The 57,671-nt window shown below is 42.9% G+C and carries 51 protein-coding genes (1 of these 51 cut by a window edge); 26 read left to right on the top strand and 25 right to left on the bottom strand.

Annotated elements, in window-relative coordinates:
• Positions 1-261, bottom strand: the beginning of a protein-coding gene (locus tag NI389_RS05260) for a hypothetical protein (RefSeq protein ID WP_308361870.1). The gene continues 735 nt to the left of window position 1, outside the view; the window shows 261 of its 996 coding nt (coding positions 1-261); its start codon is at positions 259-261; its stop codon lies beyond the left edge, outside the window.
• A 398-nt stretch (positions 262-659) separates the two neighbouring features.
• On the opposite strand from NI389_RS05260, the gene NI389_RS05255 reads away from it, so the two are divergent.
• Genes NI389_RS05255 through NI389_RS05245 form a run of 3 tightly spaced genes read left to right on the top strand, consistent with a single transcriptional unit; the run spans position 660 to position 2,781 of the window.
• Positions 660-1,571 carry an MBL fold metallo-hydrolase gene (locus tag NI389_RS05255; protein ID WP_308361869.1) on the top strand — a complete coding sequence of 304 codons (912 nt, stop codon included), beginning with the start codon at positions 660-662 and terminating at the stop codon, positions 1,569-1,571.
• A gap of 23 nt (positions 1,572-1,594) precedes the next feature.
• The gene (locus NI389_RS05250; RefSeq protein ID WP_308361868.1) at positions 1,595-2,350 is read left to right on the top strand and encodes a sulfite exporter TauE/SafE family protein; all 756 of its coding nucleotides are present in this window, start codon (positions 1,595-1,597) and stop codon (positions 2,348-2,350) included.
• Between the two features lie 17 nt (positions 2,351-2,367).
• Positions 2,368-2,781 carry a rhodanese-like domain-containing protein gene (locus NI389_RS05245; RefSeq protein ID WP_308361867.1) on the top strand — a complete coding sequence of 138 codons (414 nt, stop codon included), beginning with the start codon at positions 2,368-2,370 and terminating at the stop codon, positions 2,779-2,781.
• A 20-nt stretch (positions 2,782-2,801) separates the two neighbouring features.
• Here the strand turns inward: NI389_RS05245 and NI389_RS05240 are convergent, their stop codons facing one another.
• The 3 genes from NI389_RS05240 to NI389_RS05230 are packed head-to-tail and all read right to left on the bottom strand — an operon-like array spanning position 2,802 to position 5,337.
• Positions 2,802-4,100, bottom strand: coding sequence for an oligosaccharide flippase family protein (locus NI389_RS05240; protein WP_308361866.1), 1,299 nt, complete (start codon positions 4,098-4,100; stop codon positions 2,802-2,804).
• A gap of 41 nt (positions 4,101-4,141) precedes the next feature.
• On the bottom strand, positions 4,142-5,023 hold the full coding sequence (locus NI389_RS05235) for a LysR family transcriptional regulator (RefSeq protein WP_308361865.1): 882 nt from the start codon (positions 5,021-5,023) through the stop codon (positions 4,142-4,144).
• A 14-nt stretch (positions 5,024-5,037) separates the two neighbouring features.
• A complete protein-coding gene (locus NI389_RS05230) occupies positions 5,038-5,337 on the bottom strand; it encodes a DUF6841 family protein (RefSeq protein WP_308361864.1) in 300 nt (99 codons plus the stop codon).
• A gap of 192 nt (positions 5,338-5,529) precedes the next feature.
• Between NI389_RS05230 and NI389_RS05225 the strand changes: the two genes are divergently transcribed.
• The 5 genes from NI389_RS05225 to NI389_RS21125 all read left to right on the top strand — a co-directional run bounded on the left by NI389_RS05225 (position 5,530) and on the right by NI389_RS21125 (position 17,837).
• Positions 5,530-6,864 carry an IS5 family transposase gene (locus NI389_RS05225; protein WP_308361863.1) on the top strand — a complete coding sequence of 445 codons (1,335 nt, stop codon included), beginning with the start codon at positions 5,530-5,532 and terminating at the stop codon, positions 6,862-6,864.
• Positions 6,865-7,471: 607 nt separating this feature from the next.
• Complete coding sequence (locus NI389_RS05220) at positions 7,472-16,435, top strand: RHS repeat-associated core domain-containing protein (protein ID WP_308361862.1); 8,964 nt, start codon at positions 7,472-7,474, stop codon at positions 16,433-16,435.
• Between the two features lie 2 nt (positions 16,436-16,437).
• Complete coding sequence (locus tag NI389_RS05215; RefSeq protein ID WP_308361861.1) at positions 16,438-16,887, top strand: hypothetical protein; 450 nt, start codon at positions 16,438-16,440, stop codon at positions 16,885-16,887.
• A gap of 163 nt (positions 16,888-17,050) precedes the next feature.
• Positions 17,051-17,554: a tyrosine-type recombinase/integrase gene (locus NI389_RS05210; protein ID WP_308361860.1), complete on the top strand. Its 504-nt coding sequence runs from the start codon at positions 17,051-17,053 to the stop codon at positions 17,552-17,554.
• A gap of 67 nt (positions 17,555-17,621) precedes the next feature.
• Positions 17,622-17,837, top strand: coding sequence for a helix-turn-helix domain-containing protein (locus NI389_RS21125; protein WP_372588615.1), 216 nt, complete (start codon positions 17,622-17,624; stop codon positions 17,835-17,837).
• Here NI389_RS21125 and NI389_RS05205 read toward each other — a convergent pair.
• On the bottom strand, positions 17,834-18,238 hold the full coding sequence (locus tag NI389_RS05205; protein WP_308361859.1) for a helix-turn-helix domain-containing protein: 405 nt from the start codon (positions 18,236-18,238) through the stop codon (positions 17,834-17,836). The genes NI389_RS21125 and NI389_RS05205 overlap by 4 nt on opposite strands.
• Before the next feature lie 305 nt (positions 18,239-18,543).
• On the opposite strand from NI389_RS05205, the gene NI389_RS05200 reads away from it, so the two are divergent.
• Complete coding sequence (locus NI389_RS05200; RefSeq protein ID WP_308361858.1) at positions 18,544-18,684, top strand: hypothetical protein; 141 nt, start codon at positions 18,544-18,546, stop codon at positions 18,682-18,684.
• A gap of 18 nt (positions 18,685-18,702) precedes the next feature.
• Positions 18,703-18,951 carry a hypothetical protein gene (locus NI389_RS05195; protein WP_308361857.1) on the top strand — a complete coding sequence of 83 codons (249 nt, stop codon included), beginning with the start codon at positions 18,703-18,705 and terminating at the stop codon, positions 18,949-18,951.
• 137 nt (positions 18,952-19,088) lie between these two features.
• Here NI389_RS05195 and NI389_RS05190 read toward each other — a convergent pair whose 3' ends face one another.
• Together NI389_RS05190 and NI389_RS05185 are read right to left on the bottom strand one after the other, a co-directional pair.
• Positions 19,089-20,342: a type II toxin-antitoxin system HipA family toxin gene (locus tag NI389_RS05190; protein ID WP_308361856.1), complete on the bottom strand. Its 1,254-nt coding sequence runs from the start codon at positions 20,340-20,342 to the stop codon at positions 19,089-19,091.
• Positions 20,339-20,644: a transcriptional regulator gene (locus tag NI389_RS05185; RefSeq protein WP_308361855.1), complete on the bottom strand. Its 306-nt coding sequence runs from the start codon at positions 20,642-20,644 to the stop codon at positions 20,339-20,341. The genes NI389_RS05190 and NI389_RS05185 overlap by 4 nt, the downstream gene beginning before the upstream one ends.
• A 551-nt stretch (positions 20,645-21,195) precedes the next feature.
• Between NI389_RS05185 and NI389_RS05180 the strand changes: the two genes are divergently transcribed.
• From NI389_RS05180 to NI389_RS21120, 5 genes are all read left to right on the top strand, one after another.
• Positions 21,196-22,467, top strand: a complete 1,272-nt coding sequence (locus NI389_RS05180) for an IS5 family transposase (RefSeq protein ID WP_308361918.1) — start codon at positions 21,196-21,198, stop codon at positions 22,465-22,467.
• 281 nt (positions 22,468-22,748) lie between these two features.
• Complete coding sequence (locus NI389_RS05175; protein ID WP_308361917.1) at positions 22,749-31,343, top strand: RHS repeat-associated core domain-containing protein; 8,595 nt, start codon at positions 22,749-22,751, stop codon at positions 31,341-31,343.
• 2 nt (positions 31,344-31,345) lie between these two features.
• Positions 31,346-31,795: a hypothetical protein gene (locus tag NI389_RS05170; protein ID WP_308361861.1), complete on the top strand. Its 450-nt coding sequence runs from the start codon at positions 31,346-31,348 to the stop codon at positions 31,793-31,795.
• Positions 31,796-31,958: 163 nt separating this feature from the next.
• Entirely contained in the window at positions 31,959-32,462 is a 504-nt protein-coding gene (locus tag NI389_RS05165) for a tyrosine-type recombinase/integrase (RefSeq protein ID WP_308361860.1), read from the top strand.
• A 67-nt stretch (positions 32,463-32,529) separates the two neighbouring features.
• On the top strand, positions 32,530-32,745 hold the full coding sequence (locus NI389_RS21120; RefSeq protein ID WP_372588615.1) for a helix-turn-helix domain-containing protein: 216 nt from the start codon (positions 32,530-32,532) through the stop codon (positions 32,743-32,745).
• Here the strand turns inward: NI389_RS21120 and NI389_RS05160 are convergent.
• On the bottom strand, positions 32,742-33,146 hold the full coding sequence (locus NI389_RS05160) for a helix-turn-helix domain-containing protein (RefSeq protein WP_308361859.1): 405 nt from the start codon (positions 33,144-33,146) through the stop codon (positions 32,742-32,744). The two genes, NI389_RS21120 and NI389_RS05160, sit on opposite strands and share 4 nt — an antisense overlap.
• A gap of 305 nt (positions 33,147-33,451) precedes the next feature.
• Here NI389_RS05160 and NI389_RS05155 point away from each other — a divergent pair, with 305 nt between their 5' ends.
• Positions 33,452-33,592 (top strand): hypothetical protein, encoded by a 141-nt coding sequence (locus NI389_RS05155; protein ID WP_308361858.1) that lies wholly within the window; start codon positions 33,452-33,454, stop codon positions 33,590-33,592.
• A gap of 18 nt (positions 33,593-33,610) precedes the next feature.
• The gene (locus tag NI389_RS05150) at positions 33,611-33,859 is read left to right on the top strand and encodes a hypothetical protein (protein WP_308361857.1); all 249 of its coding nucleotides are present in this window, start codon (positions 33,611-33,613) and stop codon (positions 33,857-33,859) included.
• A 137-nt stretch (positions 33,860-33,996) separates the two neighbouring features.
• Here the strand turns inward: NI389_RS05150 and NI389_RS05145 are convergent, their stop codons facing one another.
• Both NI389_RS05145 and NI389_RS05140 read right to left on the bottom strand, forming a co-directional pair.
• The gene (locus NI389_RS05145) at positions 33,997-35,250 is read right to left on the bottom strand and encodes a type II toxin-antitoxin system HipA family toxin (RefSeq protein ID WP_308361856.1); all 1,254 of its coding nucleotides are present in this window, start codon (positions 35,248-35,250) and stop codon (positions 33,997-33,999) included.
• A complete protein-coding gene (locus NI389_RS05140) occupies positions 35,247-35,552 on the bottom strand; it encodes a transcriptional regulator (RefSeq protein WP_308361855.1) in 306 nt (101 codons plus the stop codon). The genes NI389_RS05145 and NI389_RS05140 overlap by 4 nt, the downstream gene beginning before the upstream one ends.
• Before the next feature lie 551 nt (positions 35,553-36,103).
• Here NI389_RS05140 and NI389_RS05135 point away from each other — a divergent pair.
• Positions 36,104-37,375 (top strand): IS5 family transposase, encoded by a 1,272-nt coding sequence (locus NI389_RS05135; RefSeq protein WP_308361916.1) that lies wholly within the window; start codon positions 36,104-36,106, stop codon positions 37,373-37,375.
• A 318-nt stretch (positions 37,376-37,693) separates the two neighbouring features.
• On the opposite strand, the gene NI389_RS05130 is transcribed toward NI389_RS05135, so the two are convergent.
• The 7 genes from NI389_RS05130 to NI389_RS05100 all read right to left on the bottom strand — a co-directional run bounded on the left by NI389_RS05130 (position 37,694) and on the right by NI389_RS05100 (position 44,180).
• Positions 37,694-38,587 carry a helix-turn-helix domain-containing protein gene (locus NI389_RS05130; protein WP_308361853.1) on the bottom strand — a complete coding sequence of 298 codons (894 nt, stop codon included), beginning with the start codon at positions 38,585-38,587 and terminating at the stop codon, positions 37,694-37,696.
• Between the two features lie 5 nt (positions 38,588-38,592).
• Positions 38,593-39,486, bottom strand: a complete 894-nt coding sequence (locus tag NI389_RS05125) for a helix-turn-helix domain-containing protein (protein WP_308361852.1) — start codon at positions 39,484-39,486, stop codon at positions 38,593-38,595.
• A gap of 19 nt (positions 39,487-39,505) precedes the next feature.
• The gene (locus tag NI389_RS05120) at positions 39,506-40,144 is read right to left on the bottom strand and encodes a hypothetical protein (protein ID WP_308361851.1); all 639 of its coding nucleotides are present in this window, start codon (positions 40,142-40,144) and stop codon (positions 39,506-39,508) included.
• 15 nt (positions 40,145-40,159) lie between these two features.
• Positions 40,160-40,330 (bottom strand): hypothetical protein, encoded by a 171-nt coding sequence (locus NI389_RS05115; RefSeq protein WP_308361850.1) that lies wholly within the window; start codon positions 40,328-40,330, stop codon positions 40,160-40,162.
• Positions 40,290-40,592 carry a helix-turn-helix domain-containing protein gene (locus tag NI389_RS05110; protein ID WP_308361849.1) on the bottom strand — a complete coding sequence of 101 codons (303 nt, stop codon included), beginning with the start codon at positions 40,590-40,592 and terminating at the stop codon, positions 40,290-40,292. The genes NI389_RS05115 and NI389_RS05110 overlap by 41 nt, the downstream gene beginning before the upstream one ends.
• A 272-nt stretch (positions 40,593-40,864) precedes the next feature.
• Complete coding sequence (locus NI389_RS05105; RefSeq protein WP_308361848.1) at positions 40,865-41,965, bottom strand: PepSY-associated TM helix domain-containing protein; 1,101 nt, start codon at positions 41,963-41,965, stop codon at positions 40,865-40,867.
• A 79-nt stretch (positions 41,966-42,044) separates the two neighbouring features.
• On the bottom strand, positions 42,045-44,180 hold the full coding sequence (locus NI389_RS05100; protein WP_308361847.1) for a TonB-dependent siderophore receptor: 2,136 nt from the start codon (positions 44,178-44,180) through the stop codon (positions 42,045-42,047).
• 475 nt (positions 44,181-44,655) lie between these two features.
• Here NI389_RS05100 and NI389_RS05095 point away from each other — a divergent pair, with 475 nt between their 5' ends.
• Together NI389_RS05095 and NI389_RS05090 are read left to right on the top strand one after the other, a co-directional pair.
• Positions 44,656-45,504, top strand: a complete 849-nt coding sequence (locus NI389_RS05095) for a transporter substrate-binding domain-containing protein (RefSeq protein ID WP_308361846.1) — start codon at positions 44,656-44,658, stop codon at positions 45,502-45,504.
• Positions 45,504-46,991 (top strand): methyl-accepting chemotaxis protein, encoded by a 1,488-nt coding sequence (locus NI389_RS05090; RefSeq protein WP_308361845.1) that lies wholly within the window; start codon positions 45,504-45,506, stop codon positions 46,989-46,991. The genes NI389_RS05095 and NI389_RS05090 overlap by 1 nt, the downstream gene beginning before the upstream one ends.
• Before the next feature lie 165 nt (positions 46,992-47,156).
• On the opposite strand, the gene NI389_RS05085 is transcribed toward NI389_RS05090, so the two are convergent.
• Complete coding sequence (locus NI389_RS05085; protein WP_308361844.1) at positions 47,157-47,855, bottom strand: class I SAM-dependent methyltransferase; 699 nt, start codon at positions 47,853-47,855, stop codon at positions 47,157-47,159.
• A 129-nt stretch (positions 47,856-47,984) separates the two neighbouring features.
• Here NI389_RS05085 and NI389_RS05080 point away from each other — a divergent pair, with 129 nt between their 5' ends.
• The 3 genes from NI389_RS05080 (at position 47,985) to NI389_RS05070 (ending at position 49,296) form a co-directional block, all read left to right on the top strand.
• Positions 47,985-48,404, top strand: coding sequence for an Rrf2 family transcriptional regulator (locus NI389_RS05080; RefSeq protein ID WP_308361843.1), 420 nt, complete (start codon positions 47,985-47,987; stop codon positions 48,402-48,404).
• A 201-nt stretch (positions 48,405-48,605) separates the two neighbouring features.
• Positions 48,606-48,974, top strand: a complete 369-nt coding sequence (locus NI389_RS05075; protein WP_308361842.1) for a putative quinol monooxygenase — start codon at positions 48,606-48,608, stop codon at positions 48,972-48,974.
• 19 nt (positions 48,975-48,993) lie between these two features.
• The gene (locus NI389_RS05070) at positions 48,994-49,296 is read left to right on the top strand and encodes a DUF1330 domain-containing protein (protein ID WP_308361841.1); all 303 of its coding nucleotides are present in this window, start codon (positions 48,994-48,996) and stop codon (positions 49,294-49,296) included.
• 145 nt (positions 49,297-49,441) lie between these two features.
• Here the strand turns inward: NI389_RS05070 and NI389_RS05065 are convergent, their stop codons facing one another.
• From NI389_RS05065 to NI389_RS05050, 4 genes are all read right to left on the bottom strand, one after another.
• On the bottom strand, positions 49,442-49,651 hold the full coding sequence (locus tag NI389_RS05065) for a cold-shock protein (protein WP_208843844.1): 210 nt from the start codon (positions 49,649-49,651) through the stop codon (positions 49,442-49,444).
• 259 nt (positions 49,652-49,910) lie between these two features.
• Positions 49,911-51,185: a serine hydrolase domain-containing protein gene (locus tag NI389_RS05060; RefSeq protein ID WP_308361838.1), complete on the bottom strand. Its 1,275-nt coding sequence runs from the start codon at positions 51,183-51,185 to the stop codon at positions 49,911-49,913.
• A gap of 88 nt (positions 51,186-51,273) precedes the next feature.
• Positions 51,274-51,576: a helix-turn-helix domain-containing protein gene (locus tag NI389_RS05055; RefSeq protein ID WP_308361836.1), complete on the bottom strand. Its 303-nt coding sequence runs from the start codon at positions 51,574-51,576 to the stop codon at positions 51,274-51,276.
• Complete coding sequence (locus NI389_RS05050) at positions 51,576-52,307, bottom strand: hypothetical protein (RefSeq protein WP_308361835.1); 732 nt, start codon at positions 52,305-52,307, stop codon at positions 51,576-51,578. The genes NI389_RS05055 and NI389_RS05050 overlap by 1 nt, the downstream gene beginning before the upstream one ends.
• Positions 52,308-52,430: 123 nt before the next feature.
• On the opposite strand from NI389_RS05050, the gene NI389_RS05045 reads away from it, so the two are divergent.
• Positions 52,431-52,859 (top strand): cupin domain-containing protein, encoded by a 429-nt coding sequence (locus NI389_RS05045; protein WP_308361833.1) that lies wholly within the window; start codon positions 52,431-52,433, stop codon positions 52,857-52,859.
• Positions 52,860-52,901: 42 nt separating this feature from the next.
• Here the strand turns inward: NI389_RS05045 and NI389_RS05040 are convergent, their stop codons facing one another.
• Positions 52,902-53,849 (bottom strand): LysR family transcriptional regulator, encoded by a 948-nt coding sequence (locus NI389_RS05040; RefSeq protein ID WP_208843840.1) that lies wholly within the window; start codon positions 53,847-53,849, stop codon positions 52,902-52,904.
• A gap of 276 nt (positions 53,850-54,125) precedes the next feature.
• On the opposite strand from NI389_RS05040, the gene NI389_RS05035 reads away from it, so the two are divergent.
• Complete coding sequence (locus NI389_RS05035) at positions 54,126-55,139, top strand: zinc-binding dehydrogenase (protein ID WP_308361830.1); 1,014 nt, start codon at positions 54,126-54,128, stop codon at positions 55,137-55,139.
• A 92-nt stretch (positions 55,140-55,231) separates the two neighbouring features.
• Here NI389_RS05035 and NI389_RS05030 read toward each other — a convergent pair whose 3' ends face one another.
• On the bottom strand, positions 55,232-55,795 hold the full coding sequence (locus NI389_RS05030; protein WP_308361828.1) for an acyloxyacyl hydrolase: 564 nt from the start codon (positions 55,793-55,795) through the stop codon (positions 55,232-55,234).
• Between the two features lie 198 nt (positions 55,796-55,993).
• Here NI389_RS05030 and NI389_RS05025 point away from each other — a divergent pair, with 198 nt between their 5' ends.
• Entirely contained in the window at positions 55,994-56,614 is a 621-nt protein-coding gene (locus NI389_RS05025; protein WP_308361826.1) for an MlaC/ttg2D family ABC transporter substrate-binding protein, read from the top strand.
• A 137-nt stretch (positions 56,615-56,751) separates the two neighbouring features.
• Here NI389_RS05025 and NI389_RS05020 read toward each other — a convergent pair whose 3' ends face one another.
• Entirely contained in the window at positions 56,752-57,660 is a 909-nt protein-coding gene (locus NI389_RS05020) for a LysR family transcriptional regulator (protein WP_308361824.1), read from the bottom strand.
• Positions 57,661-57,671 lie beyond the last annotated feature (11 nt).

The raw sequence follows: 57,671 nt of genomic DNA, 5'->3' as shown, positions 1-57,671 counted from the left end.
TGTTGATTCACCGCTACCAAATAATAAATTCTTAATAAAACTTTTTGCTTGGCCTGCAATAGCCCCCTTGGCTTGATCAAGTAGCCATGACGCGACAACACTTGTCGTAACAGGGTCGACAACCATCGTGTTCATTTCTTGATTATCGAGATACACGTCATTTTGAATCGAGGATACTGTGGATTCTGCTGCCGCCACATTCAATGAACATGCCAGTGCAACCACGGAAGCAATTGACGAAAGTTTAAGTGTGTTTTTCATAAAATTTTCCTTTTATTGTTTTCCAATTTGTTCTTACCAAAGGAGACGTTATATGCAGCAACAATCGCCAATGATAAAATGATGTTAAAATTAGATGTGTAAAACATCAATAGTAAGTTTCATATTGGTTTGTAACTTAATTTTTCGACGTGTTCACCTTTATGCTTACGGTGCTGCAGAGGACGGATAAAAAACCACATTAAACGTGAATAGTAGGGTTCAATGACTTGGTCTAAACGACAAGACATCTATTTAAGGTGAGCGTTAGTCGAAAATGTCAACACAGGCTCTTTCGATGAATTAAGTAAAATGGTTTCGAAAAATTTTGACTTGTTTCATTGCTAATCTATATTTCTAAATGATATAAATTATATCCATGTGGAATATGCGAGCGTGAAATGGGTCACAGTGAAATGAACACGACGTTTGGGCACACAGCAACTAAGTCGCTGATACACGTAGAAGCCTTTTTAGACAGCGATAGCGAAACCTTTAGCTATGTAGTTGTCGACAGTCTCACCAACAAAGCGATTGTGATTGACCCAGTTCTGGATTTTGACTACAAATCCGGACGTACTAGCACTGAAAGTGCCGAAAAAATACTCACTCATCTTAACCAACATGGTTGCCAGTTAGAGTGGGTGCTAGAAACCCATGCACACGCCGATCACTTGTCTGCAGCCCCATTTTTAAAAGCCAAAACTGGCGCTAAAATCGGTATTGGTGAGCATATTAAAGAGGTTCAGCAAACCTTTAAAACTATCTTCAATTTAGAGAAATCCTTTTTGCCCAATGGGGCACAGTTTGATCGTTTGTTTCGAGATGAAGAAACACTCACCGTGGGTGATATGTCTATTCGGATAATGCATACCCCAGGTCACACTCCCGCAGACTTGGCTTACATCATCAATGAAAAAATGGCTTTTGTTGGTGATACATTGTTTATGCCGGATGTTGGTACTGCTCGCTGTGATTTTCCGGGTGGCAGTGCTAAAACCTTGTATTACTCGATTCAAGCTTTGCTGGCCTTGTCGCCACAAACTGAGTTGTATGTGTGCCACGACTATCCGACTAAAGACCGCGGTCATGAATACTGCACAACGGTTGAACAACAACGCAAGTTGAATATTCATGTTCATGACGGGGTGAGCGAGGCGGAATTTGTCGCACGCAGAGAATCCCGTGATAAAACGCTGTCGATGCCTCGTCTTATTTTGCCCGCCATTCAACTCAACATTCGAGCTGGCGACATGCCTCCGGCGGAAGACAACGGGCAAATCTATCTAAAAATTCCGTTGAACATGCTCTAGTCTGCACAATCGGGAGTACGCACGTGATATTGCAAGCGCTATTTGGCGCCACAATAATCGGCCTGAGTTTGGGCGTATTTGGGTCTGGTGGCTCGATTTTGACGGTGCCGATTCTAATGTATCTGCTGGATGTACCCGCTCCACTGGCCATTGCCTCCTCATTGGCGATTGTGGCTGGGATTAGTTTTGGTGGGAGTATTTTTAACGTGTTGAAGCGCCAAGTGAGTTATAAGCACTTAATTTTGTTCGGTCTCCCTGGCATGTTTGGTACTTATTTTGGAGCTTGGTTTGGCTCCGTCATGGGGAGCAAAATTCAGCTTTTCGTGTTCGTCGTACTGATGAGTATTGCGGCCGTTTTTATGTGGCGAGGCCGTAAAGAGTCTGCTCCGACAAATGCTCAGCCCTTGCATCTATTGTTGCTAGAAGGATTTGTTGTTGGGGTCGTTACCGGGTTTGTTGGCGTCGGTGGAGGTTTCTTAATTGTGCCCGCCTTGATGTTTTTTGCCGGTCTCCCAATGTTACTCGCAACAGGGACAAGCCTAATGATTATTGCGCTCAATGCTAGTTCGGGATTTATGAAATACTACGAGCTCTATAGCTCACAAGCGATGACCTTTGATTGGCCACTGATAGGTATCATGGTGTTTGGCGGTATTTTGGGTAGCTTGTTTGGTCGTTCACTTAGCACGTTGTTGCCCAAACAATCGTTGCAAAAGGGGTTTGCGGTTTTCTTGCTCGCCATGTCTAGTTTTGTGTTCGTGCGCAGCGTCTATTTATAGCGTATTTAGAGGGTTATATGATCAAATCATCTCAGCAGTTGGTTGAACAAGCAAAAGGCGCAATACGTGAAGTGACGGTGACTGACCTTTTTGAAGCACTTCAGCACGCTGACTCGATATTAATTGATGTGCGTGAACCTGAAGAGTTTAATGCCGGCCACCTAGCCAACAGCGTCAATTTTCCAAGAGGTGTACTCGAAATGAAAATTCACCTACACCCGTTGGTTTGCGATTTGTGTGATAAAGATGCGCTTGAGTGTCTCGCGCATCGACCTATTTACCTCATTTGTCGCTCAGGTGCGCGTTCTGCACTAGCGGCGCTCAGTCTAAAAGAGATGGGCTTTGATCAGGTTTACTCCGTAGCGGGTGGTTTTATTGAGTGGGTTGACAATAACTTGCCTGTTGAACACCGTGGTCAGGCTTGTGCCTGAGACCACGGTTTTAATTTACGCTAAGCATCCGTTTCATCACGTTTTTCGAGAGATTTAGCTGACTGCTTTAGATTCAACATGAGCACCAATACCGTGGCACAGGACAGCGACAATGCCGTTGCGATTGCGGCGCCTTCGATGTCATATTTTGGAATAAAGTAAAGGTTGGCCACTAAATCAATCATTATTGCCGCCGCGCCAACATAAACGATTTGTAAGCCATTCCCGTTGTACTGTTGCCAAGTAACACTCGGTGCGGCAAACGCCCAAACACTGTAACCGGCAATCAGCCAAACAAGTGCGGGTTCCGCGTTGAGATAACTGTCACCAAAAATAGCTAACAACGAATTCGAAAAAATAAACAAGACAGTCGCTATTACCGCAATCACCAAGATGGTGATGCGTTGGGCTTTTTTAAACAGAACAAGGGCTTGATCTGGTTGTTTGTCAAAATAATGGCCTATCAACGGCATAAATAGACTGGCAATCGTCACTTGGGTTACGGGAATAAGGTGCGCCAACGTATTCGCCGCGCCAAAATGACCGACCACGTGCTCTTGTGAAATCAACTCCAGCATAAAAATGTCCGTTTGATTCAGCAGCATCGTTACGAGCATGGCAAGCATCATCGGAATGGACAATTTAAGCAGTTTGGAGGTATCCAAATGGTAAGTCGGTTTCAAGGATTGCAACAACCCGAGTTGTTTTAGATACCTGAATTGCCATAGCAAAATAGCGATGACAACGATAATCCCCGCGGCAATGACATGAATAACCGACATCGAAGTAAAATACTGAGCGAGCAACAGAACACTAAGTGCTTTTAGCACAGGAAGTACAATGCGCCATGGCAAGTTCGAGGCGGCGAGTCTTTTTGCACTTTGCAGCACTCGGCTTAGTATCGCGCCAACTGCAATGAGTGGGACAGCAAGGACCATAAATGCCATAGCGTGATGGTCTTGTTTATCAAAGGACAACAGATACAAAAAGCTGGCAGCCCAAGTTAGCGCAATAACGATAAAGCTCAGAACAAACGCATTTTTCAGGTAAAACGCCAAATAATCAACAATGGTACTGGTTTGCTGTTCTGAGATAGGTCTAGCTAAAATACGGGGAGCTAACCTATCGCCTCCTAATAAAACGAGTACCGACATCAGTGTTGTGAAGCCATAAGCAACTTTGTAGTCACCGTATTCGTGCACACTTAGATGTCGACTTAGGGTGAGGTTAAAGGCATAGTCTGCTGCGTATCCAAGAAAAATGGAAATCACAAGGAAAACGGCCCCGCGGCTTAAATACTGATTGTGTTGTTCTGACATACCAGTCTGAATTTAAGAAGAATAATGAATCATTTTAACATTTATTTATCATTTGGGGCATCTTCTCGAAGCACGATATGGGATTTATTGCGAAGTCGTTCAAGCAGGTAGGTCATGACCGCCTTTATTCTCGGCGTATGGCGCAAATTGGGGTGCGTGAGTATCCATAAATCAAGAAAGGGCCTGCATTCTTCGTTAATCGGCACGAGGTTAGGAAAGTGTTTTGCAATATAATACGCCCCTCGGATCATACCGAGTCCTTCACTGGCCATTTTGTGTCGCGTCACTAAATCCTCAACCTTAAAACGTACTGGCAGGTGCGGCCATGGTGATTGTTCGGTCCAATTTGCATCAATGCCGGTTATCCATTCTCGTTCAGGCACAGGCGTGTGTTCTAAATAATCGGTCGCAGCAAAATAACCAACATAGATGGGAAACACTCGGTGTCCAACTAAGGTATCACCCGGTGCGTTCGAAACGCGGATCACGATGTCGGCTTCACCTTGATTGAGGTCAGCAAAGTCGTACGATGTTGTGATTATAAGGTCAAGTTCGGGGTGCCGCGTTTGGTATTCAGTTAAGTCATCCAGCAACATAAACTGCAGAATCGCCGGTGGAAGAGAGAGCGATATTCGACTTTTTGGAGCGACATTCATACTGGAAAGTACACGCTCTTGCTCGTCAATCAGTGAACGCATCTGTTGTGCTGTTTCAACAAGCATGCGCCCGTATTGCGTGATTGCAAGCCCTGATTGAGTTGATTCAACGACAACAGAGCGAGCAGCACAATTTAATTGGGCAAGTCGCCTTGAAACGGTGCTGTGGTTTACCCCCAATTTCAGTGCTGCTTCCCGAATACTCTGACTTTGATGTAGTGCAAGGAGTAGCCGATAGTCATCCCAATTTTCCATTCGTTGTGCCACACCTCTCCATAACATTATGTTTGTGGAATAAACGCCGTATCTGCAGAGTGAATTGCAAATGCGACAATACGCCAGCCCTGTTCCTGTTTATACAATGTATAGCTTGCGCCGACAACATCTACGATGTCAGCATTTTTATCGCGCCGAATGGCAATGTTGCTGGCCAGCGCCATATGCTCCCCAAGCAAATGTATATCAACCTTTTGCCAGTTTACGTGTGTTACGCCTCTTGCTTTTAAGGCGGTGAGGAATTGTTGTATCTGACTATGCAGTTGTTCATCTGAGTAAAATTTGGGTGGTCGGCTGTCAGACATAACAAGAACGTGTTCTGCATACAATATGGGTTCAAACGGTAGTTGAGACGATTTAATATACTGATTGTATTTAGTCGATACTGAAATTCACTTAATTGATTGATCTTCTTGATGATCTAAACGATCTTACTATCCTCATTTTGCAAGGTTTACATTTTCACCCCGCAAAACCTTGCAAAATGGAGATCAAAAATGAAGCCAAAAGCGACCAACCATACACCACAAAAACACCTGTTCGCGATCGAATTGATTGACCTCGTGGCACCCAACCATGAACTCGTTAAGTTGGCCCACACCATTGATTGGCAGCGTTTAGAAGCCGAATTTGGTCAACTTTACAGTGCAGATAGTGGCGCGTTGGGAAAACCGATTCGATTACTGGCTGGATTGGAATATCTTAAACAAATTCATAAGCTTTCGGATGAAAAAGCCGTCGCCATGTGGTGTGAAAATCCCTATTGGCAGTATTTTTTTGGGATGCAGTTTTTTACCCATCATATGCCGTGTGACCCAAGTTCTATGGTGCGTTTTTGCAAGCGAATTGGCGAGCAAGGTACGGAATTAATGTTGTCGCTCACCGTCGATGTCGGACTAAAAGTCGGCGCGGTAAAAGAAAGTAGTTTGCGCGAAGTGGTGGTGGATAGCACCGTGATGGACAAGAACATCAGCTTTCCAACCGACAGTAAACTGCTTGAACGATGCTGGAAAAAACTAGTCGACCTTGCCAAACACGCAGGTATCACACTGCGACAAAGCTATGCGAGAGCAGGTGTGAAGGTCGCAAACTCAGTCAGTCGCTATGCGTATGCCAAACAATACAAGCGGATGCGTAAGGCGTTGAAAAAACAAAAGTCGTATCTTGGCCGTGTGTTCCGCGACATTCTTCGTAAGTTAGATACCAACCCTTCAGCGGCGCTGGTCGTTCAACTCCGCCAAGCTGAAAAACTGTTAAAACAAGATAAATTCAGTAAATCGAAGCTGTACTCACAGCATGAGCCACACGTTGAATGCATAGCAAAAGGCAAAAGTGCAAAACCGTACGAGTTTGGGGTGAAGGTCAGCGTGGCAACGACGGTGAAAGAACAGTTTATACAGTGCTGTCATGCGATGCACGGTAACCCTTATGACGGTGACACCTTGTATCGCACCTTGAGGATAGTCGAAGACGTCGCCAACGTGCATCCGTTTACCTGCTTTGTAGACCGAGGTTATCGGGTTCATATGGCAGAGCGCTACGATGTCTTTATTGCAGGTCAAAAACGCGGCGTGACACCTGCGAGTAAGAAAAAACTCAAGCGCTGCAATGGCATAGAACCCATCATCGGGCACATGAAAAGTGATGGCCATTTGGGATTAAACCGCTTGAAAGGCATATTGGGCAATAAACTCAACGCAATCTTAGCGGGTATCGGGCAAAACTTGAGAAAAATCCTAAGCCTATTGAGGTTTTTTTACGTCTGGATTTTATGTTGGTTGAAAATGTGCCTGAGTTGGAGAAATCGGACAAATATCGAGTTGTTTAGCTAGGCTTGTTGTGGATGAATTGGGAACTAAAACGCTCGGTTATCTGGAAAGTTGAGATTTTCAGAATCGACTAAGTAATTTATACAGCCATTTACAAATACAGTGTTTCTAATATTTACACAAAAACCCGATTGCTGTATAGTTCGCCCCCATTTTTCAGTGTAATAAACACCCAATTCAAAGGAAATATAGATGCGGATGTGTTCAACCGTTCCCTTACCTTATATCAAAAAATATGATGTTTTTGATACTTGTCAAGATGATAGTCAGCCATATCACGGAGGTAGACATGTTTAGGGGATTTCTCCTTTTCACAGCACTAATAGTAAGCATTGGTGCTCATGCAATCCAGTCTCCGTCGTTAAGTTCATCAAAAAGCTCGATGTATCTGGGCGACACAACGGAACTTTCTTGGTCAAAACCAAGTGGAACGGCGTACTTTCATTTGTGGGTAACAAAGCCCTCACAGTCGCCTTTGAAGTTTAGAAGTAATTACACTGGGACTTCGTTCAGCCGATGGATCCAAAATTATCCAGGTACGCACACTTTTTATGTAGAAGCATGTGATGGAAATGGGTCATGTGCCTCCTCTAACAGTGTTAGTGTATATATGCAAGAGCGACCAACTATTCCAGATACGCCGGGAGAGCCAGATGTAAATTGGGATCTATATCATCCGGTTGGCGCATCTATTATGGTTAAAATTCCAAGTGTTTCTGGGGCTGACTATTATCAAGTCTATAATGGGACGTCGACAACCAGCAAGTCGGTAAGTCGCACTTTTTACAGTAGTAGTTGGGAATATATTCCATCAGTGGGGAGTGGACCGAATTACATTCGTATTCAAGCGTGTAATAGTGCAGGTTGTAGCTCAGAAAGTGCGCCAAGACGGATTGTTATCTTTAACAACCCAAGTGCACCTAATGTTTCAGTTAGCCCTACGGTGGTGGGTAAAGGTGGCACAGTTAAGGTCGATTGGAACCGTCCTGACGGGCTGATTTGGTCGGGTGCTTATTTCAAGCTTAGTTGTATCAATAACAGCGGTACCGACGTTTGCGCTCAAACCATTCCACACATTGGCGGCTCTAATAAATCTGAATATTCATATAGTTTCAATGCCAATGAGGTAAGTGGATACGATATTCAGGTAAAAGCATGTAACAAAACAGATTCTTATTGTTCAAGTAGTGTAATGCGTACGGCTTATGTTGCCCCTGCAGTGCCAGGAGACCCAGCTTATAACGTAGCTTGGGATTTCTATTACCCAGAAAACACCACAATGACGCTGAACTTGCCTCAGTCAATCGAGGGGGCAGATAGCTATGATGTGTATTACTATGATGAAGGCACAACACCACTGAAAGTATCGCACGTTGCTACATCACAAAAGTCAATCAACGTTAACGTTGGTGCTTTGGGTAATCATCAGCTCCAACTCGCTGCTTGCGTTACATCAAGATCAGGTGGTTATCATTGTAGTGGCAAAAGTGAAGGGCGCAGGATAGTGGCGTTTGTACCACCAGTCTCACCAGAACTATCAATTTCACCTACTAAGCCTGCATTGAATGATGATGTGACGGTGACATGGAATCGTCCGGATAAGCTCATCTGGTCAGGTGGGTATTTTAAATTAAGTTGTGTCACTAATGGGAATAAAGACATTTGTGATGAGAAGATTGACCACATAGGTGGTTCTCACAAAGCACAATATACGCATACATTTAAAGCCAGTGAGGTGGCGCAATATTCAATTAGCGTAAAGGCATGTAACAAGTCGGATAAGTCTTGTACAACGAGTAATTATGCTCTGTTTGAAACAGCTCCAAGTCATGGAGACCCAAGCTATAACGTTGCTTGGGATTTTTATTATCCTGAAAACAGCTTGATGAAAGTAACCTTAAGTCAAACTATCGAAGGCGCTGATAGCTTTGATGTGTATTATTACCCAGAAGCGGGCACGCCGAAGAAAGTTGCACACGTTGGTAAGAATCAACAAACGATTAATGTGAATGTGGGCGAAAAGGGCAATTATTCATTGCAGCTTGCTGCATGTATTACATCTGACTCAGGGCAATATCATTGTGGAGAGAAGAGTAAAGCTATTCGTATAGTGTCATTCTCTAAACCTGATGCCCCAACAGTAATCGTAACGCCAGAAACAGCAAATGTAAACGACACAGTCACAGTAAATTGGAACCGACCTGATAACCTTATTTGGTCCGGTGGTTATTTTAAAGTAAGTTGTGTTGGGGAAAACGGTGTTGAACAATGTGGTGAAAAAATTGATCACATTGGAGGTTCTAAAAAATCAGAATACACCCATGAATTGAAAGTTGCTAATGCTTCAGTTTTAACGTTTAAGGTTACTGCGTGTAATAAAACAGACGCAACCTGCTCTAGCAGCAACCTAGTATCTAAAACAATTGGTCAAGCTCAAACACCAGTGTTAAGCGCGACTAAGCATGACATGTTTTTAGGTGATACAACGGTTCTTTCTTGGACCAATCCAAAAAATGTAAAAACATTTAATATTTGGGTTGAGAAACCAGGCCAAGAGCCACTTCTCATTGTACAGGGATATACTAAGACCTTTTTTAACCGTTGGATACAAAACTATCCGGGGGTACATACCTTCTATGTTGAGGCATGCCAAGAAAATGGCGTGTGTGTCGCATCGAATCGCATAAATATAACAATGAAACAGGGTCGTGTAGATCAATATCCAGTACTCACGAGTGCAAAGAGCTCGATGGTATTGGGTGACAAAACACTACTCACATGGACGCGTCCGGCAGAAACAACACACTTTAATTTATGGGTAATTAAACCGGATCAAGAAGCGTTCGCTCCGTGGACAGGGTTAACAGATACGTCATTTAATCGTTGGATTCAAAACTACCCGGGGATACATACCTACTTCGTAGAAGCCTGTAATGCCAAAGGAGAGTGTTTTAGTTCAAACCGTGTTGAAGTTAGCGTACATCCCTCTCTTGGTGTGCTTGAAGACCTCGTATTAGAGGCGCCAGAACGGGCATTTCTAAAATCAAAAGGTTCCATAAAATGGAAGTTCACTAAGACTCAAGAAAGACAATATGAGCTGACTTTATTTGTCAAAAAACCAGACGGTGAACAACTTGTTGAATTGGCAAGTAGCAGCAACAATCAGGCAAGCTCGTTTGATTATCTTTTTGAAAAATCGGGCGATCATTTCTTCTACGTGCAAGCGTGTGCATTGGTTGAACAACAGCAAACTATTCCAGTTATTACGGATAGTCTATTTACACCTGTCGGTGAGGTGTCAAAAACGTGTAGTGACTTAGAACCGACAAAAGTAACAGTCTCAGTAATCAACCAAGAGTTTCTACCAGAGAACAAAGGTGATGAACTAACTTGGTCAAGCTTACCAAGCGGCAGTACAGTTACGATAGAAAGCGCTACGTGTAGTGATAACTGTGATATGGCCTCACTTAACTGGAGTTTGTTGGCAACGCTTAAAAATGGCGAAACAAGCTTAGCGCTGAGTAACTCAGAGGGTAAAGTTTACCGCATTAAAGTGTGCTTTGCGGATGGCAGCTGTACGTCTTGGATGAGTGTTGATGCAGAGCCTGCCAAGGTAGAAACGCCACAAACCCCAGTTATGGCGCAAGTACCCGATGCATCCTACAGCGCATTAGGTATGATTGATGCAGATGTGGACGTTAACTCTGCAGGTAATGCAACATACGAAACGTCGATTGAAGTACCCGTTGCACCAGGTGGTTTTACGCCGGAGTTGTCGATCCAATATTCAAGCGCCGGTGGTGACAGTGAGCTTGGCTATGGTTGGGCACTAGTTGGTCGTTCAACGATTGCAAGGTGTCGTCGCTATTTAGAAGAAGATGGTTATTATCAGGGTATTCAGTTAGATGAGACGGATGCAGTCTGTTTAGATGGCCAACGCTTAGTGCCTGAGGTCGCAGGGAGCAAACTGGCTAGTGGTACGACATACCGTCTAAAATCTGAACCGAATGTTAAGGTTGAGTATTTGGGTAACACAGGGTTTGTGGTGTACTTGCCATCGGGTGAGCAACATACCTACGGCAACGTTGACAATGCCCGCGTAAAAGAGGTGGCAAGTAGTACGGTTTATCAGTGGCATCTGAGTAAAAAGTCAGATACTTACGGCAACGTTATTCACTATGAGTATCAAGGTTCCGATACTGAACGCCTCCGCTTAGCTAAAGTTACCTATGCAGGTAATACCGTCGTGTTTAATTATGAAACACGACCGGACTTATATAAACGTTATTTCTTGGGCACACTAATTACAGACGATAAGCGTTTACGCTCTATCGTGGTGACAAATCACCTTAACCAAGACGTCAATTATTATGGTTTTGATTATGTAGCCAGCCGTGCAAGTAATCGAACCTTGCTTGATTCGATTAGACAATGCGCGGGTCAATATGGTGGCTGTAAAACGCCCACAACATTTGATTACAGTGATGATGTACCAACTGGTTTGGTCGAGAACAGTCATTTAATTTCTTACGACATTAAGTCTGCATTTGGTTTAACCAGCCTAGAAAGACCAGAAATCAAATTGATGGACCACGATGGAGATGGTAAGCAAGAGCTGGTTATCTTGGCCGCAGCAGATGACGACGTGAACTTTCAAATTCGTAACTTTGCTGTTTCGACGACAGGCATTTCTGAGTTAGGCTTGTTAGCTACAGGAAAATCAACAAGGCGTCATGTAGGTGAAGACGCAAATGAAGAAAACGTATATGTGCATCGAAGAAACTGGCACGTAACTGATTTAGAGAATGATGGTCAAGACGAAATTCAAATTCTCCCATCAAATGAAACGGAAATATATGGAGATATCTTCGGTGATGGCGTACAGCGTCCGGTGCAGAAATATGACAGCGAGGCACTTGGTGAGATTTGGGATTACTGGAGTGCTTGTTCACAAATGAGTCGCTGTGACGCGACTTTGGATGTGGTTGGGCTATTTGACTTCAACTATGATGGTCTTGTTGATAGATTGATAGGTGCATGGGGGATGGAAGTTGACGCTCATACCGGTCGAACCTTTTCAAGTGCAAGGTCTTTTATATTAATTAATACCAGTAAAGGGCAAGTTTTCTCAGAGCGTTATATTGACCCAAGTGTTGGGATGAATAGTTCAGTGGGCGGGGAGATATATTCTGAAAAACTGCAAGGGGATGTCAATGGTGACGGCTATGCGGATTTTCTAGGAAAGTGCTTTGATGGTGTTAAATTTAGGTCTTGCTCTGAGGTATCAAGTATTGATGAACCTCCAAGGCTTGGTCCTCATGAAGAAGTCGCTGTTCATGCATATATAGACATTAATGGCGATGGCCGAGATGACTATGTCTTTATGGAAGATAAAAAAGTTAAGGCCCAGTTGAGTCATCCAACACTGAAGTCAGAAATTACCCTAGCGGATGTAGGCGATAGAATCGATGGCACACCTCATATAGTGGGTTCAGGAGCTAGCCAAGTATTATTTGCTGATTTAGACGGTGACGGTCAGCCAGCGATGATTGCTTTTGATCAGCTATCCGGCATTGTGTATATCTGGCACGATGCAAACCAAAGTAATCAGCCAATCGATAGACTGGAACACGTTCGAGTGGAAAAAGGACCAACACACGAATTCGGTTATACGACTTTGCTTAATGGTCATACCGCCGACACGGATGCGAACACTAAACATTGGGGTAATGGGGCTGCAGTTAAAGATGTCAGAAGCGGTGGTTTTGTGGTGTCAGGTTGGGCGGCACAAACGGCAGCAAATTCAACACGAGAAGATTCAGAGCAAAGATTTGCTTTCGATTACGAAGGTCTCAAGGTGCAAGCCGGTGGTCGTGGTGCATTGGGTTTCAAAAAGGTCACTAAAACCAATGTTAGTAACGGCATAGTAGAAACGACAACGTATCGACAAGATGCGCCTTTTACTGGCCAGCCAGAAATTAAAGAAAGGTCTTATCAGGGGGCTTTATTAAGTCGCTATAGCGTTACAGACTGGCAAACATTGTCATTATTCTCAGGGCAAGTGGTTAAGGGGGTTGTGAAAGGCTCACAAACTACTACGTATGTCTTAGATGGAGAAAATGGCCATATCGAAGGCTCTAGAAAGACGGACCTGAAGACAGAAACCAAGTCAATTGACTATGAGGTGGTAAATAACAGCTATATTCGCCAATCTGCACTCACGTCAATTGAAACAGACCATATTGGTGGGTTCACATGGCATACACAGCAAAGCTTCCAGTATGACGATGAAGACACAAACAACTGGTATCTTGCGCGTCCGACGACCAAAACCGTCACGTCAACCTTGAAAAGAGGGTCAATAGAGCACTCACAAAGTACACAGCGTTATACAACGTCGTACAATGATGAAAACCGTGTTGAGTATACTGAGCGAGGGGTGAGCGAAGAGGGTACGCCAGAGTCGGAGCAAGTATACTTAAAAGAAGCGTTTACGTATGACAGTTACGGTAATGTACTGACGACAACTCAGTGTAGTCAACATTACGCGGACAACTGCACAACAGCGACCATCAATAAAGGCGCGTTACCGCTTTATCATATTCTTAATCGTAAGCATGTTGAGTATGACCAAGGGCGTCATATACGCAGTGAAAGTAATGGTTTATTCACAGAATACACCTACTCAAACCACAATGCATGGGGCTTACCACAAACCGCTGTAGATCCACATGGCGTCACCGAAATTAGACGTTATGATGCGTTTGGTCAGTTGTACTTCTCAGCGCGTGCAGATGGTAGTTATGCCAGCTCAATAAAAAGTTGGTGTGACAATAATTGCCCGCAAGGCGCAACGTATAGAATAGAGAATAAAGCCTCTAATGCGCCGACGAAAGTGGTGTATTTAGATATGTTTGGTCGTGAACTGGGCTCAGACCAACAAACCCTAACCGGTGGTTGGATATCTCAGCGCAATGAATACGATAACTTTGGTCAACTTGTAAAACAAAGTGTGCCGTATCAACAAGGCGATACGGTGTATTACGAGGAAAAGCAGTACGATGTACTGGGGCGTAGATGGCTATCAACCTCTCCGAGTGGCATTACCAAACAAGAGCGTTATGTGGGCGCAACCCAATATACGCATGTATCTGGCACCCATAACGGCCCACTGAGTGACTATGCGACGATTAATTACACATTAAGTAAAACCCATAACGGTTTTAACTTACTGACCACGGCCGTAGATGCGAACGCAGCAAGCACTGAATATCGTTATAACGAATTGAAACTGTTGTCAGAGGTCCAGGACCCAGATAAGCAAAGTGTGTATATCGATTACAATGCGTATGGGCATAAAATCTTTATGAACGACCTCGATAAGGGGCAAATGAGCTATGCGAATGACGCGCAAGGTAATGTCGTTAAGTTTACTGCGGCAGATAAAAGCGCGACGCTGCATAGCTACGACAGTCTTGGTCGAGAAGTACAAACTAACGTACTTGATACTGCGGGTAATACCAGCAAGGAGAGTCAATTTGAATTTGATGGTGCGTTTTTAACTCGTCAAAGCAGTACTGAAGGTGACTTAACGAGGTTTACACCGGATAGCTTTGGACGTGTTAAAGAGGTCGGAAGATATTTAGACGGTGAGCAATTGACCAGCTCAACGACTTACGACCATTTGGGCCGAGTATTCCAAGAGTTTGATGTATCGGGTGACAGCCGAGGTGTTCAGTACGAGTACCAAAACGGGTATGCGATAGCGCTCAAAGAAGCACGAAATAGTGAGACTGTGTACTACCAAGCGCAGCAAATGGATGCCTTTGGTAATATAACCCAATGGCAAACGGGTACGGGCGTAACCAGCAATGCGCAGTATGATGAAAAGACGGGCTTCTTAAAGTCAATCAACACAGGTCATGGTGTTGTTCAGGATTTGGTCTTTGAATACGATGGGTTGGGTAACTTACGTGCACGCCAAGATAAAAATGGTGACACGGCCAGAGATAACTTACTCGAAGTGTTTGGTTATGATGAGCTAAACCGTTTATCGGCAGTGACGATGAATGGGGTGAATACGTTATCAATGAGTTACTACGATAACGGTAATATCAAAACCAAGTCAGATGTACAGTCAGGTCAATATTATCAATATTCTGGCAAAGCGAGCCGTTGTGCAACGCCTGCGGGAACGCATGCCGTATCCAGCATCGGTCAGCTCAGCTACTGTTATGATACGCGTGGTAACCAAACATATGCTTACGATGGCGGTACACGAACGAGACAGGTTTGGTATAGCTATTTTGATAAGCCAACGCGTATTGTGTCGCAAAAGGCACAAACGGAGTTTAAGTACGATGCCAAAAACAGTCGTTTTCAGCGCATAGATAAAGAGGGTGATAAAACCACCACAACGTATTATGCGGGTAATACCGAGGTTGTAATCGAGGCGGGTAGTAGGCAATATCGCCGTTATATTGGTGACTTTGCCATCGCAACGGTAACGGGGCGAGTGCAAACAACACGATATATGTACAAAGACCACTTAGGGTCAACGGATGTTATCACTGCAGAAGATGGTGCGTTAATAGAGCGCCTAAGCTACGATGCCTTTGGTCGTCGTCGAGATGGACTAACGTGGGGTAAAATACAGCAACTGTATACAGACCCAAGTGTACAAAATGCACTTGATATTACTGAAAAAGGCTTCACGGGTCATGAGCATGTAGACCATGCAGAAGCGATCCACATGGGGGGGCGTATTTATGACCCGACATTGGGACGCTTTATGCAGGCAGACCCATTTGTGCAAGAACCTACCTCGGCGCAGAGCTTTAACCGTTATACGTACGTGTTTAACAACCCATTGAGCTATACTGACCCTACGGGGTATTTGTGCACACAAAGTGGGTGGACGTTTGAATTTTGTAATGGTGAAGAAAAGCAGAACGAGCAGGATAAAGCGGCAGGCGAAGCTGTTTCTGAGCAAAATGTTAACCGTGACATACAGGGGAAAGAAGGTGAGTCGGAAGCTGCGTTGAATGGTACCACAAAAACTGAAACACCTTCTGATAACGCTGTAACACTAAACCCTAGCGATGATGACACCACTAAAGCAGCGGGAGTTTTAGCTGTTGGCTGGGGAGGAGCAGCAGCGGAACCAACACCTGCTGGTGAAATTGTCATGGGCGTTGCGACGCTCGCCGCTGCCGCATATTACGGCCCAGAACTCATGGAAAAAATGAGAACTGAAATTGACGGCATAATGAAGAAGGCTGCTGGACCAGACGGTGTTCAATACTCATTACGTGCAACCAAAGATGGGGTGTACCCTTGCTTTAATTGCTCATCAGGTGTCACAAACCTCAAAGCAGGAGATGTTTGGAAGTTTGGAGAAACCACCAACCCCACATCTAGATATTCACCCACGTTCTTGCGGACAAACAACCTCCGACAAGTAAATGAATTTCATGGGAATCGAGTGCAAATTAAAGTTGTAGAAAAAATGAAGATATACAACCACGCCTTGATTAACTTTAGCTTGCCCCCGGGCAATAAGATATTTAGATAATTATGAACATTGGTTTTGCAATTGAAATAGACATGGAGGCTGATGAAAAATCAGCCTTGATACAAAGTTTTTCGGATTCACTTACCGACCAGTTTAAGGACAAAGAGTATGGTGAAGATATAGAAAACATCGACATTGGTTTTATATGCTTGCGTTCTGTACCGGGCTTTGAGTCATTCTCAGCCAAGAGAAAACCAAAGTACATTGCGAGTCAGCAAGTACCACTACTTGATGGAAGTACAAAAGAGGTAAATAACACGTTTACCTTTGACATAAAACTCGACAATGAATCGTATGAAGCGTTTGTTAAGGCATCCGATAGTGAAGCTTTAAAGTTGCTAAAAAACGAACTAATAGAGTCACTACCATGCTTTGATTCATTGCCCAAAAAAGTGAAGAGATTTGATGTAGAACTATTCAAGTCTGATGTAATCAAATTCCTTCTAGGGTAACCAGCAATATAGTCGCACCTTTGCCCGGATCCCGTAGGGATCCGGGACATCACTTTTACCCATCATCACAGTTTTACACCAACTTCAGCATTACTAGCAATCCTCATAACCGTATAAATCTTTCCAGTTATCACCTATAATCTCGAAAGTTATGGAGAGCCAGATGAGTAATATCAGCAACTTAGAAGATTACAGAAACCCCGCCCCAAACACCGAAAACTCGAAAGTTATCAATACCCGCAAATATAAAGATGTTCGTGAACGTGAATATCTAACATCATCAGAGATTGAGCGCATCAGCAAAGCAGCCAAATCGGTCGGTCGCCACGGTCATCGTGACAGTACCATCATCATGGTTGCTTACCATCACGCTTTACGTGTGTCGGAACTGGTAAACCTGAAATGGTCACAGGTTGATTTAACCCAAGGTCTGATTCATGTGAACCGATTAAAGAATGGTGTTGCTAGTGTGCATCCGTTGAGTGGTCAGAGCATCCGCGCATTGCGTAAACTGAAACGTGATTACCCTGACACTCAGTACGTCTTCATCACCGAACGCAAAGGTCCATTAGTAGCAGATACCGTGCGTAAGATGATTAAACGTGCTGGTGAAACGGCTGGGCTACCATTCCCAATTCATCCACATATGTTACGGCATTCAACTTGATATTCCGGCGTAGACCAGCGGGTTGTTGGCATATAAATACAGCCATCACATCATAAGGGATAACAATATGAACCACTCTAACCAGACCATCTGTATTGATGGCATATCATACGGTGTAGACCAACTGGTCGACTGCAAGGTAATTGCGCGACTGGTTGGTCTGTCACACAGAACCATTGAAGATATGGCAAGTCGCCGAGAATTGCCAATGTATAAAGTTGGCAGGTCTAACAGATATTGTATTGCTGATATTCTGACATGGCTTAGTGAAAAACAAAATTAAGCTTCGGGCTTGGTTAACCATTGAAACCATTCTTTGTTGCCTTTCTTACCCCAGATGGCATGTTTTTTATGCTTAATCAAAATATCTTTTACTTTGGGGTGGGAAATTGAAAACCCCTGCATTTTTAGTTCTTTAGCTATGGTTGCGGGTCGCCACTCGGTGTGCTTTTCTTTGAACTCCAAAACCATTCGTTCCATATTTTTCGAAATCTTATTGGGTGACTTTTTGGGTTTGGTTGACTTGTTGTCCAAGCCTTTTTTACCTCTCTCCTTGTACGCATCAAACCATCGCTTTACTGACTTTTCCGACACGCCAAACTCAGCCGCAAGTGCTGAAGCTGGTTCGCCAGACTTGCGGCGCTTCACTATTTCAAACTTTTTTTCAGTGCCTATTCTTCCCATGGGTTAAGGGTTATAATAAAGCCGGTAGGGTCAAGTCTTGCATTTTGCACGATCTTTTCTGTACAGCCTCGTGTCATAATGTTGATGATAAATTTATTTGTAAATTAACCATTTGTTAAACGAATATGTTGAAATCCAACCCATAAAACGAGTCAAAAACGTCGAAATCCAAACCATAAACACCCCCAAAAACGTCGAAAACCAAACCATAACTACCATATCAACATACTCAGCTTTTACATTTATTAACGTCAAGCTGAAGCTATACTTATGAATATTTAGCTACTTATTGGACAGAAAAAAACATGGAACAACGCGACTTGAAAGCGCCAACAAAAGAAATGCTAGCAGATGCTACGCCTTCGGCATTCAAAGCTGTTATCAGGATCATGGAGTCTTGGTCATGTAGCCGCTCTCAAATGTCCATCGTATTGGCCATTCCCTAAAGTACACTTGGCCGCTATATGAAAACGCCAGAGAAAGCTCGGCTTAGTCGCGACCAACAAACGCGATTAAGCTACATTCTAAACATCTATCAATTGATTCGAATGTCATTTAACAACCAAGCCAATGTCGATAACTTTATGTCGCTGAAAAACTATAATGGCCAGTTTAAAGGAAGAAGGCCTATCGATATGCTGCTTGAAGGCAGCATAGAAAATATGCGAGATACCTATCGGCACATCGACTCTCTTATTTATGCTCGATGGTAAATCTAAAGATAGTTTCACCTAGAGCGCTTCACGCGCAACTATCTACTTTTTTATATAGATAGTTGCGCACGAAGGAAATCTATGACTATTTTCTGCTCATGCAATGTTTGAACTCGAAAACCAGTATTGTGAATATTCTAAACTCTAAATGCTTCTTGCATTCCAAGCTGCTCTTGCCTGCTAATACCAATATCTGACGCTATCGCTTCCCAGTTATTCACTGAGAGCATCACTTCGTCATAGATTTTCTTAGCCTCCGATTCTTTCAAGTTAAAGTAATCAGCCACACTAAATGCCAAACCATAATCTAGCTCATTTGACATGTCATCTATGTTTAGGTGTAAGCCGGTCTTATCAATAGACGGGTTTAAATCATAAGCAGGTGACAGTGCCCATCCTTTTTTGGTTAGCAAGAAGCCGTGATTACGTAAATGGTCATCGGTATTAGATACCGCAATATTAAACACAATACGGCGCCACAACTGCGCTAAATCTTTTTGAGTTTGGGAGCCATTTACGGTTAGGAACTCTGCTAGCTCTAGATAACTTGCATCTTCTGTTTCACCTCTGCCGTCATAGTACTGAAGCTGCGTCATGGCTGATGAAAAGTGTATTCGTTGGCCTCTATCTCGGTCAAATCGTTTAGTAATAAAAGTGTGATGAGTAGAGTTAAACTTTTGAATGTCACATGGATACATATCAATGCCAGAATCAAGGGCTAACTTATGGCAGACCATTTCCCAAGCGCCGACATCTGTCGTGTCGTTACTATTGGGAAACTTGGCTATCCATAAATCATTGTTATCATCATGCACACATGCTTTAGGCCGAGCACCACCTAATGAGGAGCCTGGCGCAATAAGCATGCTTAGCCAACGGTAATACTCGTCGCTATCAATGTTTTCATCGTTTTCGATCATCATTGAGGCATATTCTAGTTGTTTAAGTGACGCCATGGACGGTGCAGCATACTCAGCATTATCATCTAAGAAATTGCCTTCTGACTTTGTTTTGAATCGTAAACCGCCCATTCGATATGAGTCATGAACGCCAAGTAAATAATCCATGGCTGTCATTCTGGCGGTCTCTCTGTGGCCATTTTTAAAATCGAGAGCTGCACGCCGCTTCATTAATAACTCGCCCCAACGGTCTGGGCAAGAGTCTAAAAACACGCGGAAATTCTTATCACTTCTATCGTTGTAATGCTCGCCAGAAGTTAATGTCAGTGACGGGTCAAGCTGCATGCGAAACGGAGATGTTAAGAATGCTTTATCGTATTCAAAGCTAAATACGCCACCTCGTGATGTTTCCTGAAATAAAAGGTGGCCAGCTAAAATAGGTTCTTTTATTGGAAACCAAGAAGCATAAACTTCAGTCGTTACTCGACTCATCGCTTTTTCTCCAATAACTTCAAGTCTTGAAGTTTACTTCCCAACTCATCGTGCCCAGCCATATCTGCAAAATTACTTTCCATGCCAAACACCGCCATCACTTTTAAGTACGTGCCTATAGCAACACCTGGGTCGCCGTTGAATACTTTAGTGATGGTTTTAGGGTCTAACCCTGTCCGCTCTGCTACCAATGACTTGGTGAATTCTCGGCGTTTCATGGCGAGAAATAAGTCTTCACCAAACGTAGTAAGGATCTTCTTTTGCTTTGGAAACAGCTTTTTGTGGCCTGCTACACTTGTCATGCTTAACTCACTAGGGATTATTATCCCGTTAATTGCCCATTAATGCGGATAATTATCCCTTAAAAATAAAGTTATTCAAGTTTGAGTTTTAAGCTTACTGCTTTGTCTAGGGATAATTATCCTGTTAAACGCGCTTTAATATGGATAATTATCCCTTTTAGGTGGTAGTTAACAGCAGTTGCTCCTTTCAAGAACTGTGCTTTTAAAAGTATCGAATTGAACAGTATGATACTCACCAGTGCGATACTTGCATCAGCCGAATAGTTTGCAAGCAACCTTCCTCTTGTATCTTTAGCATTAAGCTCTTTGTTAGTCTACGAAACTGCTATTTACTAGGTGGTTCATCATGATGATTTAAGTGGTTCAGGTTATTATCATCAATGGTTTAACCTGCTAATTTCTTTGGTTCAAAGGACCGATATTTTGCACATCCATATTCTGATCTTTTTAACCAGTGGGATCTTTTATATAGGGACAGTTATAGTTTTAAGCTGGACCACTTAAATCATTTAATTGGACCATAACTAGTTTGTTGCCTAGTGAGATGTTCAATGATTCTTTGTAACCATGAACTCGTTAAGTTGGCCCACACCATTGATTGGCAGCGTTTAGAAGCCGAATTTGGTCAACTTTACAGTGCAGATAGTGGCGCGTTGGGAAAACCGATTCGATTACTGGCTGGATTGGAATATCTTAAACAAATTCATAAGCTTTCGGATGAAAAAGCCGTCGCCATGTGGTGTGAAAATCCCTATTGGCAGTATTTTTGTGGGATGCAGTTTTTTACCCATCATATGCCGTGTGACCCAAGTTCTATGGTGCGTTTTTGCAAGCGAATTGGCGAGCAAGGTGCGGAATTAATGTTGTCGCTCACCGTCGATGTCGGATTAAAAGTCGGTGCGGTAAAAGAAAGTAGTTTGCGCGAAGTGGTGGTGGATAGCACCGTGGTGGACAAGAACATCAGCTTTCCAACCGACAGTAAACTGCTTGAACGATGCTGGAAAAAACTAGTCGACCTTGCCAAACACGCAGGTATCACACTGCGACAAAGCTATGCGAGAGCAGGTGTGAAGGTCGCAAACTCAGTCAGTCGCTATGCGTATGCCAAACAATACAAGCGGATGCGTAAGGCGTTGAAAAAACAAAAGTCGTATCTTGGCCGTGTGTTCCGCGACATTCTTCGTAAGTTAGATACCAACCCTTCAGCGGCGCTGGTCGTTCAACTCCGCCAAGCTGAAACACTGTTAAAACAAGATAAATTCAGTAAATCGAAGCTGTACTCACAGCATGAGCCACACGTTGAATGCATAGCAAAAGGCAAAAGTGCAAAACCGTACGAGTTTGGGGTGAAGGTCAGCGTGGCAACGACGGTGAAAGAACAGTTTATACAGTGCTGTCATGCGATGCACGGTAACCCTTATGACGGTGACACCTTGTATCGCACCTTGAGGATAGTCGAAGACGTCGCCAACGTGCATCCGTTTACCTGCTTTGTAGACCGAGGTTATCGGGTTCATATGGCAGAGCGCTACGAGGTCTTTATTGCAGGTCAAAAACGCGGCGTGACACCTGCGAGTAAGAAAAAACTCAAGCGCTGCAATGGCATAGAGCCCATCATCGGGCACATGAAAAGTGATGGCCATTTGGGATTAAACCGCTTGAAAGGCATGTTGGGCAATAAACTCAACGCAATCTTAGCGGGTATCGGGCAAAACTTGAGAAAAATCCTAAGCCTATTGAGGTTTTTTTACGTCTGGATTTTATGTTGGTTGAAAATGTGCCTGAGTTGGAGAAATCGGACAAATATCGAGTTGTTTAGCTAGGCTTGTTGTGGATGAATTGGGAACTAAAACACTCGGTTATCTGGAAAGTTGAGATTTTCAGAATCGACTATTTACATAGTTTCACATTTTAATGTGAAACTATGTATATCGATTTGGGGAACTATTTTAGACTCTCGCGCTTATTTATTATTACAGTGATGTAAATTGGAGCTGAATATGTCCCCCCACCAAAGGAAAACGCAACGCATGACAAATTATATGTTGCTCATCAATAGATTTATTAGAAACAAAATGATTTGTTCCGACGAGGAGAGTAAATAATGATCCGTATCATTTTGCTTTTATGCTTTTCTTTACTCAGTGTTGCGGTGCACGCGATTGGCACGCCTTCCTATGTGTCAGCGTGGATCAATGGTACGGGCACGGAAGTGTCAATCTCTTGGGGTACTGTTTCAGGTGCTGGCTACTATCAACTTCAATACAGGAATGGTAATGGCGGCTGGGGAACGTCTGGCGGTATGTATTACGGAGGCTCTCACTCTTGGTCAAATATTACAGAAACACTAATAGACCGAAACTACCGTATGAGAGCGTGCGACATCAATAATAACTGCTCTACTTGGTCTAGCTCGTCGAATTGGATAAGTACACCGCTGCCAACGCCAAGCACTCCTTCTTATGTTTTGGCATCAATTAACAGCACGGGAACGTCAGCCTCAATCTCTTGGGGAACAGTATCCGGGGCGGATTATTATCAGCTGCAATATCGAGATGGCAATGGCGGCTGGGGCACCTCAAGTGGCACTTACTACGGAGGCTCTCATACGTGGAATAATTTAACGGAAACATTTAGAGACCGTAACTACCGCATGCGAGCATGTAACAGCCAAAATAGCTGTTCACCATGGTCTAGCTCATCGAACTGGGTAAGCTCTCCATTACCGATACCTGCAGCGCCTTCATCTGTGTCTGTTTCTATCGTTGATAAAACAGTCACCCTTAGATGGGCAATAATGTCTGATGCTAGTTATTACCAACTACAGTATCGCGATGGCTCTGGTAGTTGGCAATCGTCAAACTACCAGTACACTGATGGCATACATACATGGCCTAATATAACAGATGTATTTGTTGATCGTAGTTACCGTATGCGTTCATGTAATAGTGAGAATAACTGCACGACGAGTTGGTCAGCTAGTTCAAGCACAATTACTTCGCCTAAACCTGATATTCCTAATAAGCCGACGGTTAAGGTGGATAAAAAAGATATCTTAGTTCAGTGGAATAATGTACTCGGTGCTAGCAAGTATAGGATACAAGTTCAGTGGGAACACGCTGGGTTTACAGATATAAAAAACTATGAAAGTACAACCAATGAAATTTCTTGGGGTGATGTATACCAAGGCAGACGCATCTATAGGATTCAAGCATGTAATTTAGTTGGCTGCTCGGAGCCTTCTGAACCATCTGACCAGATAGAAATTTTTATTACTCCTGAGCGCCCATCTAAACCTCAAGCATCAGTGATTGGTAATAAAATAAATGTAACTTGGGGCGCTTCAAATGGTGCAACTTATTACGATTTAAGTATTAAGTTTGATGCCAATGACTGGACGGAACCAGGGCGTTTCGTATACCAAAGCACAAGTGCAAGTTGGGCAGATCTTGATGTCGGAACTCGACAATATAAAATTAGCGCCTGTAATGCTTCAGGGTGTTCCGGATATTCTGATGTATCATCGCCAATAAAGAATTTTGTTGATAAACCTCAAGCTAAACTAGAACCCAATAATGGTATCTCTGTCAATTGGGATACTTCGGTACAGGGTCAGTTTGATATTCAAATCAAATACAACACTAATGATTGGACTGTACCTGGTCGTTATATCAGCGATGGTAAAAGTATTTCGTGGCCTGATTTACCTTCTGGACAACGATCTTATCGAGTAAGAGGTTGTAATAGCGACTTAAGTCAGTGTACTCAATGGTCTGAAGAATCTAATAAAGTAGAAATACCAGTATGGATCCACAATGTTATTGTGAATGGTAGCAGCACTACGCTGGAGTGGGGTCCAATACAGGGGACCGAATACTACGATATCTCAATTAAGTACAATGATAATGACTGGACGGTTCCAGGCAGGTTCAATGTGTCGCATAGCCATGATTCGGCTACCCAACGAGTAACCCATGAGAATCTTGATGGCGGTGTTCGCTCGTACAAAATTCGTGCGTGTAGTAGCTCCTCATGCTCTATATGGTCAGCACCAACAAATGAATACAAGACGGTTGGTTTACCTGCCGACACGCCGAAGTTGAAAGTGTCAGCGCCTGCGCGCACATTTATCAACGCGACAGAACAAATCACTTGGGAGTTCGAAAGCCCAGCTTCGTTGCCATTGAGCGCAACTTTGTATGTGATGCTGCCAAATAGTACTGAAAAAATTAGGTTATCAAGTAGCTCAAATGGCACTTCAATGCCATTCACTAAAGCACTAGGTAAACATGATTATACATTCACTAAATCCGGTACTTATAGATTCTTTGCTCAGGCATGTAGCTTAACCGATGCACAACAAATCATTCCAGTGAGTATGAGGGGTTTATTGGTCCCTGTGGTGACGCAGTCGGCTGACGATGTAGAAGCATGTAGTGAACTATGGGAAACAGAACTGCGTGTAGAGGTGATCAACCAAGAGTTTGCGCCAGAGAACAAAGGTGATGAACTAACTTGGTCAAGCTTACCAAGCGGCAGTACAGTTACGATAGAAAGCGCTACGTGTAGTGATAACTGTGATATGGCCTCACTTAACTGGAGTTTGTTGGCAACGCTTAAAAATGGCGAAACAAGCTTAGCGCTGAGTAACTCAGAGGGTAAAGTTTACCGCATTAAAGTGTGCTTTGCGGATGGCAGCTGTACGTCTTGGATGAGTGTTGATGCAGAGCCTGCCAAGGTAGAAACGCCACAAACCCCAGTTATGGCGCAAGTACCCGATGCATCCTACAGCGCATTAGGTATGATTGATGCAGATGTGGACGTTAACTCTGCAGGTAATGCAACATACGAAACGTCGATTGAAGTACCCGTTGCACCAGGTGGTTTTACGCCGGAGTTGTCGATCCAATATTCAAGCGCCGGTGGTGACAGTGAGCTTGGCTATGGTTGGGCACTAGTTGGTCGTTCAACGATTGCAAGGTGTCGTCGCTATTTAGAAGAAGATGGTTATTATCAGGGTATTCAGTTAGATGAGACGGATGCAGTCTGTTTAGATGGCCAACGCTTAGTGCCTGAGGTCGCAGGGAGCAAACTGGCTAGTGGTACGACATACCGTCTAAAATCTGAACCGAATGTTAAGGTTGAGTATTTGGGTAACACAGGGTTTGTGGTGTACTTGCCATCGGGTGAGCAACATACCTACGGCAACGTTGACAATGCCCGCGTAAAAGAGGTGGCAAGTAGTACGGTTTATCAGTGGCATCTGAGTAAAAAGTCAGATACTTACGGCAACGTTATTCACTATGAGTATCAAGGTTCCGATACTGAACGCCTCCGCTTAGCTAAAGTTACCTATGCAGGTAATACCGTCGTGTTTAATTATGAAACACGACCGGACTTATATAAACGTTATTTCTTGGGCACACTAATTACAGACGATAAGCGTTTACGCTCTATCGTGGTGACAAATCACCTTAACCAAGACGTCAATTATTATGGTTTTGATTATGTAGCCAGCCGTGCAAGTAATCGAACCTTGCTTGATTCGATTAGACAATGCGCGGGTCAATATGGTGGCTGTAAAACGCCCACAACATTTGATTACAGTGATGATGTACCAACTGGTTTGGTCGAGAACAGTCATTTAATTTCTTACGACATTAAGTCTGCATTTGGTTTAACCAGCCTAGAAAGACCAGAAATCAAATTGATGGACCACGATGGAGATGGTAAGCAAGAGCTGGTTATCTTGGCCGCAGCAGATGACGACGTGAACTTTCAAATTCGTAACTTTGCTGTTTCGACGACAGGCATTTCTGAGTTAGGCTTGTTAGCTACAGGAAAATCAACAAGGCGTCATGTAGGTGAAGACGCAAATGAAGAAAACGTATATGTGCATCGAAGAAACTGGCACGTAACTGATTTAGAGAATGATGGTCAAGACGAAATTCAAATTCTCCCATCAAATGAAACGGAAATATATGGAGATATCTTCGGTGATGGCGTACAGCGTCCGGTGCAGAAATATGACAGCGAGGCACTTGGTGAGATTTGGGATTACTGGAGTGCTTGTTCACAAATGAGTCGCTGTGACGCGACTTTGGATGTGGTTGGGCTATTTGACTTCAACTATGATGGTCTTGTTGATAGATTGATAGGTGCATGGGGGATGGAAGTTGACGCTCATACCGGTCGAACCTTTTCAAGTGCAAGGTCTTTTATATTAATTAATACCAGTAAAGGGCAAGTTTTCTCAGAGCGTTATATTGACCCAAGTGTTGGGATGAATAGTTCAGTGGGCGGGGAGATATATTCTGAAAAACTGCAAGGGGATGTCAATGGTGACGGCTATGCGGATTTTCTAGGAAAGTGCTTTGATGGTGTTAAATTTAGGTCTTGCTCTGAGGTATCAAGTATTGATGAACCTCCAAGGCTTGGTCCTCATGAAGAAGTCGCTGTTCATGCATATATAGACATTAATGGCGATGGCCGAGATGACTATGTCTTTATGGAAGATAAAAAAGTTAAGGCCCAGTTGAGTCATCCAACACTGAAGTCAGAAATTACCCTAGCGGATGTAGGCGATAGAATCGATGGCACACCTCATATAGTGGGTTCAGGAGCTAGCCAAGTATTATTTGCTGATTTAGACGGTGACGGTCAGCCAGCGATGATTGCTTTTGATCAGCTATCCGGCATTGTGTATATCTGGCACGATGCAAACCAAAGTAATCAGCCAATCGATAGACTGGAACACGTTCGAGTGGAAAAAGGACCAACACACGAATTCGGTTATACGACTTTGCTTAATGGTCATACCGCCGACACGGATGCGAACACTAAACATTGGGGTAATGGGGCTGCAGTTAAAGATGTCAGAAGCGGTGGTTTTGTGGTGTCAGGTTGGGCGGCACAAACGGCAGCAAATTCAACACGAGAAGATTCAGAGCAAAGATTTGCTTTCGATTACGAAGGTCTCAAGGTGCAAGCCGGTGGTCGTGGTGCATTGGGTTTCAAAAAGGTCACTAAAACCAATGTTAGTAACGGCATAGTAGAAACGACAACGTATCGACAAGATGCGCCTTTTACTGGCCAGCCAGAAATTAAAGAAAGGTCTTATCAGGGGGCTTTATTAAGTCGCTATAGCGTTACAGACTGGCAAACATTGTCATTATTCTCAGGGCAAGTGGTTAAGGGGGTTGTGAAAGGCTCACAAACTACTACGTATGTCTTAGATGGAGAAAATGGCCATATCGAAGGCTCTAGAAAGACGGACCTGAAGACAGAAACCAAGTCAATTGACTATGAGGTGGTAAATAACAGCTATATTCGCCAATCTGCACTCACGTCAATTGAAACAGACCATATTGGTGGGTTCACATGGCATACACAGCAAAGCTTCCAGTATGACGATGAAGACACAAACAACTGGTATCTTGCGCGTCCGACGACCAAAACCGTCACGTCAACCTTGAAAAGAGGGTCAATAGAGCACTCACAAAGTACACAGCGTTATACAACGTCGTACAATGATGAAAACCGTGTTGAGTATACTGAGCGAGGGGTGAGCGAAGAGGGTACGCCAGAGTCGGAGCAAGTATACTTAAAAGAAGCGTTTACGTATGACAGTTACGGTAATGTACTGACGACAACTCAGTGTAGTCAACATTACGCGGACAACTGCACAACAGCGACCATCAATAAAGGCGCGTTACCGCTTTATCATATTCTTAATCGTAAGCATGTTGAGTATGACCAAGGGCGTCATATACGCAGTGAAAGTAATGGTTTATTCACAGAATACACCTACTCAAACCACAATGCATGGGGCTTACCACAAACCGCTGTAGATCCACATGGCGTCACCGAAATTAGACGTTATGATGCGTTTGGTCAGTTGTACTTCTCAGCGCGTGCAGATGGTAGTTATGCCAGCTCAATAAAAAGTTGGTGTGACAATAATTGCCCGCAAGGCGCAACGTATAGAATAGAGAATAAAGCCTCTAATGCGCCGACGAAAGTGGTGTATTTAGATATGTTTGGTCGTGAACTGGGCTCAGACCAACAAACCCTAACCGGTGGTTGGATATCTCAGCGCAATGAATACGATAACTTTGGTCAACTTGTAAAACAAAGTGTGCCGTATCAACAAGGCGATACGGTGTATTACGAGGAAAAGCAGTACGATGTACTGGGGCGTAGATGGCTATCAACCTCTCCGAGTGGCATTACCAAACAAGAGCGTTATGTGGGCGCAACCCAATATACGCATGTATCTGGCACCCATAACGGCCCACTGAGTGACTATGCGACGATTAATTACACATTAAGTAAAACCCATAACGGTTTTAACTTACTGACCACGGCCGTAGATGCGAACGCAGCAAGCACTGAATATCGTTATAACGAATTGAAACTGTTGTCAGAGGTCCAGGACCCAGATAAGCAAAGTGTGTATATCGATTACAATGCGTATGGGCATAAAATCTTTATGAACGATCTCGATAAGGGGCAAATGAGCTATGCGAATGACGCGCAAGGTAATGTCGTTAAGTTTACTGCGGCAGATAAAAGCGCGACGCTGCATAGCTACGACAGTCTTGGTCGAGAAGTACAAACTAACGTACTTGATACTGCGGGTAATACCAGCAAGGAGAGTCAATTTGAATTTGATGGTGCGTTTTTAACTCGTCAAAGCAGTACTGAAGGTGACTTAACGAGGTTTACACCGGATAGCTTTGGACGTGTTAAAGAGGTCGGAAGATATTTAGACGGTGAGCAATTGACCAGCTCAACGACTTACGACCATTTGGGCCGAGTATTCCAAGAGTTTGATGTATCGGGTGACAGCCGAGGTGTTCAGTACGAGTACCAAAACGGGTATGCGATAGCGCTCAAAGAAGCACGAAATAGTGAGACTGTGTACTACCAAGCGCAGCAAATGGATGCCTTTGGTAATATAACCCAATGGCAAACGGGTACGGGCGTAACCAGCAATGCGCAGTATGATGAAAAGACGGGCTTCTTAAAGTCAATCAACACAGGTCATGGTGTTGTTCAGGATTTGGTCTTTGAATACGATGGGTTGGGTAACTTACGTGCACGCCAAGATAAAAATGGTGACACGGCCAGAGATAACTTACTCGAAGTGTTTGGTTATGATGAGCTAAACCGTTTATCGGCAGTGACGATGAATGGGGTGAATACGTTATCAATGAGTTACTACGATAACGGTAATATCAAAACCAAGTCAGATGTACAGTCAGGTCAATATTATCAATATTCTGGCAAAGCGAGCCGTTGTGCAACGCCTGCGGGAACGCATGCCGTATCCAGCATCGGTCAGCTCAGCTACTGTTATGATACGCGTGGTAACCAAACATATGCTTACGATGGCGGTACACGAACGAGACAGGTTTGGTATAGCTATTTTGATAAGCCAACGCGTATTGTGTCGCAAAAGGCACAAACGGAGTTTAAGTACGATGCCAAAAACAGTCGTTTTCAGCGCATAGATAAAGAGGGTGATAAAACCACCACAACGTATTATGCGGGTAATACCGAGGTTGTAATCGAGGCGGGTAGTAGGCAATATCGCCGTTATATTGGTGACTTTGCCATCGCAACGGTAACGGGGCGAGTGCAAACAACACGATATATGTACAAAGACCACTTAGGGTCAACGGATGTTATCACTGCAGAAGATGGTGCGTTAATAGAGCGCCTAAGCTACGATGCCTTTGGTCGTCGTCGAGATGGACTAACGTGGGGTAAAATACAGCAACTGTATACAGACCCAAGTGTACAAAATGCACTTGATATTACTGAAAAAGGCTTCACGGGTCATGAGCATGTAGACCATGCAGAAGCGATCCACATGGGGGGGCGTATTTATGACCCGACATTGGGACGCTTTATGCAGGCAGACCCATTTGTGCAAGAACCTACCTCGGCGCAGAGCTTTAACCGTTATACGTACGTGTTTAACAACCCATTGAGCTATACTGACCCTACGGGGTATTTGTGCACACAAAGTGGGTGGACGTTTGAATTTTGTAATGGTGAAGAAAAGCAGAACGAGCAGGATAAAGCGGCAGGCGAAGCTGTTTCTGAGCAAAATGTTAACCGTGACATACAGGGGAAAGAAGGTGAGTCGGAAGCTGCGTTGAATGGTACCACAAAAACTGAAACACCTTCTGATAACGCTGTAACACTAAACCCTAGCGATGATGACACCACTAAAGCAGCGGGAGTTTTAGCTGTTGGCTGGGGAGGAGCAGCAGCGGAACCAACACCTGCTGGTGAAATTGTCATGGGCGTTGCGACGCTCGCCGCTGCCGCATATTACGGCCCAGAACTCATGGAAAAAATGAGAACTGAAATTGACGGCATAATGAAGAAGGCTGCTGGACCAGACGGTGTTCAATACTCATTACGTGCAACCAAAGATGGGGTGTACCCTTGCTTTAATTGCTCATCAGGTGTCACAAACCTCAAAGCAGGAGATGTTTGGAAGTTTGGAGAAACCACCAACCCCACATCTAGATATTCACCCACGTTCTTGCGGACAAACAACCTCCGACAAGTAAATGAATTTCATGGGAATCGAGTGCAAATTAAAGTTGTAGAAAAAATGAAGATATACAACCACGCCTTGATTAACTTTAGCTTGCCCCCGGGCAATAAGATATTTAGATAATTATGAACATTGGTTTTGCAATTGAAATAGACATGGAGGCTGATGAAAAATCAGCCTTGATACAAAGTTTTTCGGATTCACTTACCGACCAGTTTAAGGACAAAGAGTATGGTGAAGATATAGAAAACATCGACATTGGTTTTATATGCTTGCGTTCTGTACCGGGCTTTGAGTCATTCTCAGCCAAGAGAAAACCAAAGTACATTGCGAGTCAGCAAGTACCACTACTTGATGGAAGTACAAAAGAGGTAAATAACACGTTTACCTTTGACATAAAACTCGACAATGAATCGTATGAAGCGTTTGTTAAGGCATCCGATAGTGAAGCTTTAAAGTTGCTAAAAAACGAACTAATAGAGTCACTACCATGCTTTGATTCATTGCCCAAAAAAGTGAAGAGATTTGATGTAGAACTATTCAAGTCTGATGTAATCAAATTCCTTCTAGGGTAACCAGCAATATAGTCGCACCTTTGCCCGGATCCCGTAGGGATCCGGGACATCACTTTTACCCATCATCACAGTTTTACACCAACTTCAGCATTACTAGCAATCCTCATAACCGTATAAATCTTTCCAGTTATCACCTATAATCTCGAAAGTTATGGAGAGCCAGATGAGTAATATCAGCAACTTAGAAGATTACAGAAACCCCGCCCCAAACACCGAAAACTCGAAAGTTATCAATACCCGCAAATATAAAGATGTTCGTGAACGTGAATATCTAACATCATCAGAGATTGAGCGCATCAGCAAAGCAGCCAAATCGGTCGGTCGCCACGGTCATCGTGACAGTACCATCATCATGGTTGCTTACCATCACGCTTTACGTGTGTCGGAACTGGTAAACCTGAAATGGTCACAGGTTGATTTAACCCAAGGTCTGATTCATGTGAACCGATTAAAGAATGGTGTTGCTAGTGTGCATCCGTTGAGTGGTCAGAGCATCCGCGCATTGCGTAAACTGAAACGTGATTACCCTGACACTCAGTACGTCTTCATCACCGAACGCAAAGGTCCATTAGTAGCAGATACCGTGCGTAAGATGATTAAACGTGCTGGTGAAACGGCTGGGCTACCATTCCCAATTCATCCACATATGTTACGGCATTCAACTTGATATTCCGGCGTAGACCAGCGGGTTGTTGGCATATAAATACAGCCATCACATCATAAGGGATAACAATATGAACCACTCTAACCAGACCATCTGTATTGATGGCATATCATACGGTGTAGACCAACTGGTCGACTGCAAGGTAATTGCGCGACTGGTTGGTCTGTCACACAGAACCATTGAAGATATGGCAAGTCGCCGAGAATTGCCAATGTATAAAGTTGGCAGGTCTAACAGATATTGTATTGCTGATATTCTGACATGGCTTAGTGAAAAACAAAATTAAGCTTCGGGCTTGGTTAACCATTGAAACCATTCTTTGTTGCCTTTCTTACCCCAGATGGCATGTTTTTTATGCTTAATCAAAATATCTTTTACTTTGGGGTGGGAAATTGAAAACCCCTGCATTTTTAGTTCTTTAGCTATGGTTGCGGGTCGCCACTCGGTGTGCTTTTCTTTGAACTCCAAAACCATTCGTTCCATATTTTTCGAAATCTTATTGGGTGACTTTTTGGGTTTGGTTGACTTGTTGTCCAAGCCTTTTTTACCTCTCTCCTTGTACGCATCAAACCATCGCTTTACTGACTTTTCCGACACGCCAAACTCAGCCGCAAGTGCTGAAGCTGGTTCGCCAGACTTGCGGCGCTTCACTATTTCAAACTTTTTTTCAGTGCCTATTCTTCCCATGGGTTAAGGGTTATAATAAAGCCGGTAGGGTCAAGTCTTGCATTTTGCACGATCTTTTCTGTACAGCCTCGTGTCATAATGTTGATGATAAATTTATTTGTAAATTAACCATTTGTTAAACGAATATGTTGAAATCCAACCCATAAAACGAGTCAAAAACGTCGAAATCCAAACCATAAACACCCCCAAAAACGTCGAAAACCAAACCATAACTACCATATCAACATACTCAGCTTTTACATTTATTAACGTCAAGCTGAAGCTATACTTATGAATATTTAGCTACTTATTGGACAGAAAAAAACATGGAACAACGCGACTTGAAAGCGCCAACAAAAGAAATGCTAGCAGATGCTACGCCTTCGGCATTCAAAGCTGTTATCAGGATCATGGAGTCTTGGTCATGTAGCCGCTCTCAAATGTCCATCGTATTGGCCATTCCCTAAAGTACACTTGGCCGCTATATGAAAACGCCAGAGAAAGCTCGGCTTAGTCGCGACCAACAAACGCGATTAAGCTACATTCTAAACATCTATCAATTGATTCGAATGTCATTTAACAACCAAGCCAATGTCGATAACTTTATGTCGCTGAAAAACTATAATGGCCAGTTTAAAGGAAGAAGGCCTATCGATATGCTGCTTGAAGGCAGCATAGAAAATATGCGAGATACCTATCGGCACATCGACTCTCTTATTTATGCTCGATGGTAAATCTAAAGATAGTTTCACCTAGAGCGCTTCACGCGCAACTATCTACTTTTTTATATAGATAGTTGCGCACGAAGGAAATCTATGACTATTTTCTGCTCATGCAATGTTTGAACTCGAAAACCAGTATTGTGAATATTCTAAACTCTAAATGCTTCTTGCATTCCAAGCTGCTCTTGCCTGCTAATACCAATATCTGACGCTATCGCTTCCCAGTTATTCACTGAGAGCATCACTTCGTCATAGATTTTCTTAGCCTCCGATTCTTTCAAGTTAAAGTAATCAGCCACACTAAATGCCAAACCATAATCTAGCTCATTTGACATGTCATCTATGTTTAGGTGTAAGCCGGTCTTATCAATAGACGGGTTTAAATCATAAGCAGGTGACAGTGCCCATCCTTTTTTGGTTAGCAAGAAGCCGTGATTACGTAAATGGTCATCGGTATTAGATACCGCAATATTAAACACAATACGGCGCCACAACTGCGCTAAATCTTTTTGAGTTTGGGAGCCATTTACGGTTAGGAACTCTGCTAGCTCTAGATAACTTGCATCTTCTGTTTCACCTCTGCCGTCATAGTACTGAAGCTGCGTCATGGCTGATGAAAAGTGTATTCGTTGGCCTCTATCTCGGTCAAATCGTTTAGTAATAAAAGTGTGATGAGTAGAGTTAAACTTTTGAATGTCACATGGATACATATCAATGCCAGAATCAAGGGCTAACTTATGGCAGACCATTTCCCAAGCGCCGACATCTGTCGTGTCGTTACTATTGGGAAACTTGGCTATCCATAAATCATTGTTATCATCATGCACACATGCTTTAGGCCGAGCACCACCTAATGAGGAGCCTGGCGCAATAAGCATGCTTAGCCAACGGTAATACTCGTCGCTATCAATGTTTTCATCGTTTTCGATCATCATTGAGGCATATTCTAGTTGTTTAAGTGACGCCATGGACGGTGCAGCATACTCAGCATTATCATCTAAGAAATTGCCTTCTGACTTTGTTTTGAATCGTAAACCGCCCATTCGATATGAGTCATGAACGCCAAGTAAATAATCCATGGCTGTCATTCTGGCGGTCTCTCTGTGGCCATTTTTAAAATCGAGAGCTGCACGCCGCTTCATTAATAACTCGCCCCAACGGTCTGGGCAAGAGTCTAAAAACACGCGGAAATTCTTATCACTTCTATCGTTGTAATGCTCGCCAGAAGTTAATGTCAGTGACGGGTCAAGCTGCATGCGAAACGGAGATGTTAAGAATGCTTTATCGTATTCAAAGCTAAATACGCCACCTCGTGATGTTTCCTGAAATAAAAGGTGGCCAGCTAAAATAGGTTCTTTTATTGGAAACCAAGAAGCATAAACTTCAGTCGTTACTCGACTCATCGCTTTTTCTCCAATAACTTCAAGTCTTGAAGTTTACTTCCCAACTCATCGTGCCCAGCCATATCTGCAAAATTACTTTCCATGCCAAACACCGCCATCACTTTTAAGTACGTGCCTATAGCAACACCTGGGTCGCCGTTGAATACTTTAGTGATGGTTTTAGGGTCTAACCCTGTCCGCTCTGCTACCAATGACTTGGTGAATTCTCGGCGTTTCATGGCGAGAAATAAGTCTTCACCAAACGTAGTAAGGATCTTCTTTTGCTTTGGAAACAGCTTTTTGTGGCCTGCTACACTTGTCATGCTTAACTCACTAGGGATTATTATCCCGTTAATTGCCCATTAATGCGGATAATTATCCCTTAAAAATAAAGTTATTCAAGTTTGAGTTTTAAGCTTACTGCTTTGTCTAGGGATAATTATCCTGTTAAACGCGCTTTAATATGGATAATTATCCCTTTTAGGTGGTAGTTAACAGCAGTTGCTCCTTTCAAGAACTGTGCTTTTAAAAGTATCGAATTGAACAGTATGATACTCACCAGTGCGATACTTGCATCAGCCGAATAGTTTGCAAGCAACCTTCCTCTTGTATCTTTAGCATTAAGCTCTTTGTTAGTCTACGAAACTGCTATTTACTAGGTGGTTCATCATGATGATTTAAGTGGTTCAGGTTATTATCATCAATGGTTTAACCTGCTAATTTCTTTGGTTCAAAGGACCGATATTTTGCACATCCATATTCTGATCTTTTTAACCAGTGGGATCTTTTATATAGGGACAGTTATAGTTTTAAGCTGGACCACTTAAATCATTTAATTGGACCATAACTAGTTTGTTGCCTAGTGAGATGTTCAATGATTCTTTGTAACCATGAACTCGTTAAGTTGGCCCACACCATTGATTGGCAGCGTTTAGAAGCCGAATTTGGTCAACTTTACAGTGCAGATAGTGGCGCGTTGGGAAAACCGATTCGATTACTGGCTGGATTGGAATATCTTAAACAAATTCATAAGCTTTCGGATGAAAAAGCCGTCGCCATGTGGTGTGAAAATCCCTATTGGCAGTATTTTTTTGGGATGCAGTTTTTTACCCATCATATGCCGTGTGACCCAAGTTCTATGGTGCGTTTTTGCAAGCGAATTGGCGAGCAAGGTACGGAATTAATGTTGTCGCTCACCGTCGATGTCGGACTAAAAGTCGGCGCGGTAAAAGAAAGTAGTTTGCGCGAAGTGGTGGTGGATAGCACCGTGATGGACAAGAACATCAGCTTTCCAACCGACAGTAAACTGCTTGAACGATGCTGGAAAAAACTAGTCGACCTTGCCAAACACGCAGGTATCACACTGCGACAAAGCTATGCGAGAGCAGGTGTGAAGGTCGCAAACTCAGTCAGTCGCTATGCGTATGCCAAACAATACAAGCGGATGCGTAAGGCGTTGAAAAAACAAAAGTCGTATCTTGGCCGTGTGTTCCGCGACATTCTTCGTAAGTTAGATACCGACCCTTCAGCGGCGATGGTCGTTCAACTCCGGCAAGCTGAAACACTGTTAAAACAAGATAAATTCAGTAAATCGAAGCTGTACTCACTGCATGAGCCACACGTTGAATGCATAGCAAAAGGCAAAAGTGCAAAACCGTACGAGTTTGGGGTGAAGGTCAGCGTGGCAACGACGGTGAAAGAACAGTTTATACAGTGCTGTCATGCGATGCACGGTAACCCTTATGACGGTGACACCTTGTATCGCACCTTGAGGATAGTCGAAGACGTCGCCAACGTGCATCCGTTTACCTGCTTTGTAGACCGAGGTTATCGGGGTCATATGGCAGAGCGCTACGAGGTCTTTATTGCAGGTCAAAAACGCGGCGTGACACCTGCGAGTAAGAAAAAACTCAAGCGCTGCAATGGCATAGAACCCATCATCGGACACATGAAAAATGATGGCCACTTGGGATTAAACCGCTTGAGAGGCATATTGGGCGATAAATTAAACGCAATCTTCGCGGGTGTCGGGCAAAACTTGAGAAAAATCCTAAGCCTATTGAGGTTTTTTTACGTCTGGATTTTATGCTGGTTCTTTATGCCTTTGGAGCGCGAAAGTCAGCATGAGACAGAATTAATGGGTTAGATAAATTGACGGTTGTCACCTAAATCGGAAATCTCAGTTTTTTGAAAAAACTGAGATTTTCAGAATCGACTATTTAGCCATATAGTTGGTAAACAGCGAGGCAATTGCTTGCTTTTCTGATTCAGCACATCGCGTTGTCGTGCTCCATATTAATACCGTAATTGCAGATGTTATTTTAAGAAGCAAACTCATTGTTGTAGTCTCCCGATTGTTGTTCTGTAGTCGCCAAATACAAATTAACAAAGACATTCAGGTTCGTCGTGGAGTGTTTTTGAATCTCGCTGGTGCAAAATTGCACCAGCTGACTATGGGTACTGCTTACGCAGAGGCTCGCTTTTGAGTTGATTTAATAATGGACAGGTTACTGATGAGTAAAAAAGCCGTGCAACAAATCAGCGTAACTTTGACAGTTGCATAGTAGTCGTAAATAAATTGCCAATGATAAAACTGAGAGGCCAACGTTTCGTCAAGCCCAAGTCTTTCCATATTTCGGATTTGATTTTCTACAATAGCTGCAATGTCGACAAAGCAAAAAGCAAAATAGACTACTATCATCGGGGCGTGAATATGGCATTTGTCAAAAAGAGACAGTATTTCTTTTAACGATCTAGATTTATGAAAATAGCATGCAAGAGTTTGGTAATTCCAAATGCAGGTAAGAGTAATTGAATCCATTATTAAGTGTATGGAGTATATAGTATTGTTCTGGAAATATCCTGAATATTGATTGTATATGAATAGCTTGAATGGGATAGTAAACCCCAGTTCAATAATTGTAGATGCGACAATTGTTAAAATAATAAACTGTGATCCTAAGGATTTTTTAGATAAAAAATAAACCGCGATTAGCGCAAGGACAAAAAAGCTTAGGTAGTAAACGCCAGAAGACATTGCAACGAGAATAATTAAACTAAGTTCTATTCCCTTACGTGCAATCTCCTTCAGTTTGAACTCTTCAGACGTCTTCAGTTGATAATCATACTCTTTTGTCCCTTCAACGATCTCCGAAAGACTTAAACGACTAATTTGCGATAGCTTGATCAACGTATCGAGTTTAAAAGACGACTTGCCATTAAGATAATCGTCTAAGGTGGATTGACCAATCCCCAACAAATCACACACACGTTTCTTCGTGTAGCCGCGTTTGGCTTTTAAGTTATCAATAATTTCTCTAACACGTTGTGTGACTTCAATTTCTTCCGGGATTTGCATGGTGATTAACTTAATGAGATTGTTTTGGGCGAGCGATGAAGCATCAAATTACTATACAGTAAGAAAAGAACAAAACAGACTAACGTTGTTTTTATCTCTGGATAGTGATGGAACCAGAAAGTCCAATGGGAAAATCGAGCTGCAAAAGAGTCATTAATGCCGATTTTGTCTAAATGTCGGATCAAATTTTCTGCTAATGCGATAGCGTCGGTAAGACAAAAAATAAGATAAGTAAAAAGGAGTGGGCTGAGTATGCTGCTTGTATTGAAGTACACAAGTCGTTCCTTTAAAGGCTTTCTATACAAAATGAATAGAGAGATGGTTTGGTAATTACGAATGCAAACGAACGTAATGATATCCATTAGTAAATGGATTGAGAATATCGTGCTGTTTTGTATGAAAGAAGAATACTGGCCATATATATATCGTTCAAAAGGGATGGTTAACCCTAATTCAAAAACCGAAAGAATAAGTATAAACGCAGAGAAAAGTTGGCCGTGAGGTTCCTTCCTTGATAAAAAGGTAAACACGACTAGTAGAGGAATGACTAGCAATAGGAAATTAGCCCCAATCATAGAACCGAGTAGAACAATAAAGCTCAGCTCGATACCTTTACGGATAAGTTGCTTGATTTTTAAATCGCTGGTTTCGTGCAATTGACGGTCATAATTTTTAGTCCCTTCAACGATATCAGAAAGACTTAAGCGACTAATTTGAGAGAGCTTGATCAACGTATCGAGTTTAAAAGACGATTTACCATTAAGATAATCATCTAAGGTGGATTGACCAATGCCCAATAAATCGCACACGCGCTTTTTGGTGTAACCGCGTCTTGCTTTAAGCTCATCGATTATCTCACGAACGCGCTGTGTGACTTCTAGCTCTTCACAGGTTTGCATTTCAGTTTTTTTCTGTAATCTACCTCCGATGTAGAAGTTGAGATCCTGAGGTTGCTTTTCTAATGAAAAGAGAAATAAATAAAAGTAAAACTAATGATAGTAAAGCGTATTTTATATATTCATAATTATTATATAAAAATTGAAAATCACTGAATTTACTAGCCGCCTCAGCCGGAAAGCCAATTTTGTCTAAATGCCTCAAAAGATTTTCTAAAAGTGCTAAAGTATCTACTATGCAAAATAGAAGATAGACACCTAATAGAGGTGCATCAAGAAGAGATTTTTCAAAAATTTCCTTTTTAGTTTCTATAGAAATGTTTTTTATGTATTTTAGGCAGATGCTTTTTCTATTTGAAATGAAATATGCGATTAGTATGTCAATTATCAAATGAGAGGTGAAAATTATAGAGTTCTGGATGAAGCCGGGTTTGTGTGTTATTAACTTGAATATAGTCAGGCCAAGGAGTGATTCAACTATAGTGAACGCAATAATTACTTTTATTAAATACGTAAAGTTAAATTCGTCTTTGTTGAATGTAGCCATCAGAAGTAGAAGTAAAATAAAAAAAGGTAGTAAAATCAAGTCTGAGTAAAGATAGGTAGCGCCTATTGCTCCAAATATAATAGCCAGTAAAATCAAATTTTTCAGTGAATTCATATATCCTTCCCAAGCCTAAAGACCTAACTTATCTATTACTTTCGGAGGCGTTGGGATTTCAGCCATTACGGGGGCATTTACTTGCGCTGGATCTGTACCTTTGTGTCCGCCAGAACCACCACATACTTGTGATGATAAGAGATTATTAAGAGTTTTGGCTTTTGATAGGTTCGATTGCTTCTTCATGTTGGGTGTCCTTTTTTAATTCCTGATCAAATTCTTTTGTGCCTTCAAGAATGTCGCCTAAACGTGTGCGACTAATCTGAGCAAATTTAATGAGTGTACCTAAGCGAAAAGAACTAGTGCCATTGAGGTGGTCATCTAACGTGGTTAAGCCAATCCCCAGCAGCTCACTGATTTTCTTTTTGGTATAGCCTCGTCTGGCTTTCAGCTCTTTAATAATGGTATGGATCCTAAGTGTGACCTCATACTCTTCGGGTGATTGCATGGCTCCCTCAATGCTAAAACGCCAAACTTTCGCATTACATTGTTACCTTACCTAAAACAATGGATGTTATAAAGTTTGAAATATTAAATTAAGTAAATTAAATCCCTGTATTTACAGTGTATAAATAGCGTTAACAAAAATATCATATCTTGAGGAGGGCGAAAAGTTTTTTAAGCTTCTTGTGTCTCTTTTTGTAACATAATCATTGTAGTATGAGGTTTGTGCGGGAATATCATGGAATGCGGCCCTTGGACGAGCCGCTAAAATGATGTTTACATTTGTGCTGATAAAGGCACTTGCTTGCGACTTTGTTGTGGCTTTCTGCGTCTCAGCCATAAGTAACACCCAGTAATCGTAAAGATGAGAGGTGTTAATCCAATTAAGCACCAAATCATTTTACTGGGAAACCCTGCAAAGTAACCAAAATGCAGTTTCCGAAAGCTATCAACCACCGTGAAAAAGACAGGTGCTTCGCGAATATCAAAGTTCGGTTCAAGTGCTCCGGTGTCCTTGTTGAACGTGACGGTCGATGAATATTCACTTGAAAGCACGCCAATGTTGCCGACTTCACCAAAGAAAGTAATTTGACGACCTTCTTCAAATGGGAAAAGTAAATACGTTGCTCTAAATCCCCCCATTTGCGTTTGCGCATTTTTTGCCATTGCATCGAGTGAAAGTGCTTGATTGTATAGCGGCCCAGTTACCACCTTCTCTTCATCATGATGCTCAAATTGATGATGAATTATCTCCGAAATGTTCCAATACGCACCGGTAAAGCCGAGGACAAAAAGGATAGGAGCTGACCAAATGCCCGTGAGCTTGTGAAGATCGCTAAAAAATGCGGTGCGTTTTACGTTCAGCCGCAAACTAAAGAACTTTTTCCAAAACTGTCGATATATCACGAGTCCGGAAATGCCCATAAACAATAAGATGATTGAGACTACTCCGGTTATCCAAAGTCCAGTTTCACCAATCAGAAATTTATAGTGAAGGTCTAGCAACCAGTCGGTTAGATAGAAATTAACGGGGACGGGCTCTGAGCGGACAGTGCCCTGATATTGATCGAGATAGACCTTATACCAATCAAGTGTCCCGTGTTTTATCAGATAGATGCGGTCAGCCGTGTGTCCATCGTCAAAGATTTCCCAGCTGCCAATTTCATAATGTCGAAACCGATTCGTAAGCAAAGTACGTAATTGGTCGTAGGGAAGGCGGGCACCCACTTGTGCGTCGACTTTCGCCAACTCGGGCATTAGCCAGTGATCTATTTCTTCTTTGAACACAAGTACGCTGCCAGTCAGGGAAATGACTAAAAGAGGAATGGCAACAAGAAGACCCAAATACCGGTGCCAAAGGTGCAGTGTTTTTTTCATTCGGTGACGTCCTTAAAAAGCCAACCACCGAGTTCGGTGATTGGCATAACACGCAAAATACGGTGCAACTAAGGCACGATTACAGTGCCCAATTAAGCGTTAATGAATAATTACGTGGTGCACCATAGAAACCTTGCGCCCAATAAAGTGAGTTAATGTATTTTTTGTCAAATACATTGTTCGCGTTAAACGTAAGGTCAACCGTTGGCGAAATTTGATAGCTCGCCATGAAATTGACTAAGGCATACGCCTTTTGCTCGGTCACAACCCGGGGTGATTGAACTTGCACGCGACTGATGTCATCTTGCCAACGCATGTTCATACCAAAGGTTAACCCTTCTAACGCCGCTACATCGTATTTAGCCGCAAGCTTAAATACTTGTTTGGGCGTATAGTTTTTAACAAGTTCAGCTTCTGTGTTGCCGGCATCAATGGAATCGGCAACGTCAATATTCGTGTAGGTGTAACCGAGGTTTGCACTTACGCCAAACCCTAAATCACCACTGAGCTCAATTTCATAACCTCTCGATTGAATACCAGGTGCTGCCTTGTAAACGGAATTGTCGGGTGTTGAATTTTCGACGTCGGCTACGGCAATATTCAGTTGTTCAGCGTCAAAAAGGGCGATGTTCAACATCAAGTTATCGTTGAAAAACTCGGTTTTTAAGCCTATTTCACGTGTGTCGCCTTCAATCGGTGAAAGAGCATTGCCATCAAGGCCTTGTTCAAATTGCGGAGCAAAGGTTTCAGTGTACGAGCCATACACGTTTAAATCTTCATTAATAGTATATATCGCCCCTAAATAGTGAGTGGTGTCACTGTCTTCACGTCCTTTGTTGACTTGATACGCCGCTCCGACTGTTTCCCAATCCGTATGGCGAAGTCCAGTAAGGAGTTTCAAATCGTCCCGAATGGAAAAGCGAACAGACACATACTCTGAGCGCTGACGGCTATCAATTTGTGAACCAGTTATACCATCGACAAGTGTGGGGCGCGGCGCATAACCATCCCACGTGCTGAGGTTTGGCATCGCAGGGAAACCATTGCCTGTTGTAAAGTCGTACAAAGACTGTTCGTTGTAGGCCATTTTGGCTTGGCTTGCGCCAGCTGCAATCAAGTGGTTCTGACCAAAGAGATCGAAGCTGCCTTGTGCGTATACATCAAAAAGGTTTTGCTTGTCTTCTAGTTGATAGTCACTTGCATAACCGGTTAATCCCAAACCCGTTTTGGCATCAGGTGTGCCATAGACATAGAACAGTTCTGAATCTTGCTCTGTTTGCGCATGTGCATAACGCGCGAAAAGGGTCCAATCACCGCCAAGGTAGTGTTCAAGTTCTACAAAGGCTTGTTTGGATGTGTTGTTCCAAAATGCCCAATTGGATGCAGTGGATGTTGAAACGTCTAAATTGGTTGCGTTACCTTCTGAATCGAAAAGAGGTAAGGCACCCCAAAGAGGACTATCCGCATCATTCTTTTGGTAGGTTATGCTCGTGGTTAACGTGGTGTCTTCTGACAGATTAAACTCGGTGATGCCATAGAACACATTCCGGTTAACACTATAACGGTCCAAATAGGAGTCGCGAACCTGACTTACAACCACAGCCCTCGCGGCGACAGCGTCATTAATGCGGCCAGACACATCGGCATCGATACGACGGTTTGACCAAGAGCCCACCGTGAGTGATAGGCTTGCTTGGGCATTGTCGGTTGGGCGTTTACGGATAAAGTTTACGGTGGCCGATGGATTGCCTGCGCCTGTCATCATGCCATTTGCGCCCATCACAACTTCTACGCGTTGGTAGATTGCCGTGTCGAGTGTACCTTGCAATGAACCGCGTTCTTGTGGAAGACCTAAACCATCAACTTGGAAATTGGTGATATCGAAACCTCTGGCTTTGTAATAGGTGCGATCCGTTTCGATTTTTTCTACCGAGATGCCTGGGGTCGTTTCAAGTACTTGATTTACGTCATCTAATGAAAAGTCGTCCATCAAGGCGCGAGTCACGACTCGGACGGATTGCGGTGTATCCTTAATTGCGATACCAAGCTTGGAGGCAGTCTGTGCTTCAATGCCTAAATAATTACTTGGTTTATCGCCAAGCACCGCGATTTTCTCAATATCTTGATCCTTTGCTTCATCTGCAAAAGTAGGAGTGGAGAAAATTGCTGAAGTTGCAATAAATAGCGCGCTTAACTTGAATCTTTGATGAGTCATATTGAGCCTGAGTCAGTTTGATTATGTGATTTTTGCGCATGCTAATACAAATGCGAATAATTCGCAAATAAAAGAAGGTGAAAATCTGTACTGTATTGGGGACGACTTGTGCCAGTAATGAATATGTCTCTATTCCTTTAGATTCAATCAGTTGTAGATTTACGGTAAATGGCAATTGCATAATGTTTCGACGTGGTAATTGATGCTGCGATAATTGGTCATGACGAAACTTGAAGCGATTTTGTGTTACGAACAACAAAAAATTTCTAATAATGAATTGATTTATTTAGCTATTTGCAATTTTTGGCGGTTAAAGAATGACGCTCTAATTCTGGGGTTATCTTACTTGCGATAACCTTTAATCGAATAGGGGGTCGCGTTTCATTTTTATGAATACGTATGCAATTAAGAATTCATTGAGCAATCTTCAAAACAGTCGTAACGTGCCCTGAAAAGAATAATAAATATACAGCCTATGAAAACCATACTCTCGCTAATTGCGGCAATGATGAGCTTATGTGTTACGGCACAGCCAATAAAGTTGCAAAGCTATTCACAAGACAACTCACTACCACACAAACTGCTAGTAAAGGCGCTCGAACGAGCGCATCTGAATTACACGCACCCCTATGAAAGCGATAAGGACATCTCAAATGCACGTATTTTAAATGACGTGAAAACGGGTCAGTTGGATGTTATGTGGAGCATGACGTCAAAAGAGCTTGAACAAGAATATCAAGCGGTCTATATCCCTTTGTTTCGAGGTTTGCTTGGGATGCGCGTGGCGATTGTCACTAAGCAAAATGAGCATCTTTTTAGACAAGTGCACTCACTTAATGACCTTAAAAAATTCTCAGCGGGACAGGGAAAAACATGGCCTGACACCGCGATATTGAAAGCCAATCACTTACCTGTGGTCACGACTCTCAAATACCCCAACTTGTTTCCTATGCTCGAAGGGGGTCGATTTGACTATTTTCCAAGAGGAGTGAACGAACCATGGGATGAAATAGTGTCTCACGCTGATTTAGGGCTGACCGTGGATCCCTATCTGGTGATTAAGTACACCGCACCGTTGTATTTTTTCGTATCGAAGGGCAATACCACTCTCGCAGTTGCACTCGAAAACTCACTTAACGAGATGGTGAACGATGGCACATTTAACGCGATGTTTTTTGGTGATAATCAAGTCAAAACGGTTCTTTCAAAAGCGCACTTGAGTGAACGATTAATCCTATCCATTGACAATCCTGCACTGAGCGCAAACACACCGCTAACTCGCAAAGAACTTTGGTTTAATCCTCTTGAAGAAGGCGTTCAATAATGATGAAGTCACTACAATACAAAATATCTATGGCGCTTGCTATTGGCTTGGTGGTGGTGTTTATCGCGGTTCTCGCCGTGAATTACATTTTACTGCAGAGAAATGAAATTGCGCGCTTTGACACAAACGTAGCGGCACTGAATGAACAAGTGAACGTTATTTTATCTGAACCGGTTTTTTCATATGATAAACCGCTGATTGAGCAAATCCTGAACGCATTTGGCTCCAGTCCTGATATTGCTGAAATCAGCGTGTTCGATCATCGTAACATTCTGCTTGGGGAAATTCACAATCAAACGCCGCCAGCGAAGTTTGCGCAAGTGCACGAGTTGAATTTACGCTATCAAGACAAAGATATCGGCCACATTGCCATTGTCTACAGCAAACAAAATCTGGCGAACAGTATCAGGAGCGCGTTGCTTTCCATGGTTATCACCTTGGGTTTATTGTTCGCGGTGCTTGGGTTTGTTGTCCTTGGAGTGATCCGCATGCTGGTCGTAAACCCAATTGTCAGTGTAAATAGCCTAGTTAAAAAACTTGCCGCGGGTGGAGGTGACCTAACGCAACGCATAGACTATCACTCGTCAGACGAAATCGGTCATTTAACCCAAGGGTTTAATCGATTCATAGAGCAAGTCCAGAAAATCATTCAAGGACTAGGTGCAACGTCCCATGAACTTGAAATCATTGCTCAGCACGTTAAACAGGCGACACTCAATTCGAAAAAGGAGGCTGAACAAGAATACGACTTGACGGAAAGTGCGACAGATTCTTTAACACAATTAACGGATGCCACCAAAGAGATTGCTGAAGTGGCGAGTAAAACGGCCTATCAAACAACGCAAGTACAAACGTTGTGTAAGCAAGGTGCGTCAAGCATGAACGAAAATGATGGCCAGCTACATGCACTTGAAGACAAGTTGGACTACACCTCCACGGTTGTTGCGCAGCTGGAACGTAGAAGCACCGAAATTAGCCAAGTACTGGATGTGATAAAAAGTATTGCAGAGCAGACTAATTTATTGGCACTTAATGCCGCAATTGAAGCGGCACGGGCGGGTGAATCAGGACGAGGGTTTGCGGTTGTTGCAGATGAAGTCCGTGCACTGGCAAGCAAAACACACCAATCGACTACCGAAATCGAAGCTATCATAAGTGCACTGCAACAGAATGCCACTGAGTGTGTGGAAGCCACATCCCAAAGTAAGCAAGTGAGCGCCAATGTGATGGAAACCAGCCGTACTAGCCAATCTATCTTCAGCTCGATAGCGCTACAAGTGGATGAAATTAATTTGATGAATGAACGCGTAGCATCGAGTTCCGAAGAACAAAGCCATGTCACGCAAGGAGTCCTCAATACTATGGAGAAAATTAACCATGGCGCAAGGGCTCTGAGTGCGCAAACTGAACAACTCGAGAAAACGGTGGCGCAGTTAAACGAACTAGAAAAAGGCATCGTGACTAAATTGGGGCTCTTTAAGTACTAGCGCAATGGCAATCTAATTCGAGAGATTGGGCGAATGACTCAATGTCTCGGTGGCATCTTCTATCCTAAAGGGTTTGCGTTAGTCTGGCTTGGCGAAAACGAGGAATAGGGCAACAACTGATTGGTCACTCACCGCCTACGATTGTTGCCTTAATAGCCCTGATACTTAGTTAGGCTTGATAGCGAATTGTGCTTGGATCATGCCTGCTTGATAAAACGTCGTTGGGTGTTCAAAACCCGATTTCATCATCAACTCGTTTAACGAGTCTCGGGATAAAATTGCCACATCCGTGGTGTAGGCCTGTCTTGCCTTGTCGATAAGTTCTTGTGATAAATCCGCGTTCATCATCAGTGTGATCCAGAAATCCAGTAAAACTGCATAGCGGGTGTCGCTTGTGTCTGCGGTTAGGTCGGCATTTATCAACAAGCCTCGAGGTTTCAATCGCAGCGCAATTTGCGCAAAAAAATCACTACGAGCTTGCATATCCATTAGAAAGTGAGAAACCAACAAACTGGTTGCAGCGTCATGACGAGTTGATTCACCTAAGCTATCTAGAAAACCACAATGAAACGTACAGCGTTCATATATATCCAATTCTTTCGTCATTTCAATACACCGTTCCATCATGTTTTTAGCTGGTTCTACAACGGTAAAACGAAACGAAGGAAATCGTTGTGCTAAATGCGCAATTTCTCTGCCAGTACCCGCACCAACACAAAGTATAGAAGCGTTCTTTGGTCGATTTTTTAATAAGGACTCCATAAAAAAATACAACGTATTGGTAATCGGGGCCATGCGACTCCATTGTGTGTCGTAGTTCGGTGCCATCTCATCAAACGCTTGGACTATTTCATCTTTGTTCATCTAATCGCTCTCTTTTGTACATATTAATTAATGTAACAATTATAGTTACATGATGTTGTGCTTTGCAATACATGTAACTTTAAAAGTTTCTTGATATACTGTGTCTAATTCACGTTATTGGAGCGTATTTTGAGAAAAGACAGTCGGTTATCTCGGGTATTACATGCATTGGCACACATGTCTCATCTTGGTCGTGCTGTGACTTCAGAAGAAATGGGAAAGATGCTCAACACTAATCCTGTGGTGGTTAGACGGACGATGGCGCTTTTAAAAAAAGCGGGTTATATCACTTCTGTTAAAGGACATAACGGTGGGTGGTCGTTGATTGGCGAATTGTCAGAAATAACCTTGTTGGATATTCATCGAGCGCTTGGTGAACCCACTATATTTACGATTGGGCTATCTGACGAGCACACCGAATGCCTGATTGAAAAAGCAATCAATGAATCTTTAAGTGGTGTAATGGCTGAAGCTCAATCACTCATGTTGAGTCGTTTCGGTGAGATAACGCTTGATTTGATTGCAAATATTACCCCGCCAAGTGAATGAGAGGCAAATAGCTCGATTGCGCAGAGGCATGTATTGTTTGCGAATGACTAAATAGAACGCGAATAAGCATATGGACGCATCGATTGAATAGGTTAATTATTTACAATAAGTAAAAACTGATTGTTTTTAAATCGATATTATCAATTATTTGTTTATTTACTATGCTAGTCCCACACCACAACTAAGGTGTAGGAGAAAAATATGTTTGAGAATATTGGTTGGATTGTTGAGGCAAAACTGTGTCAGGGTAAGAAAGCTGAATTCGAGGCCGTTATGTCGGAGATAGTTGCCAAAACGCGCGAAGAAAAAGGCACATTAAACTATCAATATTACCTTTCTGACGAAGGGGATGTGTTGGTGTATGAACGCTTTGCGGATGTGGACTCTGCCCATATTCATGTCAGTAACTGGGATACTTTTGCCGAACGTTGGGTTGCGGCAGCGACACCTACTCGTATGGTTCATTTAGGGGAATTACCCGAAGATCTGCGTGCACGACATAGTGCATTAGCACCTTTATGGCTAAAGCCTTTCGGTGGCTTTGCTCGCTCAATTCAATCTGAAGTTTAATTATTCTAAGGAGACATAAATGGCTTATTATTCAGTTTTAGATGTAACACCGACAAGTGATAGTTGGATACCAGAGTACATTGCGCCTGCAAATCGTCTAGTTGCTCAATATGGCGGAAAATACATTGCTCGAACATCCAGTCATGAGCGATTGGAAGGTCAGGGTGACACACCTGCGCTCAGAATCATCATTCAATGGCCATCAAAGCAAGCGGCAATTGATTTTATGAACGATCCTGATTATTTACCACATTTAAAAGCACGAACAGAAGGTTCGGTAAGTAACCATTACTTGATTGAAGGTATTGACGAACTTGCGTGATCTAAGGTGTGCGTAGTGTGAGTAAAAAGAGATAGTTTAAACGTGGACTTTAATAGATTGGCTTGATGGATTTAGGCTTAGAGACATACGAAGAAAATAGAACATTTGTGCGGTGAAAACACCGCACAATCAGGGCTTGGTAAGCTTAGATAACTTCTACGTCGTCAGCTTGTAAACCTTTAGCGCCTTGAGAAGTTGAGTAGCTTACTTTTTGGCCTTCAGCTAGAGTTTTGAAACCGTCGCCTTTGATAGCACGGAAGTGAACGAATACGTCGCCACCGTTGTTATCTTGAGAAATGAAACCAAAGCCTTTTGACTCGTTGAACCACTTTACTGTACCTGTTAACTTAGACATAAATATAAACCTATAATAAATAATTAAAAAATTATGTTTGGTGTAGACTTGAATTTTACAAATGTAGCTAGATTTAGGTTTTATTTAGTAAAACAGAATATAGCGAACAACAAATAACTCAGACATCTTCAAACGACCTCCACTATACGCGTTATTTTTCTAATGTCGAGAGGTTTTGTACAAAAAACGCGCAAAAATTAATAAAAGTCATCATCGAAACACACTTTTTTTAAAAAGCATTCTGTTTTTCCACAAAAATCTAATTTAATGATTGGTTTAATTGAATATATTGGTTCGCGTACAGTTGAACTATCGGTGTCGTGATTTTTGCAAAGTCATGGAAATGATTTGTTTTTACATTGGTGTTTATAGCGAGTGAAAGTTGAAAAGCGGGGACCACAACGAGAAAGCACTGCGCGCCGCGTGATACCCCACCATGATGATAGTAATCAACCAACCCAATTTCAGCACCTAAATCAAGTTGACCTTTTCGCCAGCCGATAGCGTAATTTTGTGGATTCACTTGGCCATTGTTTAACGTTTGAGGCGACCAAAATTGGTCTCGTATGGATGCCGGGATAAACTCGTCTTGCAACATACTTTGTCCTAATGTTGCTAGATCTTCGGATGTCGAAATCCAACCACCACCGGCAAGGCGATGACTTAAATCAACATCGCGCCAAACACGTAAAGAGGCGGGAGTGGCTTTCGGATGCCAATAAAATGTGGCGAGATGTTGTGCAGTTTGATTACGCACTTCATACTCTGTCGCCGTATTGGTTAACTGCAAAGGGTCAATGACAGATTGCTGCATCCACTGTTGGTATGGCATGTTTGCACGAACTTGCATCACATCACTTAATAAAACCGTCCCTAAACTTGAATATTCAAACCGCTCACCGGGTTCAAAAAGTAATTCACTGTCTTTAAAAAGGCTAACTGCGTCATGCACATCGTCAAAGTGACGGTCAAGTCTGATGCTGGCAAGCAAACCACTTAATTGCGTGTTTTCTCCATAGTGTGGGATACCTGCCATGTGTGAGGCAAGTTGGCGTGGTGTCATATTCGCCCACAGAGGATTTGGCAAATCACGATAGATTGCATCAAGCGGCGTATCTAACGTAATTAGGTTTGCTTTTATGAGCTGCGCAAGACCAACCGAGGTAAGTGCTTTAGACGTACTCCCTATGCGAAATTGCGTTGTTGTGGTCATGGGTTGTTGTGTTTCAATGTCGGCCCAGCCAATTGCCCCGCTCCAAACTCGATGATTGTCTATCGCAATAGATACGGTCATACCGGGCGCCTGGATATCCTTTTGGTGCTGTGCAAGTAGGTCAAGTGATTGTGTGGCAACGGATTGATAGCGTCCGTCATACAACTCGGCGTTTTTCGGGAGGTTACCCTTTAGTTCGAGCCAGCCCCAAAGTGGCATCGGTAGTTTTTCTTTGTGGCTGTAAAAACCGTAAATTGGTTTTAAATACAACCCAATAATCAACAAGACAAGCAAGAAAATGGTTTTCTTAAAGTGTTTCATGTGTTCCATCCATATTCATAATGTTTAGCGCTATCTTTATGAATTGAATGAAAATAGTCTTATCAAAAATGAAAAAAGCTGCGCAATTTTAAAATTGATCACGAAATTCTGTCGGCGTTATCTTCATTTGTTGCTTGAACGCTCGATTGAACGACGCAATGGAACCGTATCCCATGTTTAGGGCTAACGTTAGAATAGGTGTCTGTTTAAATTTCGGGTCTTGTAATTGAGCGCAAATAGCAGGGATCCGATAGCTATTTAGGAAATGGGAAAAGTTGCTATATCCCAACGATTGATTAATCAGCTGCCTGAGTTGATGTTGTGGTACTCCAAGTTCATCCGCAAGCAACGTAATCGTAAGATTTGAACGCGTGTAAAACTCGGATTCCATTAAAGTCTGGAGCGCTGATAGTATCGGATTGTTTGCGGGGGGCAGGGCGGGAATGTGACCTTTTCTTGTGACGACTCGACCGCAATTTCGGTGCGCTTTACTCTATATAATACGGAAAAACTGGTGGCTGCAAGTACACAGGCGGAGTTGCAAAGGCTAAATAGCCAATGATCTTTAATACTACTAATCGATAATTCGAAAACGGTTAAGATCCCCATATATAGTGCGCAGCCTAGGACTAGCATAAGCCGAAACTTTCTGCGAGCATCGATTAAATCATCTTGGTAACCTGATATCCCCAAAAATAGGGTGCTTATCAATAGAATCAAACCGACCGCGTGATTTATGTCATGCAGTGGGTGGTTTGCGGTCGTGAATAGAAAGAAATAGCACATCAAAATAGACCAGAAAACGAGCGTCCAAGTTGCCCATTTAGGATAACGAGAAAAGGGAAGGTCGGGTTTTAGCTGCGTGTAAGCGAATAGCAAAATTGCCGTAGCACTTAAATCCGTAAAAAGTAACAGTGGACGTCGAAAAAGTCCGTAGTGATGGTCTGCAATTGGGGCTGTCAGTAAAAGATAGGAAATCGCGGTCACGATTAACAAACTTTGAGCGCATCGCTGCAATACGCTTGTCTGTTTAAACGCGAGTATAACAAGAACGAATAACTGCCCAACAGCTGCAAATCGAAAGAAAAGGTCGACAATTTGGTCGGAGGATAATGAAATCATCAAGAGTAATTTAAAATCGTTGCTAAGCGCAGGCTAACAAAGTTATCTGTAGTAACGCAATGAATCATCTGATTTTTTAACGTACACTGTCGTGGTCATTTCAAATCAAGGAGGGCAAATCCAATGAACGACCTAACCGCCACAACGGGGCTTGTCGCTATCTTAAGTGCAATGTTGTTGTCTCCATTGTGTTTAGCCGAAGCGCCCATACAGGTTACTGAAATTGTTAAGTCCACACACAGTTGGGATGGCACAGTACTCCCTGCTTATCCACAGGGTCAACCTGAAATTCAGATATTGAAGTTCACCATTGCAGCAGGAGCGACACTGCCACTTCATCAACATCCAGTGATCAATGCAGGTGTGCTGTTGAAAGGAAAACTACACGTTGAGAAAAAAAGTGGTGAAGTGCTGATTTTAAATCCAGGAGACCCTATCGTTGAAGTAATCGACACATGGCACTTTGGCCGCAGCATTGGTGAAGAAGCTGCAGAAATCATGGTGTTTTACGCAGGCATTGAAGGCAACCCCATCACCTTGAAAGCGAAATAAGTGAACTTATCTATAGTGTATTTGAGGTTAAATACAACAACCTTATTTGGGTCGATACATAGTATCGAGACCCGGAATGTTTTGCTCCCAAATCGGTATATCATCGCCTAGATAATGGCGCACTGCATCTAAAAAGAGCCTCGTTCGTACTGGCAAATCTCGATGTGGGTAAACGGCATACATCGCACTGAAATCAGGAAGGTGTACGTCAGTGAGCATTGGAACGAGGTTGTTGGCGTCAATGTGTTTGGAGAAGAAAAACGCAGGCGTCGTAAAGTACGCGGTATGCGAAAGCACTTTTGCGAGTAACGTTTCACCATCATTAGAACGAAATACGGGGTTGATCACTTGCTCTTTCGGCTCACCATTACTGTCAATGTAACTGATGGATTCAAAGCGAATGTGCGAGTTGGTATATACCGCGGCTGGCAATTCAGCTAAGTCATCCATTGTTTTTGGTTCACCGTAAATGTCGATAAACTTTGGTGTCGCCAAGATGAGCATGCGGATCCTCGCGAGTTTACGCGCGACAAGCGACGAGTCTCGTGGCTCACCAATACGAAATGCGATGTCAAAACCCTCAGAGATAATATCAACAACTCGATCGTCAAGTCGAAGCTCGACATTGACCTGTGGAAAACGTTTCTGAAAATCGTTGATAACGGGCATGAGGTAGTGCTTGCCAATGTAGTTGGCGGCCGTGATGCGCAGCAATCCTCTCGGTTCTTGGTGATAGTTTTCGGCCATTTGGACGGTATCTTGTAGCAACATTCGCAGCTCGGCGGCTTTTTTCACCATCTCCGCTCCAGCGGCTGTCAAGGAAAAGGAACGAGTGGTGCGATTGAGTAGCCTGACTCCTAAGTCTTCCTCTAGCTTACTTATTTGCTTCGAAATCACCGAACGATCGATATTTCGAAGCTCAGCGGCTTTTGAAAAAGAGCCTTGCTCGACGACTTCAAGCAGCATGATGAGACGACTGGTTGTATCCATACTTACCTAACCTATACACAATAGCGCAAAACATTGATGCGATTCTGGCACTAATAATAGCAAAAAACTACTGCAACCCTAGGATTTATCTGAGGTTTAGCGATCTTTTAATGTATAGGTCATTCGTCAGGTTTCTTTTAACGGCGCTTGTTGCATTCGTTCGCAAATGATTTAATAGCAAAATATGCAAGAGTTGTTAACGAACGGAACATATCGGCACAACTTGAGTAACAGCCGCAGGACTAAGTCGGCAAATAGGTAAGAAACAGGAACATCATGTTATCAGCTAACACAAAGATGTACGCAATTGAGCTTGTAGAAAGTGGTCCACAATTAGAACTGGTAAAGGCCGAACACGTGATGCCCGAACCCGGCGACAATGAATTACTGGTTGCCATTGAATATGTTGCACTAAATCATTTGGACGCAAAACTCGCTCGAGATGGTTTTGAACAGTGGGAATATCCTCACATTTTGGGCCTTGATGCGGTTGGCACTGTGGTGAAAGCGGCCAAAGGCGTTTTTCCTGCAAAAGGATCTCGCGTCGTATTCAATGTGTGTTTGTCGCAGCAAGGCATGTTGCGTGAATACGCGGTCATCCCAAATCATTCTGTTTCTGAAATCCCTGATTCTGTCGGCAGCGAAACTGCGGTGACATTGCCAAATGCGGGTATGGCCGCGCTGTTAGCAATAGAAAAATTGCAAATACAACAAGGCGATACGCTTGCTATCAATAGTGCACAAGGTGCCGTGGCGCACTTCGCTATTCAATACGCTAAAATGCGAGGCGCTCAGGTCTTTGCGTTCGCGCAAAAGTCTCATCATAGACGGCTACTGTCGTTAGGTGCGGATTTCGTATTTGATTGTGAACAAAACAATATCTGTGAACAAGTCAAACGCGAAGTTGGTAATGGTGGTTTTGATTGTGTGCTAAACACCCAAGGTGGCGCCTCCTTTTTGCAAGATTTACAGCGTTTACGATTCTGTGGTCGCATTGTGTGTTTAAATGGTTTTGGCGAGATCCCCGAGCGATTGCTGTTTGAGAAGGCGCCAAATATCGGCGTCGTTTCGGTGGCTGGTGCGTGGCTTGCCAATAGCTTGTGCGCGCAGCAGAGATTGTGTTTTATGGGCCAGCAACTGCTTAACGATGTTGCAAGTGGAAAAGTTAAATCTCCAGAGGTGTCATTAATTGACTTTGACGTGAGCGCTGTACGTGATGTGTTGTCGCGTTTACTCACGCAAACCTGTCAACAACGACCCGTGATTAAAATCCCTCATCAAGTGGATTAAACGAAATAGAATCATGAGCAAAAAAGCGCGATATCAAGAATCGCGCTTTTTTGCTATTAACGTCAGTAATACAACGGCGTGAATTGGGGTGGTCAAAAGTAGCTAGAGTAGGACAATGACAAGAAATCCAGACCTGGATTTGGCTTTTTAAAGCCAGCGTTAGAATAGTGCATGTAACGCAGTGCTATATTGGCTTTCCCTAAACTATAAACTAGACCTAATCTATCTTCAAACTGATAGTGTGTACTCACATCCTTGCCCGCAAATTGGGTGTCATCAAGTAACGCGGCGCCGATACCAAATTCAACAGACAATGGCCTCCCATTGATTTCACTAAACGGGTAACGGAACACCGGCGTAACCGCTAAAACAAAATTGCGATCATGATTATTGTCATCACCATAACGCCAAAAGTTGACGCTACTTTCAAAGAATAAGTCCAAATGTTGCCAATCCTCTGGCAAAAACGCTTTCGCATGATATTGATAGGCTAATTTAACTCCATCGACGTCACCTTCACCGTGAATAAAGTGAACCGCATAACCGTGGCGTTCTTGTGCCATTAGAGAAAAGGATAGGAGTAATAAAATAAGAGCAGAGATTAGTTTGTTTACAGTGTACATACTTCGCGTACCTATATCTAAAAGGACGCGCATTGTTTCTGTTTTTTGTGATTAGATCTGTAAGCAAAATAGCACCATATTGGTGATAAATTTGCATCAATTGGCTAATGCGTTGTTTTTTCTTATTTTGTTGTTGTGTGCACAAATGGCATCAATCAAGTGCCGCTTTGCGTCTTTTTCATCATGAAATACAAGAGTAACATGGCCTCATTGAATAAACAGGGGAATGTTATGACACACATATTTAAAGTTTTATCTTTATCAATTTTATTAATTTTCAGTAGTTTAAGTTTTGCTGCTGGTTCGTCTCAAACAGCCAGTTCCACACCATATGTGCTTATTCAAAATGTTGGTAATCAACTGTTTAGCGATATTGCTAAATTGAACGAGTTAGACGAGAAGACAAAACGTGAACAGTTAAAGGTATTAATAAAAAATCAGCTTATGCCTCACATTGATACAAAGTTTGTGTCGTTTAAGTTGCTTGGTAAACATGTAAGAGAAATTAAGAAAGAACAGGCTGTTACATTCATAGATGCGGTAGAACAATATTTGGTTGGTACATACACCAACGTATTAATGAGCTACAAAGGTCAGGATGTGCATTTTATTGAACCTGTTTTCGATGCTGCGAGTCAGTATGCTTCTGTAAAATCAGAGATTGTAGCTGAAGGCGCACCGACGATTGACATGATTTTCAAGTTCCGTAAAAGTAAATCGGGTCAATGGCAAGTTTATGATATTGAAGCAGAAAGTATTTCATTGCTGAGCGCGAAACAAAAAGAAATTGTATCTCGTATCAGTGAAATTGGCATTGACGCCGTGAGCAAAGAGTTGATTGCTAAGAGCTAACAGCGTGAATAGCGGAATAGGCGCCGCTTAATAAAAGAGCCTGTACGTTCCAATGTTGTTGTAAGTTTTGTGTTTGAGGCGGGCAAGTCAAGATTGCTTCCCCTGTGAATCGTTTGTCCGCCTTTTTTCTCCACGTTTTATCTTCCCTTAAATTGTTCATTATTCTCTTGATATTGCGCCTTTACTTTATCAATAAACACTTTCGATTTTGCAGGCAAGTAATTACGCGATACGTATAGTGCGTTGAGTGGCGAACTTGGAAATTCATATTCAGGTAGAATTTCAACTAAGTTTCCTGCACGTAAATCATCGACAAATGCCCATCTAGGCCCTAGATGCATGCCTCGTCCAGACAAGACAAGTTGATGTATTGCCTTAACGCTGTTTACCGTAAACGTACCGCTAATTGGTTGGGAAAAGACCTGACCGCTTTTCACCATTTGAAGGTTTTTGGCATTAATCGAGTTACGATAGAGGATGAAATGGTGATTTATCAACTCAACAGGAGTGGATGGTAGCCCTTTTTCTTTAACGTAATTTGGAGACGCGACTAATACACGCGATACATCGCCTATTTTTCTGCACATTAAACTGGAGTCTGGTAATAATCCAATTCGAATCGCGACATCGATCCCTTGCTCTTTTAAATCGGTAAAGTCAGAGCCTAGCACCAGTTCTACTTCCAGCTGAGGATATTCTAGTGTCATAGCTTCAAGCACGGGCATGACAAATCGGATCCCGAAGTCATGAGGTGCAGCCACTCGTAACCGGCCAATAGGGATTTCCGTATGGGCGCTGACGTATTGTTCAAGGGCATTTTGTTCATCAATAATGTGCCTCAAACCTTGATAGTAAATTTGTCCAGCATGTGTGGATGTGGAGCTACGGGTTGAGCGTTCAATCAGTTTGGTCGTGAGTTTTTTCTCAAGTGATGCAATCCGTCTACTGATGATCGATGGATCGCCACCAATATGTTCAGCAACAGCTTTAAAACTGCCCATTTCAACCACAAGAAGGAAAAGTTGTTCATTTGAGTAAGATTTCATCTTTTAAGTGC

The sequence above is a fragment of the Pseudoalteromonas xiamenensis genome (genome assembly GCF_030994125.1).
GTDB classification, from domain to species: Bacteria; Pseudomonadota; Gammaproteobacteria; order Enterobacterales; family Alteromonadaceae; genus Pseudoalteromonas; species Pseudoalteromonas xiamenensis_B.
This window is presented reverse-complemented; position numbering and strand designations above follow the sequence as displayed.

Bases quoted from the DNA above. Each gene is read 5' to 3' on its own strand.
- NI389_RS05255 (WP_308361869.1), top strand. From the start codon at position 660: ATGGGTCACAGTGAAATGAACACGACGTTTGGGCACACAGCAACTAAG.
- NI389_RS05245 (WP_308361867.1), top strand. From the start codon at position 2,368: ATGATCAAATCATCTCAGCAGTTGGTTGAACAAGCAAAAGGCGCAATA.
- NI389_RS05240 (WP_308361866.1), bottom strand. From the start codon at position 4,100: ATGTCAGAACAACACAATCAGTATTTAAGCCGCGGGGCCGTTTTCCTT.
- NI389_RS05230 (WP_308361864.1), bottom strand. From the start codon at position 5,337: ATGTCTGACAGCCGACCACCCAAATTTTACTCAGATGAACAACTGCAT.
- NI389_RS05225 (WP_308361863.1), top strand. From the start codon at position 5,530: ATGAAGCCAAAAGCGACCAACCATACACCACAAAAACACCTGTTCGCG.
- NI389_RS05220 (WP_308361862.1), top strand. From the start codon at position 7,472: ATGCAAGAGCGACCAACTATTCCAGATACGCCGGGAGAGCCAGATGTA.
- NI389_RS05215 (WP_308361861.1), top strand. From the start codon at position 16,438: ATGAACATTGGTTTTGCAATTGAAATAGACATGGAGGCTGATGAAAAA.
- NI389_RS05210 (WP_308361860.1), top strand. From the start codon at position 17,051: ATGAGTAATATCAGCAACTTAGAAGATTACAGAAACCCCGCCCCAAAC.
- NI389_RS21125 (WP_372588615.1), top strand. From the start codon at position 17,622: ATGAACCACTCTAACCAGACCATCTGTATTGATGGCATATCATACGGT.
- NI389_RS05205 (WP_308361859.1), bottom strand. From the start codon at position 18,238: ATGGGAAGAATAGGCACTGAAAAAAAGTTTGAAATAGTGAAGCGCCGC.
- NI389_RS05200 (WP_308361858.1), top strand. From the start codon at position 18,544: ATGGAACAACGCGACTTGAAAGCGCCAACAAAAGAAATGCTAGCAGAT.
- NI389_RS05195 (WP_308361857.1), top strand. From the start codon at position 18,703: ATGAAAACGCCAGAGAAAGCTCGGCTTAGTCGCGACCAACAAACGCGA.
- NI389_RS05190 (WP_308361856.1), bottom strand. From the start codon at position 20,342: ATGAGTCGAGTAACGACTGAAGTTTATGCTTCTTGGTTTCCAATAAAA.
- NI389_RS05185 (WP_308361855.1), bottom strand. From the start codon at position 20,644: ATGACAAGTGTAGCAGGCCACAAAAAGCTGTTTCCAAAGCAAAAGAAG.
- NI389_RS05180 (WP_308361918.1), top strand. From the start codon at position 21,196: ATGATTCTTTGTAACCATGAACTCGTTAAGTTGGCCCACACCATTGAT.
- NI389_RS05175 (WP_308361917.1), top strand. From the start codon at position 22,749: ATGATCCGTATCATTTTGCTTTTATGCTTTTCTTTACTCAGTGTTGCG.
- NI389_RS05170 (WP_308361861.1), top strand. From the start codon at position 31,346: ATGAACATTGGTTTTGCAATTGAAATAGACATGGAGGCTGATGAAAAA.
- NI389_RS05165 (WP_308361860.1), top strand. From the start codon at position 31,959: ATGAGTAATATCAGCAACTTAGAAGATTACAGAAACCCCGCCCCAAAC.
- NI389_RS21120 (WP_372588615.1), top strand. From the start codon at position 32,530: ATGAACCACTCTAACCAGACCATCTGTATTGATGGCATATCATACGGT.
- NI389_RS05160 (WP_308361859.1), bottom strand. From the start codon at position 33,146: ATGGGAAGAATAGGCACTGAAAAAAAGTTTGAAATAGTGAAGCGCCGC.
- NI389_RS05155 (WP_308361858.1), top strand. From the start codon at position 33,452: ATGGAACAACGCGACTTGAAAGCGCCAACAAAAGAAATGCTAGCAGAT.
- NI389_RS05150 (WP_308361857.1), top strand. From the start codon at position 33,611: ATGAAAACGCCAGAGAAAGCTCGGCTTAGTCGCGACCAACAAACGCGA.
- NI389_RS05145 (WP_308361856.1), bottom strand. From the start codon at position 35,250: ATGAGTCGAGTAACGACTGAAGTTTATGCTTCTTGGTTTCCAATAAAA.
- NI389_RS05140 (WP_308361855.1), bottom strand. From the start codon at position 35,552: ATGACAAGTGTAGCAGGCCACAAAAAGCTGTTTCCAAAGCAAAAGAAG.
- NI389_RS05135 (WP_308361916.1), top strand. From the start codon at position 36,104: ATGATTCTTTGTAACCATGAACTCGTTAAGTTGGCCCACACCATTGAT.
- NI389_RS05130 (WP_308361853.1), bottom strand. From the start codon at position 38,587: ATGCAAATCCCGGAAGAAATTGAAGTCACACAACGTGTTAGAGAAATT.
- NI389_RS05125 (WP_308361852.1), bottom strand. From the start codon at position 39,486: ATGCAAACCTGTGAAGAGCTAGAAGTCACACAGCGCGTTCGTGAGATA.
- NI389_RS05120 (WP_308361851.1), bottom strand. From the start codon at position 40,144: ATGAATTCACTGAAAAATTTGATTTTACTGGCTATTATATTTGGAGCA.
- NI389_RS05115 (WP_308361850.1), bottom strand. From the start codon at position 40,330: ATGAAGAAGCAATCGAACCTATCAAAAGCCAAAACTCTTAATAATCTC.
- NI389_RS05110 (WP_308361849.1), bottom strand. From the start codon at position 40,592: ATGCAATCACCCGAAGAGTATGAGGTCACACTTAGGATCCATACCATT.
- NI389_RS05105 (WP_308361848.1), bottom strand. From the start codon at position 41,965: ATGAAAAAAACACTGCACCTTTGGCACCGGTATTTGGGTCTTCTTGTT.
- NI389_RS05100 (WP_308361847.1), bottom strand. From the start codon at position 44,180: ATGACTCATCAAAGATTCAAGTTAAGCGCGCTATTTATTGCAACTTCA.
- NI389_RS05095 (WP_308361846.1), top strand. From the start codon at position 44,656: ATGAAAACCATACTCTCGCTAATTGCGGCAATGATGAGCTTATGTGTT.
- NI389_RS05090 (WP_308361845.1), top strand. From the start codon at position 45,504: ATGATGAAGTCACTACAATACAAAATATCTATGGCGCTTGCTATTGGC.
- NI389_RS05085 (WP_308361844.1), bottom strand. From the start codon at position 47,855: ATGAACAAAGATGAAATAGTCCAAGCGTTTGATGAGATGGCACCGAAC.
- NI389_RS05075 (WP_308361842.1), top strand. From the start codon at position 48,606: ATGTTTGAGAATATTGGTTGGATTGTTGAGGCAAAACTGTGTCAGGGT.
- NI389_RS05070 (WP_308361841.1), top strand. From the start codon at position 48,994: ATGGCTTATTATTCAGTTTTAGATGTAACACCGACAAGTGATAGTTGG.
- NI389_RS05065 (WP_208843844.1), bottom strand. From the start codon at position 49,651: ATGTCTAAGTTAACAGGTACAGTAAAGTGGTTCAACGAGTCAAAAGGC.
- NI389_RS05060 (WP_308361838.1), bottom strand. From the start codon at position 51,185: ATGAAACACTTTAAGAAAACCATTTTCTTGCTTGTCTTGTTGATTATT.
- NI389_RS05055 (WP_308361836.1), bottom strand. From the start codon at position 51,576: ATGGAATCCGAGTTTTACACGCGTTCAAATCTTACGATTACGTTGCTT.
- NI389_RS05050 (WP_308361835.1), bottom strand. From the start codon at position 52,307: ATGATTTCATTATCCTCCGACCAAATTGTCGACCTTTTCTTTCGATTT.
- NI389_RS05045 (WP_308361833.1), top strand. From the start codon at position 52,431: ATGAACGACCTAACCGCCACAACGGGGCTTGTCGCTATCTTAAGTGCA.
- NI389_RS05040 (WP_208843840.1), bottom strand. From the start codon at position 53,849: ATGGATACAACCAGTCGTCTCATCATGCTGCTTGAAGTCGTCGAGCAA.
- NI389_RS05035 (WP_308361830.1), top strand. From the start codon at position 54,126: ATGTTATCAGCTAACACAAAGATGTACGCAATTGAGCTTGTAGAAAGT.
- NI389_RS05030 (WP_308361828.1), bottom strand. From the start codon at position 55,795: ATGCGCGTCCTTTTAGATATAGGTACGCGAAGTATGTACACTGTAAAC.
- NI389_RS05025 (WP_308361826.1), top strand. From the start codon at position 55,994: ATGACACACATATTTAAAGTTTTATCTTTATCAATTTTATTAATTTTC.
- NI389_RS05020 (WP_308361824.1), bottom strand. From the start codon at position 57,660: ATGAAATCTTACTCAAATGAACAACTTTTCCTTCTTGTGGTTGAAATG.